The organism is Pantoea ananatis LMG 2665 (assembly GCF_000710035.2).
GTDB lineage: Bacteria > Pseudomonadota > Gammaproteobacteria > Enterobacterales > Enterobacteriaceae > Pantoea > Pantoea ananatis.
On the sequence record NZ_JMJJ01000006.1, the window covers coordinates 401,994 to 459,340 of the forward strand.

Genomic DNA, 57,347 nt, shown 5'->3' on the forward strand with positions numbered 1-57,347 from the left:
GGGGTTGTTGCGGTCCATCGGTGCATTCTCATTTTGATATAGAGCACCTACCCGTTGGGCTAAGCTGTGCTAACCTTCCGGTCTCAGAATCGCCATTCGGGGAGAATATGAACAACGTTTTTGACGAAAAAATGACGGACATCATCATCGGTGAGATGGTGACGCAGCTACTGAATGAGGATGCGGCTATCTCGTGGAGCATTCTCCTTGAGAGGCTGCAACAGTTTCTGGACATCGAGCGGGATGAAACCCGGCTCAGAGCGGCTTTGCGGGCGATGGATGAGATACGCGCCGAAATGCTGTTACATCCGGCCGAGAACAACGGGGTTGAACCTCATCCGGCAAATCTTCATCAGCTTCACTAAGTATTGAGCAACACGGCTGGACATTCCGTTTACGCGTTGTGAGTGGTCTACCGTCTGAACGACAATTTATAATATCGAAACAATGACAGTAATAATCCAGAAGCCACTGCTCTGGCGGATAACCGCCCCATGAGCGACGAGACCGCCACTGAAGATATCTATACCTTGATTGGCAGGATAGTTACCCATCTGCTCAGGCCAGATGGGGAAATACACCTGCAGGACATACTCAGTTCGTTGCATCACTTCAGCCAGCAAAGTACCGATAAAGGTGAAAAGCGAGCCTGCGAGGAAGCCATCCGTTTGCTCTCCAGACAGCTCCACTGAGAGACAGTCACTCAGCTCGCTGCCGGGTGTTACCTTATATCGCCAGGCCTGCTAACGCCTCAGAACAGAACCCGGTTTTATGCCCTTATGCCTGTTCTTCCTGAGAGCACGTGCGGCCGACCACAATCTCAAGGCAACTCCGCAATACATCCAGCTGTACAACATCTTCTGTACTCTCCAGCTCGGCAATCAGATTGATAATAATGGCCTTGCTGGTCACTTTTTGTCCCTGAATGACAATATTACGGATCACTGCATCCAGCACTTCACTTTCAGCCTCAAGTTTATCGCCCGCACCGCGAAAGAGGCGCATAATTTCCGCTTCGGTCGTGCTTTGCTGAGTGTCGATGGTGTTCTGCATGATGCTCTTCTTAATCAATGTCAATTTAGTGGACACGTGGTAATGCCGCGAAGCGGGCAGAAATACAGACGTGTCTGTCCTGGGTAGTGATGATTACACTACGCACAGTAAAAAAGTATTTTGAAAAGGCGTGAGACGAGCCTTAATGCTTGCGACTGTTGTCCGGGACGCTTTGACCGAATGCAAGCGCCGCAGAATCAACGGGATCACGCGCGGAGGCAAACTCGCTCTGCACTTCAGCAAGCACCTTTTCAATGGCCTCTTGCCGCCCGGCATCCGTTTCATCTCTGAGCATAGACTTTAGCCTGTTAGCCAGCGTTGCACCGCTGATTCTGTCATTGCTGTCCAGTAGCGCAATCACCGCCTCGCCCATGATGTGCTCAGTCAATTTCTCAAGTTTGTCTTTCAGCATACCCGCACCTCTGATGACATTGTGCCCATACAACCGGGCAAACCAGCCTCAAACGCTCAGGCTTCTAATGACCTGCTAATTTGGCCGATCAGATTGATGCTGCGAGACGTTATTACCCTTTAACGCAACGCGGCACGAATCTCAGCGGTCAAAAAGCATGCCGATAAGTTTCTGGTAATGCTGCTCTTCTTGAGGCCCGGTCGACTGGCTAAGGCGACGGATCAGCGCGCTGCAAATGGCCTTACGGTTAAGGCTTTTACCTGCATGCAGGATCTCAAGAATGACCTGACCCAGCGTCTCTTTTTCAGAAGGCTGCGTGTCATTGCCGAAGTAGCGCGCAATGTCATGGACGGTATTTGTAGTGGTTTCGTTCTGATGCATGCTAAACCCCCAGATGTGAAATTGAGTGAACTATAACCAAGCCTTGTCCACTAAACTTATACAACATCTGGAAAATTGTACAGGAATTCCGTTTATTCCCTGCGCTGAGAATTGTGCATAAAGTGCTATGCCCTGTATAACAATTACTTGCGTGAGTATCAGATTCTTAACCTTTAGAACGTTACCCACTCTTTAACAGGCAAAGACTGTCTTAGACATTCCTGTTTCATGTCGCAAGGTGAACCTTGTACAAGTCTCTGGCAGCGAAGCTATCTGTCATCGTCCTCATCCGAACGGAATCGGATGACATCATCATTGCGCTTCGCGTTTTCATTCTGGTTCGCCGACATAAGCCACCTCAGACTCGCATTGGGACGGGCATGCGACTGCCTGAACTGTTTCAGCCAGCTACGGGCAGCAAAAATCTCTGCCAGTCTGTTGTCACAGGTTTCCTCTTCGGCCATCTGGTTGAGCTCTGTGATGAGCGTATCAAAACTTATTTCTTTCTCACCGAGAGCCAGGCTGACCACGGCTTCACCAAGAATGACGTGCTCTTTCTCATCGTCATGAAATAACACTGTATCCTCCTGCTTTATAAATTACATCGTTTCTACATAAGCTATTTTAGTGACCCGAGGCCAGATGACAAAAATATTTCCTGGCCATCAGAACAATATTTTACAGGTGCGAATATCTTATATTTTAAATCCTTTTTTTAACCTGATGAAAAACAATCATTTTGTGGGTTAATTTACTTACTAAAATCCTGTAAAAGACTATTCTTAAAGCGCAGCCTGGCTGAAAATGGTCGCACCAGGCCTGACGCTGCAAGGCTTGCGGGTCGGTGGTCATTAACGTCTCGACATCTTTAAAGAGGCAATCTGCGCAGCATTTAACCCTATAACCTGCCTTATTTTATGATTTTCATCTGATAATTTCACTTGTCACTTTTTAAGCGCCCGCTTATCACAGTTTATAAAACCACACTCAATGCAGTGTTATTTTTTTAACGATGCAGAAGACAGGATTTATTGCGGATAACATTTCCCGACGAGGTGACCAGCCCAATTTCCCCCTCCTGCAACGTTCAAAAAATCAGGCAGGTTTCGCGGTGAGTTTGGAAAACAAATATGCGCGGGTATGCCGGTATTCGTGTTTCTCAGCGGCGTGCAGACATTGTCACACCGGGCCCAGAGAAAGTAAGCCAAACGGCACAGATTTTTGTTAGGGCAAGATCGGTAATACTGCTGTACAGCAGCCCCCAGGATCGGTTAACTTGCGCACAACTCTTCCTACTTTGCTCAAGGGAACACTATGCGCCAGAACGGTTTACCACCTTCGGGGAAAACCAGCAGTCTGGCCCACTATTTCAGCCAGATTGATCATCCCCATCAGCTCGAAACGCTGGGCAGGATAGCGGTTGAAATACTTCGCGAGAATAAGCCCGTCAGTCGACGGATCATCTGTCTTAAGCTCATCGGTTATCTTGAAAAAGCCACCTGTGAGGAAGACGCTTTGCATTATCGTGAACTACTGGCCATGCTATTCAGTCAATAACACCTGCTAAACCGTGCTTCCATCAATGAGCACGTCAAACCCAACACCGCCCTCTACGTAACATCACGTCGGAATCCGTCTCTCCCTCGCTGCGCTCTGCTGTAAAGCACAGTGCGAGTAGCGGTTTTCAGATGCGCTACGGAGGGCGAGCTCCCCCCTTACGCTTTACGACAACATGCAACCCCCCTGACGCCGACAAAAAAAATGCCCGCACCTCGTTAAAGGGTCGGGCCGGAGTTCTCAGGGAAATCCTAAATGACTTCCAAACAGCGTTTTTAAATTAGTTCACCATCTGAATTGTCGCCAGTCGAAATCGGACAAATTTTTTCTGTACCTGAAATACGTCTCTAATTTTTTGCTGATAAGTGCCGTCTGACAGTAAGAATCAAGCTTCATATCACATTTTTGCAAAGTCTTATCGGGCCGGTTCCATGTTCTGCCTGGCAAGCCGATAAGGGTAATGTGAGTTGATTATCACAATGATTGTCCTGACCACATGTTGCTTACTTCGGCACCCTTGCGGTGCCGTTTTTTTGTCATGCGTGGGGTCAATACGTGCCTGGCGGAGTTTGCCAGGCACAGTGAAACGCTATCCCTGGCGGGAACACGGCGAAGGCTTAATTCAACGGGGTGAGATAGAGTTGTTCAAACCGGGGTGCGCTGACCGGAGAGCCCGTCTGGTTCCCCTGCAAAACGTCGCATTCAGCCGCGCAAATCAACGCGTGCTGTGCGTCGTTCTCAATGCCCTCGGCGGCCACCGTAATCCCCATATTTTTAGCCAGTGACGCGATAGCGTTGATTAACAGCCGGGTTTTGTTGCTCTTCTCCAGTTGCAGAGTCAGTGATTTATCAATCTTAAGCCCCGCGACGCAGCGATGTTGTAACAGGCTCATTGAGGCAAGGCTTCGGCCAAAGTGATCAACGATCAATAATGCTCCCGTCGCCTGAATGGCTTCTAAAACCTGCGATTTGATGTCCACAGTATTGGTCAGCAAGGGTTCGTCCACTTCCAGGTCGATAAAACCTGCGTCATCGCCGGCACACTGACGGATCACCTCTTCAAGGCCAGCCTCCATTAGCTGGCGCGGAAACAGGTTAATACTGACTCGCAGGGACAGATTTTGCGCACGCCACTGCTTAACCTGACTGACGGCAGACTGAACAATCCACGTCCCCAGAGTAATGGACAAAGGGCTTTTAATCAGCATATCGATGAAATCAGCGGGAAACAGCAGGCCCCGCGCCGGATGCATCCAGCGTACCAGGGCTTCACAGCCGATTAACTCGCCATTCTGGGCATCAAACCGCGGTTGATAATGCAGAACAAACTGCTGCTGGCGAACGGCGGCTTCCAGCTCACGTTCAAACCGACGCCGCCCCAGTTCCGCCTCACGAAACTCAGACTTAAACAGCACTGACTGGCCTTTGCCGCTTGCCTTAGCCCGGTACAACGCCAGATCGGCTGCTGACATCACCGATGAGGTATCCGTCGCGTGATGGGGAAAACTGGCCACCCCGGTGCTGGCACCGACCGCTATAGTCGAATCCATGTAATGAAAAGGCGTCTGAATCGCGGCGGTGAGTTGCTGGGCAATCTTCATCGCCTCATCGCTACCGCAGGGCAGTAAAACGATAAACTCATCGCCCCCCAGACGAGCGGCGGCGATAGCCTGAGTGCAGACAGCGCGGATTTGCTCAGCCACATGGCAAAGCAATGCATCACCAGCCGCATGACCGCGGGTATCGTTAACGTCTTTGAAACTGTCTAAATCTGTCATCAGCAGCGTATAAGGTACGCCTGATTCAGTTAGTTTGCTGAGCTGCGTCATGAAGGCGCTTCGGCTGGCAAGCCGTGTCAGCATGTCCAGTGAGGCCAACTCGCACAGACGGGCTTCGCTCTCGTAACGAAGCGTCACATCCCGAATGATCATACCGATGTAACGCTCAATGCCCTCCCGCCAGCCGGAAAAAGAGACTTCCGCCGGAAACTCTTCCCCATTGCACCGCTTGCCCCAGATCTGCAAGGTACGCGGCGCTGAGATAGCCGCCTCTTCATGTTCAAGGCGCTCAAGCTCATTGCGGTAATCCGTCTGGCAGCGCTCCGGAATGAGTCCGGCAACGTATTTACCCGCCATCTCTTCAGCATCATAGCCAAACATGTTGGTCGCTGCAGGGTTCCAGAAGGTAATCCCCCGGTTCAAATCCGTACAGATAATAGCATCGGGCGAGGTTATCGAGATGGCTTCGAGGCGCTGCTGACTGGCATGACGCAGCACCTCCATACGATGAACTTCCATGCGATCCATGACCAGTGCGGCAAGATCGGTCAGATTCTGACGGTCGGTCGTACTCATCGCGGGGCGTGGATGATTATCGGTCAGACAGAGCGTACCAATGCGATGCCCGTCCGGCGTAATCAGCGGCACACCCGCATAGAACCGGATAAAAGGATAACCCTGCACCAGCGGGCTGTTTGCGAAACGGGGATCGTCGAGCGCATTGGGAACGCAAAGGATATCGTCACTTTCGAGCGTGTGGTGGCAGAACGCGACGCTTCGCGAGGTTTCTGTGATTTGCAAACCATAACGCGACTTAAAAAACTGCCGTTTTTCATCAATCAGCGACACAAATGCGACCGGCACGCTGAACAGTCTGGCCGCCAGGATAGTCAGTCGATCAAAGGCTTCATTGGGCGGCGTATCCATCAGATGGTACTGGGCAAGCGCACGCAAGCGTGCGACTTCACAGCCGCTTTCAGTTGAGTGCTTCAGAGTTTGTCCTCCTGAGGTCATATACTGTGGCCGGGCATCTCACAGTAAAAAGAGGACGCCTGCAATCAGACAGAACCAGGTAACGCACTACACATCAACCTGAAACCGCAACATAGGTCCGCCTGTACAGCATAATGTCAGAGATCAGAAACCTGTACTGATAACGACATCTACTCTTACATAGTGCCCGATGTTGCAATTATCGTCCGTTCAGGAGCGAACTTCATAGCTAAAACCGTGTTTACGCTTTTAAAGGGTAAAAATCGTCATTTTTTCTGTTGCGGCACCAGTTCGTAATGGGGATGGCGCCCCGCAAGCAGCAGCAGAAGCTCATACTCCCCCTGACTTAGCAGGGCGACCTTGGCGGTGGCCTCTTTGGTTTGCCATGCCCGCAGACTCAGATCGAAGCGTTCGGCAGCCCCTTCCTGCGACAGGCCAGCGGCAATCCGCAGTTCACGCACGTTATTCTGGACGGTAACGGGCCGTCGGACGATTGAATTTCCCAAACCAGGCTCCCTGTGGATAAAGTAGGGTAACAGGTCGTCAGCCGATCCCTTCGGTGTCCGCTGACACATCTGTCTGCAACCGTTGCAGCACACATTTCATAAGGATTTTTAATCTTATCTGTTGAAATGTCAAACAGGGGGCAGCTCGTCTGCTGGGATTATTTATCTCTAAAAGGAGGGTCAGTTCAGCCCGGCTTATTTTGATTAAGCGAAACGCCTTTATATTTAACTGGCTCAAAATTTTGGTTTTTATTCTGTGTTGTTATTATGTAAGTAAATATTTATCACGGAATGCTCTATTTAATGCAAAAAAAAACCCCGCATCCAATACGGGGTTTTAAAAGGCATCGCGGCAGGTTAGCGCGTTTATAAGGTATCAGGTTGTTCCCAGTCCCTTAATATCTTATGAGACAGGCACGAATTAACGGCCAAACGCGACCCACGCATCATCATCTTTGGTCGGTGCAGAGACGATGTGACGCTTCGCCGGTGCTGGCGTGACTGGGGAAAACTGAGCGGGGGACGTCGCGGGTAGCGTAAACCGCGTGATCACGCTGGTCAGCGTTTCCGTCTGATTATTCATGCTCTCTGCTGAAGCCGATATCTTATGAACCAGCGTGCTGTTTTGCTGCGTCACACGGTCAATCTCGGCAACGGCGATCGTCACCTGAGAAAGGCCCTTGCTTTGCTCTTCGGATGCCAGCGCTATCTGGCTAATCAGCTCGTTAACGCTGCTCACGCTCTGCAGGACCTCTTCCATCGTGCTGCCGGCGCTGTCGGCTGCTCCGCGCCCTTCGCCAATGCGCGCGACCGTGTCCGCAATCAGTCCTTCTATCTCTTTCGCCGCTTCAGCACTGCGCTGGGCCAGCGACCGAACTTCGCTGGCAACAACCGCAAAGCCACGCCCCTGTTCCCCGGCACGTGCGGCCTCAACCGCGGCGTTGAGGGCCAAAATGTTGGTCTGGAACGCGATGCCATTAATGGTGGCAGTAAACTGGCGGATTTTTTCAGCCCCCACGGCAAGTCCCGTCATCGCGGTCACAACCGTTTTAACCAGCTGCTCGCCTTTCTGCGTTGTCTGGGCTGTTATGCCTGCCAGCTCACGCGCTTCACGACTGTTTTCAGCATTGTGCCGAACGGTGGCCGTCAGTTGCTCCATGCTGGCAGCCGTCTCCTCCAGCGCCGCAGCCTGGGTGGCCGTTCGGTTCGACAGGTCAGCATTCCCTTTCGCAATATCCCCCGCTTCAAAGTTCAAAACAGAGGCGTTATCGCGAATAGCCAGAACGGTATTTAACAAACTTTGTTGCATTTCTTTCAATAAAGGAACCATTTGCCCGACACAATTCCTGCCAAGATCTTCGGGTTCACGGGTCAAATCACCTTCGGCAATCACGCGGAAGTGAGCGCGCAGTTTCGCGACCGGTCGCACCAGGTGCACCACCAGATAACGGTCGCAAAAGAGCAGCAGCGCGGTGACGGCGGCCAGCGTCACCAGAAAGAGATCGACCAGCTTCTGATGCTCATTGCGCAGCGGTGCCTGATCAGCGGAAAGCTGCTGTTCAAGTGCCGTGAGCCGTTCCTGAGTTGCTGCGGGATAATCCTGAGGCGCGCTGGTGAGAGCGGTACGATACCGCTGCCAGTCAGCCTCTGCCGGTGCCTGGGCGGCAATGTCTGCATGCGTAGCCGTTGCGTTAGCCTGCACCTGCAAGCTGGCGCGATTAAGAAAAACCAGCTGCTGAGTCAGGCTGTTACTGCGGCTGGCCTGATGGTCGATTTCATTGATGATGAACGATCCATATGCGCCGGCTAACGCGATAATCATGACAGCAGCGATAAGGATCCAGAGGACAACGCGTCTGATTGTAAAATTTTTTAGAATATTCATGGTATTTCCCCGGTGTGGCGACGTAAAAAAAGCTAAAATAAAATATTCACGGCTAATAGTTGCGAGCAAAACAATAGCGCGCTACTCTTATCTGAGTATTGTGGCAGCGTTATTGAAAAAATAAAAATCAAAAATTGATTAAATGTATGCATCGTCGATAACTAATAAATTCATTAAAGAAAATAAAAAGAGACATAAAACCAGAACGCGCCTATTATTTACCGAGAAAAAAACTATTTTTTATTTTCCTTTCGCCGAGTCCGGCCTCATTCCGGTGTTTTTATTCGACATTTTTTCTTTTTAATTTCGCGCCGTGAGCAATCCGGAGCGGAGGACACACATGCTTATGAATCTCGACGGCGATCATGAACGCCGCACGCGTGCCCTTGAGGCCCTTCGCTACCCCGATGAAAGTCGGGATGATGTGCTGAGAAAATTCGTCAGGCTTGCCAGTCAGGCGCTGAATATTCCCGGAAGCTTTATTTCGGTCATTGATGACGAATTCCAGTACATTCGTGCCTCACACAACTTCAAGCTGGAGCGCTCCTCCCGCGAGGACTCCCTTTGCCGCTACGCGGTAGACAGCGATGCTGCGGTGGTGGTGCCAGACACGTTTCTGGACAGCCGGTTCGCGGCACATCCGCTGATCATTGGTGCCCCCTTTATTCGTTTTTATGCGGGCGTACCGCTTAAAAACCGCGATGGCATTAATCTGGGCACGCTGTGTGTGACCGATATTCAGCCGCATCCTTTCACCCCGGCACAAATCACGACGCTGACACTGCTGTCATCACTGGTGATGTCATTTCTGGAAGCGTGGCATTCTGCAGGATTTATCGATCCGGTGACGAATCTGCCAAATCGTCAGCGCCTGATCCGCGACATGCATTATCTGGCGGCTGCCGGTGACACCACGCTGCGTCGCCTGGTCCTGATTGACTGTATAGATATGCCCCGTGCCTATGAACTGGCCCGTTCAATGGGCATGGCCCCGGTCGAAAGCCTGCTTAAAGATGTTGCGACACTGCTGCCTTTACGCCTGCGTCCTGCACCCAGCGATATTCTTTACACCGTAGCGACTGGACGTTTTGCCGTGCTGACCCGGGCGGACAGCCGCATCAGTGCTAACTGGGTGGCCTGCCAGATGGCGGGCATCAGTGCGGATTTGGGTGAAGGCCTCTCGGTGGGGCTGAGTACGCACACCGGTGAAGTCGATTTTGTCTCCGGCATTTTCCCCCCTCACGAAACGCTGCGTCAGGCAGTCAGTGCCTTGCATGAAGCCATCGATCGGGGATTGCCCTCTTTACGCTTTAGCGAGGCCACCGACAACAAACGTACCCAGGACTTCACCCTGGTAAACGATCTGGCGAAGGCGTTGCGGGAAAATAGCGGCCTGTATTTGGTTTACCAACCCAAAATTTGCTTACAAAGCGGCAAGCCTATTGGGCTGGAGGCTCTGATTCGCTGGCGCCATCCCGTACACGGTGAACTCTCCCCTGCCTCATTTATTCCGCTGGCCGAGCAGACAGAGATACTCACGAGCCTGACCACCTGGGTCATAGACAACGTGATTACGCGCCTGAAACGTCTGCGCAATAGCTGTATCCAGTTGCCGATCACGATTAACGTTAGTGAGCGTGATTTCTCGATTGATGGCTTCGCGGACGTGCTGGAAGAGAGAATGTTAAAGGCGAAACTTCCCACGTCGCTGTTGGGAATTGAGTGCCTGGAAACAGAGCGCATTGTGGAAAGCCCTTCCGCCATGCGCGGACTTGAAATGCTTAAACTGCGCGGCTTCGGTATTTCTCTTGATGATTTTGGCACCGGCTACAGCAATATCAGCTATCTTCGCCGTATGCCGCTGGACGTGATTAAACTGGACAGATCGTTGATCAGTGAGCTGTCGTCAGATACGGCGTCACGCATCATCGCCCGCAACATCATCGCCATGCTGAAAGAGCTGGATTATGTCGTGCTGGCTGAAGGCGTAGAATGCGTCGATACCGTCGAGGCATTAACAGAATATGGTTGTGACCAGGCGCAGGGCTTTTTCTACTCCCGGCCGCTGGCAGACAGTGAACTGGATCACTGGCTGCACTGGAAACTGCGTGAGATGTGCTGATACACGGCGCGCAGGCTTATCCGGCAGGATAGCGAACGATCGCGCCCTCGTGGCTTATCATCACCCGATTACGGCCATCCCCTTTGGCCGCATACAACGCTTCGTCTGCCCGTCTTAACAGGGCGTCTTTGTCCTCCGTTTCACTTAGCGTCGCGACGCCGAGAGAGACAGTCATCGCACTGATAAACGGAAATGACGTTTTGCTGACGGCTTCACGGATGCGTTCCGCCATCGCGGCCGCGTCGTTCAGTGCCGTACCGGGAAGCAGCAAAATAAACTCCTCCCCCCCAAAACGGCTTATCACATCCAGCGTGCGGCATCGCTTACGCAACAACCCTGCCAGGCACACCAGAACCTCGTCTCCCGCATCATGCCCGAAGCGATCGTTGATCTTTTTGAAGTGATCGATATCAATAGCGATGGCGCTTTGCACAGGCTCTTCGCTGTGCTGCGCCGCCTGAATATAAAAGCCGCGCCGGTTATTCAGTCCGGTCAGCGGATCGGTCATGGCTTTATCATTCAGGTCGGCAACGTGCCCGGCGACCGCCCGACGATGCTGCTGAACCGCCTCTCTCAACCTGTCCGCTTCGTTATACCAGGTGTTAACCGATGAGAGCAGCTCCGGGCTGGCATCGCTACCACCATCGCGCACCATTCCGGCCAGTTTTTCCAGCGGATAAGAGATGCGCGTCGCCAGAAAGGCCATACAGGTTGCGGTAAGCACGATAACAGCGAGGATAAACCAGAACGCGCTCCTGGCCGTGTGCGCCATCAGGCTACCCACGGTTTCTGAGGTGCCTGACATAAAAATATTCCAGTCGGTTTTTTGCAGGCTGGCATAGCCGATGAGGTATTTTTTGCCCTCCTCCTGAATCATTAACTGACCACTCGTGGTTGAGGCCAGCCGCTTTTGCAACTGTGGGCTTAGCGCCATGCGTTTACCAACCTGGGCTGGATCGTGACTGAAAATAACGGAGCCGTCATCACTGACAATACTCACCGAGGTGCCATCCCCGTAATAATGCTGGCTCAGCACATCACTCAACATGCTCTGTTTCTTCAGGTAGATGGTTCCACAGATAAAACCAAGATAACGTCCATCCGCTGCAAACAGGGGCTGTGACAGCAGCACGACGTAATTGCCTGAAGGGGAGTTGAAAGGCGAGGAAATAAAGGGCTTACGGAACGTAATAGCCTGCTCTGTCTGCGGAGTGTCTACTTTCACGCCCACGAGGCTGAGGCTTTCAGGCGAAACGGAAGCGATAACGGCATGGCGGTCAACAACAGCGACCGAATTAAAAAAGCCGGACTGCTGCAGTAAACGCGTGGTTTCGCGATGCAACCTGTTCAGATCGTTGAGATCGGTGATCTGATTAGCACTCCAGGCCAGTTCGCGCTGAGCAATGGTCAGGTAATGATCGGTCGTATCCGCCAGCTTGCGCGCGTAGGCGATGTTACTGTCTAACAGCGACTCTTCAATATTGCTCTTTTGAAAAATAAACAGCGCGCCCAACAGCAGACCTGAAGTCAGTATGACGCTTCCAATGGATAACGCGGTAAGGAGCGTTCGTAGATGTATTTTTCTGCGATACATATTGGGTTGCGCTGAGGATGAGTTAGTCAAATTTTAACCGCCGCAGCGCCAGACAAACGCGAGAATAAACGCCTGTTTACTTGTCTTTCATACTGAATGACGTTACGCATTGCTGTAAAAGCAGCCTGATACTCTTTTTTTTGCGTTGTGCAGCATTTAGGCGCCGTGAAGGTGTAATCTGGGCCAGCGGTTACCCGGGCGTTTTTGGGTTTACCCTTGCCAGGCATTCCAGCCGGATAACGCCTCTGGCGGCGGCGCAAAGCCTTTCGTGATAAGCGGAATCATCGGATCACGGCACGGTTGCCTGTGCTTTTCTCTGCGCTAATAATGTTCAACACCTACACAGACTCTGAGGAAGACCATGATGAAAAGCGCTGTTCTTAGCATGCTGGCCAAAATTTCAAAAATGGATGCTGAAACGAAAGAACTGGTTGCTCAGACAGAAGCGCAGTCGCTGTTGCTCAGCGCGTTGACGCTGACCGTGGGCAAAAGCGGCGGTGTCGAAGAGCTGATTTCAGCGATCAGTCAGGCCATCAATACGGTTCTGGAGTCCTCTGACGGCCTGATTAAATCCGATGCGGAGCTTCTGCTGACCAAATTTCAGGAGCAGTTAACGCTGACCCGGCTGGTGGATGAGGAGTCAAAAGAGTTTCTGAAAAGCGTTCCTCAAAAATCGCTTCCCTCCGTCTCCGGTAATGAAAAAATTACCGACTGCTAGCCATCGCCTCTGAGGGCGATGCGTTAAGCGCGTCTGTCTGTCTTTTATCGTCACGCCTGTGGTAGGGTATTTATTTGCCTGTACGTGGATAAGGTTCGATGAAAAAACAGCGAGTTGGCATCGTGTTCGGTGGCAAATCCTCTGAGCATGAAGTGTCATTGCAGTCGGCTAAGAATATTGTTGATGCGATTGATAAAACCCGGTTTGAGGTTGTGCTGCTGGGGATTGATAAGCAAGGCCAGTGGCATCTTAATGATGCCTCAAACTTTCTGCTGAATGCGGAAAATCCGTCGCTGATTGCCTTGAACCGCACGGCAAAACAGGTCGCACTCATCCCCGGCGAACCCCAAAACCAGATCATTGACCGAATGGACGCCCATCCGCTGTCGCAGCTCGACGTGATTTTTCCCGTGGTTCACGGCACGCAAGGCGAAGACGGTTCCCTGCAGGGTTTGCTGCGTATGGCTTCGCTCCCCTTCGTTGGCTCGGACGTGCTGGGCTCTGCCGTCAGCATGGATAAAGACGTCACAAAACGCCTGCTGCGGGATGCCGGTTTAAAGGTTGCCCCCTGGCTGAGCGTGACGCAGGCGCAGATGAACAATCTGGACATCGAAGCCGTTATCGCACGCTTTGGACTCCCGCTTTTTATCAAGCCAGCGAATCAGGGATCGTCCGTTGGCGTCAGTAAGGTCACCACCGCTGCAGCGTTTCGTGCGGCGCTGGAGCTGGCGTTTAGGTTTGACAATAAGGTTCTGATTGAAAAAGGGATTAAAGGTCGCGAGATCGAGTGCGCCGTGCTGGGCAACGATTACCCAGAGGCCAGCCCCTGCGGCGAAGTCGTGGTGAGCGATGCCTTTTATTCCTATGACACCAAGTACATTAGCGAAACCGGCGCACACACGGTGATTCCGGCGGACATTCCTGCGGCTGTCGATGAGGCGATTCGTGAGGTGGCGCTCACCGCCTTCACCGCGCTGTCCTGTTTTGGTCTGGCCCGTGTTGACGTGTTCTATACCGAAGACGGTGAGATTATCGTGAATGAGGTGAATACGTTACCCGGCTTCACCAACATCAGCATGTATCCTAAGCTTTGGCAGGCGGCAGGTCTGAGCTATCAGGATCTGATTACCCGCCTGATTGAGCTGGCACTGGAACGTCATCAACAGAACGCGTCGCTCAAAACCAGCGTTAATTAATCGCCGCCAGCGGCCTGCTCAGGCAACGTCGCTGGTCATCTCACTGCGCGCATTGCCGGGTGAGGTCTGATTACGGCCGTTTCGCTTAGAGATATAAAGGTTTTTATCCGCGGCAGAGATCAAACGATTAACCGTTTCGGCCCACTCCACACCGGGTTGCGCCTGGCCGTATGCCAGCCCCAGGCTGACGGTGACGGTGACCGCGTTGCCATGCAGTAAGAATTTCTCTTTAACGATGCTCTGACGAATGCCTTCAGCGAGTGAATAAATCATTTCCGGCGAGAGGTCGAACTGCACAATCACAAACTCCTCTCCGCCAAAGCGGCAGATATGGCCGTGGTTGCCCACCAGCGGCGAAATGCGCCGCGCGATCTCCTCCAGTACCCTGTCGCCCGCATCATGGCCAAAATTGTCATTGACCGATTTAAAGTAGTCCACATCCAGCAGGATCACCCCAACCTGGCGTTGCTCAGAACAGGCTTCATTGCGGAGATGTTCATACAGCCCCGAACGCGACAGGAGCTGGGTCAGAAAATCGTAGTCCGCACGTAGCGCCAGACGTTCATTGAGCTGGCGAATCGCATCCATGCTTACTGCCACAATTAACGGACTCAGGGCAATCGTGGCTACGCCGAGGCGCGCTGAGGTCAGATGGCTGATGGGCAGCAGACTGTTATCGCCCTGAATATTCATCACACCGTGAGAAACCAAAATAATTTGGCTAATCCCGGTTATCAGGGTGATCAGGCTGGTCAGCGGCACAGGCAACACGATGGCACACCAGATTAGGGCTGGCACCGGTAAGGTAAGGCTGCCTGCCCCGCCCATTAACGCCCCGGCGACCAGTGACAGCACGACGGCAATTAACGGGACAATTTTGCCCATTTGCAGCCGCCGGGCTGAAATCCTCACGCGCCAGCTTGAGGTCAACAGAAACGGCAGCAGCATGAGTCCGGTCGAAAACTGCTCGCTGAACCAGTTCATCCACGCGTCGGCAAATTCGGCATTTATGCTGCCGACCTGCGCCAGGCCGCCCCAGGTGGCGCAACCGAACGCCGCCAGCAGGCAAGCCGGAAAAATGCGCATGGCGTTAGCGATACGCTCGCTGCTGGAGTCGTGCTGATACTGCCGCCCCATCACCACGACGCAAATCAGGATAAACAGAATATTGGCAACGTTCAGTGTGAACGCCGGTAAGGCCCAGCCTGAAAACACCGCGTCGTTAAATACCATGGCGCTGAAACAAACAAGATAAAAACGGGTGCGATGAAGAAAGGGATAGCGCAGCATCATACCGGCAATAAAGGCGTTAACCGGCCAGAACAGGGATAAGTCATGGGGAATACGCAGATGTCCGCCGACAAAACAGAACATCAGAGTAATCATAAACAGCCAGAGGGCACTTTTTTTAGCATTGTGCTCTTCAAACAGCTTAACGCGCATACGTCTGGACCTTGTCACAAAGAGGCTTACCATCACGCCGCTTACGGGGTATATGGCGTTATGATTATTTAACCCTGAATCTTGTCTGCGCCATTCAAAGAAAAGCACCCTTAAATGAACGAACGTAAGCGATTTGAAGCCCGTTACTGGGTATAAGCATGCAGGCAGAGATCCCCATCCATTATGTCTTACAAATAAAAAAATCGGATATCCGAGATATCCGATTTTTCACGTTTTGTCTGACTGTTTTGGTCTGAACGGTTATTTCACCGCCACCGGCCATTGACTCAGACGGATTCCCCGCTTATCCGCATTCTCACCAAAATCCTTCAGGACGGCTTTGACGTCCGGATCGATGTATTCTGCATTATCGTTATCGACGATTACCACGCTATTTTCGGGTATTTTATCAAGCAGCCCCTGCAGTTTAGGATTGTGCATAAACGTCAGATTTTGCTGGAAACGTAAAACGTAGTGGTCGTCATAACGTGTAAGCTGCAATGCGTTACGGTGGCTCTTGTAGATGCTGTAAAGGATCTGGGTGGCAATACCGATACCGATACCGACCAGCATCCCCAGCGTAATAATCCCGATAATCGTGGCCAGGAACGGTACGTACTGTTGCGCGCCCATGCGGAACTGCTCAATAAACAGACGAGGTGCGGCCAGCTTGTAGCCGGTGTACAGCAGCACCGCCGCGAGGCTGGCGAGCGGGATAGCATTCAGCATTTCACTGAACCACATTCCGCAAATCAGCAGCATGACGCCATGTAGCAAAATGGACAGTTTGGTTTGTGCGCCAGCGTTGACGTTAGCCGAACTCCGGACGATCACCGCCGTAATGGGCATGGCGCCAAGGAAGCCGGCCGTCAGGTTACCTATGCCCTGGGCAAACATTTCTCTGTTGGGTGACGGCGCTGGGGTTTGAGGCCGCAGCTTTTTCAGGGCTTCCTGGCTTAACAACGTTTCCAGACTCGCCACCAGCGCCAGGGTCAGGGCCACGACCCAGACCTGTGGATTTTTCCATGCCATCCAGTCCGGGGTTTCCAGCTCCGCCATCATCGCGGAAACGCTGTCAAAAGCGGGCAGTGAAATGCGCGGTAGGGCACCGGTGAATTCAGGGAACAGTCGCGCGCCTGCAACGGTCACCACACAGCCAAACAGCACGGCGAACAAGGGGCCAGGTATCCATGCCAGTGCCTTGATTCGTTTAATGGGTCCGGTTGTCCATACAAACAGAATGAACAAGCCCACTAAAGAAACCAGCAGCGCGGACAGCGAGAATGTCATTTCCCCGTTGACCAGCGACACTAACTTCACGCTGCCACCCGCGCCCAGCGCGACCGGTATCTGCTGCATAATCAGCAGCAACCCAATCGCCGCCAGCATGCCCTTGATGACGCTGCCGGGCACCAGGGCGATGAAACGCCCGGCGCGTAACAGGCCAAACAGACATTGCAGCACCCCGGCGATAATCAGGGCGGTCAGAAACGCGGAGAAGCTGCCCAGCGTCGCCATAGAGGCCACGACGATGGTCACCAGGCCCGCGGCCGGTCCGCTGACCGCAAAACGTGAAGGGCTCAGGGAGGTCACGAGTATCCCGCCAATCACCCCCGTCAATAAACCGGCAAACGGCGGCAGTCCGCTGGCCTGTGCGATGCCCAGGCAGAGCGGCAGTGCGACCAGAAACACAACCAGCCCTGCCGGCACATCGCGGCGTAATGTATCCAGATTCATGGTGAAGACTCCTCTGCAGATTGCTGAATCAACTCTTTAAGATGACCCGATTGCAGGTCGTAAACACAGCCAAACACGTCCAGTTCCTGACCAGACTGCCAGGCCTGCCGTACCGGTTCGGCCGCCACCAGATTGGCAAACTGCACCAAAACATTGGCCTCAACCAGACGATTCAGTTTCTCGCTTTCCGTCTCCTGCGTGGCTTCGCTGTGAAGATGACTCGCTAACCCACGCCGCAGAAAAGTAATACGCCGTGCCAGTGCCGAATCCTCAGTGGCCAGCGGGCTGTCAGGCAGGGATAAGGCCGCCTGAACGCCTCCGCAGCCGTAGTGACCGCTCAGCACGATTCGCTTTACCCCAAGGTAAAAAACGGCATATTGCAGCACGCTTAGCAGGTTATCGTCCTCTGCCACGACCATATTGGCGATATTACGGTGAACAAACAGTTCACCAGGATGCGACCCCGTTAATACCTCCGCCGGTACCCGACTGTCTGAACAGCCTATCCATAATGAATGCGGTTTTTGCTGATATAAGGATTTTTCAAAATAGGCGGGGTTACGCTGGCGGCGCTGAAGTGCCCAACTGCGATTTTTCGCTAATAAGGGTTTAAGTGTCGTCACAATCATCTTCTCTCTACGACCGGGAACAGGACGTTCTGGCTGACCACGGAGTGAACCCGCTCACTTAATATCTGCGAATGGGTTACGAAACCTGAAGCTCATCACATTAAAAGGTTATAGCTGCTTATCATTATCAATGCACACGGAATATTTCAGCCCAGAAAAACAGGGCGTTTTATGTAAGCACTTATTCAACGAACGTCATGGTTACGTAAATAAAATTAAGAGGTCATACCACTGAGGCATCTGGTTACTTTAATTATTTATCATTAAAATCATTCAGTTAAATATTTATCAGGAAAAGCAAAACTGACAAATAAATACAAAACGCTTTCCGGGCGAGAATGAAAAAAAAAGAGGTCGCGCATCAGACCAGGATTACTCTTAAATGCAGAATTTATGAATAGCACAATCCACCGCCTTTATTCGAATTAGGCAGTTAAATGAACTTTGTTAAAGGGAATATTAAAGCAAGAGATGGTTAATTTAATTTGCATGAGAATAGTGACGACAGTAAGTAAATGCCCACAGCGATGTAAAAAGAGCCTGCTCATTGCAGGCTCTCTGTATTGACACATTATTTACCGTTCCAGGCCCTCAGGCGCGCTTCACGGACGGAGAGCTGCTGTTCAGGCGTCAGTTTATTGTAATTCTCGGCCATCCCGCTCTCCCAGTCGCCGTAGAGCGGGTTCGGCAACACAATGAACTGTGTACCAAACTGTGCATGGTTACGCTCAACAAACGCCTGGCGCTGTGCATTCCCCTGATGCCAGGTTGCCCCACCAAAATCGTTCAGGTTGTCACCGATATACAACACCACGTTGTAGCCCGCGTTTTTGATTGCATCGAAACGTGCCTGTTTGTTTGATGAGTCCGTTTTCAGGCTCACCGTTTTTTCGCTCACGCCGCTAAAACCAAGCTGTTCAAGGTTAGCCACCGTCGCAGCGTAATCTTTCTGATCGCGGTTGGAGACATAGAATACGGTGCCGCCATGGCTGTTGACATAACGGGCAAACTCCACCGCGCCGGGAACGGCTCTGGCCTGACGCGCCTGGGTCCAGGCTGACCAGGTTTTATCGCTGAAAGGCTGTCCATTTTTTGCCTGCCAGGCACTGTAGGCGCTGTTATCGAGCATGGTTTCATCTAAATCGACGATGACCGCTTTAGGCTTGCCGGTCAGCGAAGCCGATTGATCAAAGGCCAGACGGGCGCTGTTAAATGCCTGCCAGCTGAGCGCCTGATATTCGCCGGACTGCTGGAACCAGTCTAACGCCAGCACCGATTGCTGCCCCAGTTGCTGCTGTGCCTGCTGCCGGGCAGGTTGCGCACAGCCCGCCAGCGCCAGCACAACCATGGCTGACAGCGCGACATTCACTGAATTTTTCATCGTTTCATCCTAAGGTGTGAAAGATTTGAGTGGGTAACGCTTCAAAAATGTAGCAGTTAACGTAAGCTGAGGGCAGCAGATTGCACGCTGACCTGACAGGAGAAGAGGATGTCCGCCATGCCGCGTTCGCCATTACTTGATGCACTCGACTGGGTCGATTACGCTTTTCAGCCCGCAGGTGAGCCGCCGCCCGAGGATGCGGCCTATGGTCATCAGCGCCACAGCGCCGTGGTCGTCACCGATATCCATAATTTCCCCCCTAAAAACTGTGATGCAGATGGCGTGATTGCCACCGGACACCGACCCGTCGCCGTGTACACGGCCGACTGTTTGCCCGTATTGTTTGCCGACCGGCAAGAGAGACAGGTGGCCGCCGTGCATGCCGGCCTGCAGGGCACGCTGGCCGGAGTGCTGTACCGCGCCGTGGAGCAACTCTGTGAACGCGGCGCAACGCCCCAGAGCCTGACCGTGGCGATTGGCCCGGCGCTGGCGCCCTGCTGTTTTGAGCTTGATCGGCAACGCCTGGCAGATATTGAGCGGTTGCCAGGTATCCCCCTGCCGCTGCGCTATCACGAGCAGCAGCCTCGTAATCCGTACGCACTGCGCCCCCAGGCCGTTCCCACCCAGGCAGGCATCTGGTTCGATTTACCGCAGTTGGCTAAGCAGATGCTGGTCAATACAGGCATACCTTCAGCACAAATCGACCTGATTACTCTGTGTACATACTGCGCCACAGAATCTGGCTCCAGCTACCGTTTCAACACCCATCACGGCAGCGGCTATCGTTCGCGCTATTCCTGGATTCGCCGCCGCTGAATTCCACTGAGTCTGCTCTTCTGCGGCGTGTTTAAGGGGCGGGCTGCCGCGCCGGGTAGTGACGCTTTTATGATGTTTCTCACACCCTGATGCCATTTCACTTTTTTTTAACATAGAAATGGTTGAAGCTAACTCATCCGACCACTTTATCTGTGAGTGATTATGACAGCGCTGCCCTCCCACTATCCTGCTTTATTCACCCCGCTCGATCTGGGCTTTACTCAGCTCAGAAACCGTTTTCTGATGGGGTCAATGCATACGGGCCTTGAAGAGCGTGAAGATGGCGCGGCCAGGCTGGCGGCATTCTACGGCGAGCGGGCACGGGAAGGCGTGGCGCTGATCGTCACAGGCGGCGTGTCACCGAATCCCCAGGGCGTGACCGCCGAACACGGTGCCGTACTGAATGACGACGCACAGTGTGACTGGCACCGACAGATTACCGCCGCGGTGCATCAGCATGAGGGGAAAATCGCCCTGCAGATATTGCATACGGGCCGCTACAGCTTTCAGCGCGATCTGGTTGCCCCCTCTGCGATACAGGCCCCCATCAATCGCTTTACTCCGCGTGAACTGAGCGATGCCGAGGTTGAACAGACCATTGCCGATTTCGCCCACTGTGCCCGGCTCGCCCAGAAGGCGGGCTACGATGGTGTGGAAATCATGGGTTCCGAAGGTTATCTGATTAACCAGTTTCTGGTGCAGCATACCAACCAGCGCCAGGATCGTTGGGGCGGTGATTTTACCGGGCGCATGCAATTTGCCCTGGCAATTACTCGTGCGGTACGCGCGGCCACTGGCGACCGCTTTATTATTATCTTCCGGCTGTCGATGCTGGATTTAATTCACCACGGCAGCACGTTAGAAGAGACGCTGCAGCTGGCCAGCGAGCTGGAACGCTGCGGTGTGACGCTGTTTAATACCGGCATTGGCTGGCATGAGGCGCGAATTCCAACCATTGCTACCTGCGTCCCCCGCGCCGCCTTTGCCTGGGTCACGCGCCGTTTGCGTCAGCACGTCGCGGTGCCGGTGGTGGCGACTAACCGTATCAACCACCCGCAGGTGGCCGAACAGCTATTACAGGATGGCTGTGCAGACATGGTGTCGATGGCGCGACCTTTTCTGGCCGATGCTGCCTTTGTCAGCAAGGCGCAGCGGGGGGATGACAACAGCATCAACACCTGTATCGCCTGTAATCAGGCCTGTCTGGACCAGATTTTTGCCGGTCATGTGACCTCCTGCCTGGTTAACCCCCGCGCCTGCCATGAATCCCTGATGCCCGTTACGCCGACGCGCGCAGCTAAACGGCTGGCCGTGGTCGGTGCCGGACCGGCGGGCATGGCGTTTGCGTTGCAGGCGGCAGAACGGGGGCATCAGGTAACACTTTATGATGCCGCGCCAGACATCGGCGGGCAGTTCAATATCGCCCGTCAGATCCCTGGCAAAGAAGAGTTCAGCGAAACCCTGCGCTATTTTCGTCATCGTTTACCTGCGGCAGGCGTGGTCATTAAAACAGGTTGCCGGGTGGTCAGCGCCGCTATGCTGGCTGACGTCGATGAGGTTATCCTGGCAACCGGCATTAAACCCCGCACGCCAGAGATTCCCGGTATCGATCATCCCAGCGTGCTGAGCTATCTGGATGTGCTGGCGGATAAACGTCCGGTTGGGCAGCGCGTGGCGATCATTGGCGCAGGCGGGATCGGGTTTGATACGGCAGAATACCTTTCTCAACCGCATCAGACCGAAACGGTGGACGACTTTTATCGTGAATGGGGCATCGATCACAGCCTGACGCAGCGCGGAGGTCTGATCGCCCCCGCGCCGCTGCCATCCCCTCGCCAAATCTGGCTGCTTCAGCGTAAGGCGGGCAAGCCCGGCGCAACGCTGGCGAAAACCACCGGCTGGATCCACCGCAGCAGCCTGCAGTCACGCGGCGTTGAAATGTGGGGCGGGATTACGTATCTGGCGATTGATGATGAAGGACTACACATCAAACGCGACGGCGAACCGCTTGTCCTGCCGGTTGATAATGTGATTATCTGCGCCGGTCAGGAGCCGCAACGCGAACTGGAAGCGGCATTGCGGGCAAACGGCAAACCGGTGCAGGTAATTGGCGGGGCCGATGTGGCGCAAGAGCTGGATGCCCGTCGGGCAATCGCCCAGGCCACCGCACTGGCGTTAACGCTTTAGTTAACGCATTTTTACGGCGCGCAGCACCACAAATTTTTTGTTGGAGGCCACCAGCGTGCAGTTACCGAACAGCTTTTTCAGCTTGTGGTGGTAATCAAGGTGGCGGTTGCCAACGATGCGCAGTTCTCCACCATATTGCAGGCAGCGTTTCGCATCGCGGAACATCTGCCAGGCCAGGTGGTCGGTGACCGCGTGCTGCTGGTGGAAGGGTGGATTACAGAGCACGGCATGCAAGGTATCGGATGGATAGCCACTGAGCACGTTGTTGACCCGGAACTGGCAGCGCGACAGATCGTCTGGGCGGTTGACCTCAACGTTTAACCGGCTGGAGGCCACTGCCATATAAGACTCATCAAGGAAATGCACCTCTGCCTCAGGATTCTGCGCCAGCGCCATCAGCCCGATAACGCCATTGCCACAGCCCAGATCGACGATTTCGCCCTCAATATTTTCCGGCAGATGCTGCATGAACAAGCGCGCACCGATATCCAGAGAAGATCGGGAAAACACGTTGGCATGGTTGTGAATCTGGTAAGGCGTTCCGTCCAGCGGCCAGACCTGCGTTGGCGCTTTTTCACGCAGCGCGGGTTGGGTGAACTGACTGTATATCACCCGCGCTTTTTTTACGGCCAGCGAGGTTTTGGTTTCACCAATGATCTGTTCAAACAGTTGCAGCGTGGAGGTATGAATCTCTTTCGCACGCCCCGCCGCCAGCACTACGGTTTCCGGGGTAATCACCTGACGCACCGCACGCAGTTGCTGCTCCAGCAGGGCCAGCGTTTTAGGAACTTTAATCAACACCAGTGCGGGCGCCGCCGGTAAGTCAGAGAGGCTGTCGAGGAAATGGACGTCGCTGTCATCCAGCGCATTCAGGCGCAGGTTCTGGCGCGTTGCCTGCTGGCTCAGCCAGGAATCACTAATATGCCACACCGGACGCGAATGCAGCGCGCAGGTTAACGCCCCGAAACTGTCGTTAAAAATCAACGCCGGACCCGATGGCAGGCTTTGCTGCAACAGATATTCATCAGCGGCATCCCAGGCTTGTAACGGACTCTCGTCACGCATCTGCGGGAAACGATGCAGGGTTAGTGCGCGATCGTTCAGTTCAAGTTGGCTCATGAATTCTCCGGCGTGGTACACTTTGGTTGATTTTCGCCCCAAAAAGGGGGCGCAGTATACTGTCTTTCGCCGGGAATCTCTAATGTCCTCACTTATCTATCTTCAGGGTTATCCTGAGTCCATCCTTGAGCAGGTGCAGACCCTTATCGATCGCCAGCGTTTAGGCCCGGTGCTGCAACAGCGCTATCCTGATATGCATGACAGAGTGAGTGATAAGGCGCTGTACGACTTCACACTGGCGCTGAAAAACCGCTACATGCGAAATGCTCCGCCGATCAATAAGGTGGTATGGGACAACAAGATTAAGGTGATGAAGCATGCGCTGGGTTTGCACACCGCCATCTCCCGCGTGCAGGGCGGCAACCTGAAGGCCAAAGCCGAGATCCGTATTTCGACGTTTTTCCGCCAGGCGCCCGAACCCTTTTTACGCATGATCGTGGTGCATGAGCTGGCACACCTGAAAGAGAAAAACCACGACAAGGCGTTCTATCAGCTGTGCTGCCATATGGAGCCGGACTACCACCAGCTCGAATTCGATGCGCGCCTGTGGATGACGGAACAGGCGATGCGGGGCAACGCAGCTTAGAGAAACTGCTGCGCTTGCTGAATCAGGCTGGTTTTGGTGAGCGCCCCCAGGAAACGGCGCTCCTGCGGGTTATTCAGCACCGGCAAGCGTTCCAGCGTCACGGCCGCAAAGGCTTCCCACCCTTCCCGTAGGCTTTGATTCTGATAGGCGACCGGGAAATCCTGATCCATCACGCACTGCACCGGCGAGTCCAGATTAATCTCCTGTGCCAGCACCCTGCGCGATATCTCATGAATCGAGACCACGCCCAGGAATGCACCTTCCGCGTTGATCACATAAACATAGCGTTCGCGCTTAAGCGAACTCACCGCCAGCGCTTCGCCCACCGACGCTTCAGGCTGGAGCGCCGCGCCCGGAATAATCAGCTCGCTGATGCGCATATTATCGAAGTCATATTTGGCTTCAGAGCGGTTGAAGTGGTGAGTCACGACCGGATAGGTACTTGCCATTTGCAGGCGATAAACCACCATTGTCGCCAGCACGGAAGCGATCATGACCGGGAACAGCAAGCTACTGTTGAGCGTCATTTCCAGCACCATCAGCATCGCCATCAGGGGAGCCTGACTCACGGCAGCCAGCACCGCCGCCATGCCTACGGCGGCGAACAGCAAAACGTTATCTAGCGGAAGATGCAGCGCCACGCCGCCGAGTGCAATGACCATGCCCAGCAGCGCGCCAATGAGCAGGGACGGCGTAAACAGCCCGCCCACCGCATTGGATCCCACGGAAAGAGTAGTCGCCAGGGTTTTTAACACCAGTAGCAGCAGTAACCCGGACAGCAGATAATGACCCGCCATCACCTTCACAATCACCTCGTAGCCATTCCCGAGGATATCGGTTGAGATGAGCGCCAGCAGGCCCACGGCAAATCCCCCTGCCCCAAGGCGCAACGGCAAGGACTTGACCCGACTGAACAGCGTTTTAGCGCGCGCAATCAGCCGAATAAGGAGTAAGCCGGCCAGACCAGACAGTAAACCGATCAGGATGGTAATCAGCAGGCTGTAACTATCCATCGTGAAGCTGACATCGGCCAGCGGATACAGCGCATTACGAAAGCCTAACGTCCACATGGTCATAACCGCCACAGCGGACGACACCACCAGCGGAATCAGCCGTTGTAAAGCCGACATGCCAAAAGCAATTTCCGCCACGAAGATAGCCGACGCCAGCGGCGCATGATAAACCGACGAAAGACCGGCGGCGGCGGCCATGGCGACGACGTCACTGTTTTTTAACTGCAACGCGCCGGGCAACACGCGCCCAATGATGCTGCCGCACAGGGCGGCAAGCTGAACCATTGGGCCTTCTTTACCGATTGACGCGCCGCTGCCAATACTGGCTATCGACGACAGTGCCCGGAAGAGCGAGGTTTTGGTGGGCACGACATCAAGGCGCGCGTTGATGACTTCCAGATAATCTGTTTTTACGGTTTGCTGCTGCTCGATTGCCACCGCATAGCGCAGGAAGAATCCCGCCAGCAGTCCGCCGACACCGACCAGAACCGGCCAGAATATCCAGGGCCAGAGATGCAGAGATTCGGTAATGTCGTTGCTGCGGCCAAACAGCAACTGATTGATAAACTCGATCGTTTCACGAAATAACAAGGTAACTAACGACGCCGCACAGCCAACCGGGATGGCGATAAGCAATGTGGTCCAGTTTAGTGCATGTTTACTTCCTTTCACCTGCGCTCCCCGTCTTGTGCTTAACGTGCGTTATCGAGACATATTATTGGAATGGAGATCTCAGGATCAACGTCTGGCGTTGCCTGCCCGGTTTCAGATGCTACTCTGCGTTTTTATCTGTGCAGGAGGCTAACTGTGATTCGCTTTGCCATTGTGGGAACCAACTGGATTACGCGTCAGTTTATTGAAGCGGCACATGAAACCGGCAAGATGACGCTCTGTGCCGTCTATTCGCGCACTCTGCAGCAGGCAGAGGCATTCCGTCATGATTATCCCTGCGACCAGCTTTTTACGTCGCTGGAGGCCATGGCCGCCCATCCTGAAATCGATGCCGTGTATATCGCCAGCCCCAACGCCCTGCACTGTCAGCAGGCCATGCTGTTTATGTCGCAGGGTAAACACGTGATTTGCGAAAAGCCGCTGGCCTCGAATCTGCAGGAAGCTGAGGCGATGATCGCCTGCGCCTTCCGGCATCAGGTCGTGCTGTTTGAAGCCTTTAAAACCGCCAGCTTACCGAACTTTATTCAACTGCAACAGGGGCTGGCAAAGACTGGCACACTGCGCAAGGCGCTGCTGAACTATTGCCAGTATTCCTCTCGTTATCCGCGTTACCTGAATGGCGAGCGGCCTAATACTTTCGATCCCCGCTGGTCCAACGGCTCCATCATGGATATCGGTTACTATTGCCTGGCGCTGGCCGTCACGCTATGGGGCGAGCCGCAGCAGGTTAACGCCTCCGCCACCCTGCTGGAAAGCGGCGTCGATGCGCACGGCACGGTGATCCTCAATTATGGTGAGTTTGATGTCACGATTGTGCACTCCAAGGTCAGTGACTCCGTGCTGGCCAGTGAAATTCAGGGTGAGGCGGGATCGCTGGTGATAAACCGCATCGCTGAGTGCCAGTCAGTGACCTTTATCCCGCGTGAAGGGGATAAACAGGCGTTAACCCAGCCGCAGCATATCAACAGCATGTTGTATGAAGCAGAGACCTTTGTGCGGCTGGTTGAACAGCGCCATGTCAGCCATCCGGCGCTGGCGGTTTCTCGTTGCGTGGCCGGATTACTCACCGAGATCCGACGTCAGACGGGCGTCGTTTTTCCGGCCGATGCATCCTGAATGTAAATATTTCAAAATATGACTGGCAATGATTGATTCCTGAGCGCCAGCCACGTAACTTACCCGCTTGCAAAGGGGAGTAACTTGTAAGCTGATTGATCGTCACTACGTTGCGCACGCATCCGGTCATCAGGCAACCCAGAATCAATTCCTGAGTTGTAAGTGAGACCTTGCCGGAAGGCGAGGTTTGCTTACACTGAATAAGCGGCTGACGTCTTCTGACTTCAGCCGTTTTTTTATTTTTCAGACAGGATACGATTATGCAAACTGTAGGTACGCCACTCCTCTGGGGCAGTTTTGCGGTTGTAGTAGTTATCATGCTGGCGATTGACCTGTTCTTACAGGGTCGTCGCGGTTCGCAAACCATGTCCTTTAAACAGGCTGCGGTCTGGTCGCTGATTTGGGTTTCCGTCTCGCTCCTGTTCAGTGCTGCATTTTGGTGGTATCTGGACGGCACCGCCGGACGCGAAGTCGCAACCAGTCAGACGCTGGCTTTCCTGACCGGCTACGTGCTGGAAAAATCCCTCGCGGTCGATAACGTTTTCGTCTGGCTGATGCTGTTCAGCTACTTCTCTGTTCCTGCCAACCTGCAACGTCGTGTGCTGATCTACGGTGTACTGGGCGCTATCGTGCTGCGTACCATCATGATCTTCGCGGGTAGCTGGCTGGTCACGCAGTTTAGCTGGATCCTGTATATCTTCGGTGCCTTCCTGCTGTTTACCGGTATCAAAATGGCGATGGCGAAAGAGGATGATGCGGCGGTGGGCGACAAACCGGTGGTGCGCTGGTTGCGTAAACACCTGCGCATGACCGACACGCTGGAAGGGGAGAAATTCTTTACCCGCAAGAACGGCGTACTGTTTGCGACACCGCTGCTGCTGGTACTGATCATGGTCGAATTAAGTGATGTGATCTTTGCCGTCGACAGTATCCCGGCCATCTTTGCCGTCACCACCGATCCCTTTATCGTTCTGACCTCAAACCTGTTTGCGATTCTGGGCCTGCGCGCCATGTACTTCCTGCTGTCTAACGTCGCGGAACGCTTCTCAATGCTGAAATACGGCCTGGCTGTCGTGTTGGTGTTTATCGGTATCAAGATGCTGATTGTCGATATTTACCATATCCCGGTGGCGATATCGCTGGGCGTCGTGGGCGCGATTCTTGCCTCAACCCTGATGATCAACGCCTGGGTGAATCACAAGAACGATAAGAAGAAGCCGACTAAGCCTTAACGGCAGGGTAAGGAAACACAGTGAAAAAGGGCGGCAGACATGCCGCCCTTGCGTTTACAGCGTCACGCCGCTTTTAAAAATAGCCAGCTCACGGAAATCATTCTTTTCATTGTTGGTTAATTGCCCGTTGGCAATCGCCACGATGGTGTCAACAAAGTCGGCTAACAGCGCGTCCATGCTCATGCCTTCGACCAGCCTTCCGGCGTTGAAATCAATCCAGTGCGGTTTCTTTTCGGCCAGCGGCGTGTTGGTGGCCAGCTTGACCGTAGGGACAAATCCGCCGTACGGCGTGCCGCGCCCGGTGCTGAACAGCACCATATGGCAGCCCGCACCGGCCAGCGCACTGGTCGCCACCGCATCGTTCCCCGGCGCGCTGAGCAAGTTAAGGCCCGGCGTTGTCAGACGTTCACCATACTTGAGCACGTCCACCACCTGACTTTGCCCCGCCTTTTGTGTACAGCCGAGTGACTTCTCTTCCAGCGTGGTAATACCGCCTGCTTTATTACCCGGTGACGGGTTTTCATAGATGGGCTGATGATGATCGATAAAGTACTGTTTGAAGTCGTTAATCATCGACACGGTTTTGTCGAAGGTAGCCCGATCCCGGCAACGGCCCATCAGAATCCGTTCGGCCCCAAACATCTCCGGCACTTCCGTCAGTACCGTGGTACCGCCGTTGGCGATCATCTGATCGGAGAAGCGCCCCAGCAGCGGATTCGCCGTAATGCCTGAGAAGCCATCGGAACCGCCACATTCCAGACCGAACTTGAGCTCGCTGAGTGTGCCGGGCGAGCGGCGATCGTGACGCATTTTTTCATAGAGTGCGTGCAGCCGTTCCAGTCCGGCTTCCACTTCATCGTCGTGCTGCTGGCACACCATAAACTCAACGCGATCGCTTTCAAACGCGCCCAGGGTTTCACGAAACACATCCACCTGGTTATTCTCGCAGCCCAGGCCGATGACCAACACCGCGCCGGCATTGGGATGGCGCACCATGTTTTGTAGCATGGTGCGGGTGTTGTCATGATCCTGGCCCAGCTGCGAACAGCCAAAGGTGTGACTAAACAGAAAAGCGCCGTCTGTACCGGCGGCATCCTGCGTCTCCTTCAGAAAGCGCTGTAAAATCTGTCGCGCAATGCCATTCACGCAGCCGACGGTGGGTAAGATCCACAGCTCGTTGCGAATGCCAACCTCACCATTGGCACGACGGTAAAGTTGTACCTCACGGTCGCCTGGCTGGGTGGCTGACGCAATCTGGTCGGGCTGATATTCATAGTGATCCAGGTCACTAAGATTGGTGCGCGCATTGTGGGAATGAATCAGCTCCCCTGCCCCAACGGCCTGAGTCGCATGCGCAATCGGCAACCCATATTTTATGATCAACTCGTCCTTGCCGATGGCGCGCAAGGCAAACTTGTGCCCCCGTCCCACGTCCTGAAGCAGCGTGACGGGCTGGGCGGCGAGTTCAATCGTGGTGTCGGCTTCCATATCATGCAACGCCACGGCAACATTGTCCTGCGGATGAATTTTTATGGCGTCTTGCATGGTTATCTCCGTTGGCTCAGCGCGTCACGCATACCGTGCGCGAGGATGCGTTGCAGGTGCTGGCTGACCGTTTCGGCCAGGCCGGGTTGCTGTGTTAAATCTTGTCCCCAGTGCTCGGCATCACTTAATACGCGACTGACCAACGCTAAAGGAGAGATCTGCTCTGCTGCCACGGCGGCCCAGCCCTCTGAGTAGCGTTCCAGCCAGTGCGGCTCATCCTGCAGAGGCCAGCTTTTATCCGCCGATTCCCCGCGATAAAACGCAATCAGGGCTGCCAGCGCAAACGTCAGGTGCTGTGGCCACTGCCCTGTTTTCGCATGCGACATCAGCAAAGGTTGTAGCAAGCGCGTACGGAACTTGGTCATGCCATTCAGGGCGATGGAAAGCAGTGCATGGCGAATAAACGGATTGCGGAAGCGACGCAGTACCGCATCGGCAAAAGCGTTAAGCTCATCAGCGGGCAAATCCAGCGTGGGGATAATCTCTTTGCGCAGCAGCGCATCCACGTACGCCGAGATTTGCTCATCGTCCATCGCCTCTCCTACGCTCTCCAGCCCCGCCAGATACGCAACCGGCACCATGGCCGTGTGAGCGCCGTTCAGAATCGCGACTTTTTGCGCTTTGTACGGGGCAATATCGTCAACGTGGCGGACATGCGGCGCCAGTGCGGCAAGCTTCAGTTCGTCAAACAGCGCAGCTGGCCCCTGAAGAACAAATTGATAATAAACTTCACCGGCCACCAGAAAACGGTCCTGATAGCCCAGTTGGGTTTCAAGCGTGGCGCTCTCGGACGGGAAGCCGGTTACAATGCGATCCACCAGCGTGTTGTAGAATGCGCAGCGCGTATCAACCCAGCGTTGAAATTCCCTGGGCAGTTGCCAGAGATCGGCATAGCGCAGCACATGTTCACGCAGCATATCGCCATTGTGATCGACCAGCTCACAGGGCACGATGAGCCAGCCTTTCTCTTTATCACCGTCGAAATGCTGGTAACGCGCCCACAGCAGTTGCGTCAGCTTGCCCGGAAAGCTGGATGCAGGCCGATCGTCCAAGCGATCCGTTTCGGTAAACGCGATGCCGGCTTCGGTGGTATTGGAGAAAACGAACCGCATAGCAGGCTGACGTGCCAGCGCCATAAAATCGTCAAACTGCTGGTAAGGCTGAATCTCACGGTTCAGGCTGCGGATCAGGCGGCTTTCGCTCACCTGTTCCCCCTGCGCATTCAGCCCGCGGATCAGCGTGGTATACAGACCGTCCTGCTGATTCAGATTGTCGCTAACGTCGCGATTACGCGGCCTGACCACCACCACACCGGCGTCTGTGCCCTGATGTTCATTGAGCCAGTCAAGTTGCCAGTCGATAAAGGCACGCAGAAAGTTACCTTCACCGAACTGAATCACGCGATCGTGGTAGACCGCGCCGGGAAAGTCGTGGCGGTTTAGCCGCTTCATGGTCAGGCTCCCAGCTCAATGCCAAAATAGTCACGGGCATTGTTGAAGCAAATGTTTTGTACCATCTGGCCCAACAGCGCTTCATCTGCAGGCGCTTCGCCCTGTTCGACCCAGCGGCCAATCATCTGGCACAGCAGACGACGGAAATATTCATGACGGGTATAAGAAAGGAAGCTGCGGCTGTCGGTTAACATCCCGACGAAGCGGCTCAGCAGGCCAATTTGCGCCAGCTGCGTCATCTGGCGCTGCATGCCATCCAGTTGATCGTTAAACCACCAGGCGGAACCAAACTGCATTTTCCCGGCCTGGCCTTCGCCCTGGAAATTTCCGGCCATGGTCGCCAGCACTTCATTATCCCGCGGATTCAGACAATAGAGGACGGTTTTAGGCAAGGCGTTATTGAGGTTTTGCGCACCGAGTAAGCGGGCCAGCGGCTCGGCGACGGGCTGATCGTTGATGGAGTCAAAGCCTACATCTGCGCCCAGAAGTTGGAACTGGCGTTGGTTAGTATTGCGCAGCGCGCCGATATGGTACTGCTGCACCCATCCGCGACGAGCATATTCCCCCCCGAGCCATACCAGCACTGCGGTTTTAAACTGGGCAATCCCCTGGGCATCCGGCTTTGCGCCTCCGCGACGATGCGCCAGAATGCTGTCCAGCGTGGTTTCATCGGCATCGGCATAACATACGACGTCCAGCGCATGGTCGGAAATCTTGCAGCCGTGTGCCGCAAAGTGATCCAGACGTTTGCTCAGCGCCTGACGTAAATCATCAAAGCGCTGCACGCTGATATCGGTCAGGCTTTCCAGTTTTTCAATCCACGGCAGGAAGGTGTCGGCTTCGATATTAAAGGCTTTATCCGGACGCCAGCTTGGCAACACCTTCACCTTGAAGCTGCTGTCTTCTGCCAATACGCGGTGATGTGTCAGATCGTCCAGCGGATCGTCGGTGGTCCCGACCATCTTAACGTTCATCTGCTGCATGATGCCGCGCGCGGTGAAAGCGTCCTGCGCCAGTAAATCGTTGCAACGCTGCCAGATCTCATCAGCCGTTTTTTCGGACAGCAGCACGCCGGTAATGCCGAAGGGACGGCGCAGCTCCAGATGCGTCCAGTGGTAAAGCGGATTGCCAATGGTTTGCGGCACGGTGCGCGCCCAGGCATTGAATTTATCCCGATCGCTGGCGTCGCCGGTGCACAGCGCCTCTGCCACACCGTTAGCCCGCATCGCCCGCCACTTATAGTGATCGCCTTTCAGCCAGATATCGTAAAGGTTGGCAAAACGATAGTTTTCAGCAATCTGCTGCGGCGGTAAATGGCAGTGATAATCGTAGACAGGCTGGTCTTTGGCGTAGTCGTGATAGAGACGACGGGCGAACTCAGTGTCCAGCAAAAAATCCTCGGTCATGAAACGCGACATAAAAAGCTTCCTTATGGGATGACCCCTGAATGGCTCAAAGTTATCATACCAATTTTGGCTGACTGCAGGTTTTTTTACGACTCAGGTCACATTTAAGCAAGATGATCACATCCCATATGGACCTTATTGTCGCCCGCAGCGCGCTAACTGGCTGTGTTCTCGTCTGTTTACAGTATCCCACAAGCTATTGCGGGTTTTTGTGATGGCTTTCAACTTTTAAAGTTGTATAACAAGTTAGGCTCTCGCTTTACCGCAAGGTAACAACTTTCTTACACAAGGCAAGGCAGATAACGGTCGCTGGTGCAGGGCCGGCGGGCGTGAGCAGAGCTGTATCACGAGATGTCCCGCTCCAGATAACAACAGCGGTAAGACCGCGCAAACAACTGGAAGAGGTACAGAATGCGTAAGATCAAAGGATTACGCTGGTATATGATTGGCCTGGTTACCCTGGGTACGGTACTCGGCTATCTGACGCGTAACACGATTGCCGTGGCAGCCCCGACGCTACAAACCGAACTGCATATCACCACCCAGCAATACTCCTATATTGTGGCGGCATACTCTGCCTGCTACACCGTCATGCAGCCTGTCGCAGGTTACGTTCTTGACTTACTGGGCACCAAAGTGGGCTACGCGGTGTTTGCTGTGCTGTGGGCGATCTTTTGCGCCGCGACGGCGCTGGCGGGAAGCTGGGGCGGTCTGGCCCTGGCGCGCGGCGCAGTGGGTGCCGCAGAAGCCGCGATGATCCCTGCCGGGCTAAAAGCCAGTAGCGAATGGTTTCCGGCGAAAGAACGCTCGGTAGCGGTGGGCTATTTCAACGTCGGCTCCTCCATCGGCGCGATGCTGGCACCTCCCCTGGTGGTCTGGGCGATTGTTGCGCACAGCTGGCAGATGGCCTTTATTATCGCGGGCGTACTGAGCATGATTTGGGCGCTATGCTGGCTGGTGTTTTATAAGCATCCCAAGCAGCAGAAAAAGCTGAGTGACGAAGAGCGCCACTACATTATTTCGGGTCAGGAGCTGCAGCATCAAACCGGCAACACCACCAAAATGTCGGCCCTGCAGATCCTGCGCAATCGCCAGTTCTGGGGCATCGCCCTGCCACGCTTTCTGGCTGAACCGGCATGGGGAACGTTCAACGCCTGGATTCCGCTGTTTATGTTTAAAGTTTACGGCTTTAACCTGAAAGAGATCGCGCTGTTCGCCTGGATGCCCATGCTGTTTGCCGACTTCGGTTGTATCCTGGGCGGTTACTTGCCCCCGCTGTTTCAGCGCTGGTTTGGGGTCAACCTGATTGTGTCACGTAAGATGGTGGTGACGATGGGCGCGATCTTAATGATCGGCCCGGGCACCATTGGTTTATTTACCAGCCCTTATATTGCTATCGCGCTGCTGTGCGTAGGCGGCTTTGCCCACCAGGCGCTGTCTGGTGCGTTGATTACCCTCTCTTCCGATGTGTTTGGCCGTAACGAAGTTGCCACGGCGAACGGCTTAACCGGGATGGCAGCCTGGACAGCCAGCACCCTGTTTGCGCTGGTCGTCGGTGCGCTGGCCGATACATTAGGCTTTAGCCCACTGTTTGCCGCCCTGGCCGTGTTCGACTTGCTCGGTGCCGTGGTGATCTGGACAGTGTTAAAAAATAAACCCATTTCTGAACTGCAGACCGCCCCTTCCCCTTCTCAGGCTGCCCCAATACGTAGCTAATCCTGCGGGCTGGCCCGTGCCAGCCCTTTTCTTCTCTTGCCGCAAAGTGGTATAACAACTTATCTGCTCGTTACTTTGGATTGCCTCATGGACCTCACTGAATCTCGTCGACTTTATCAACAGCTGGCCAGCGAGTTAAAACGCCGCATTGAAAACGGGGTTTACCAGGTGGGAGAGAAACTGCCCGCAGAGCGCCTGATCGCTGAAGAAATGGAAGTCAGCCGCACGGTGGTGCGCGAAGCCATCATCATGCTGGAGGTTGAAGGCTACGTTGAGGTGCGTAAAGGCTCGGGCATTCACGTGATTTCCAGCCAGCAGCAAAACCGGGTCACCGAAAGCAGCAGCCAGCTAGAGTTTGCCGCCTTTGGCCCGTTTGAACTGTTGCAGGCGCGCCAGCTTATTGAAAGTAACGTTGCCGAGTTCGCGGCAACCCAGGTGACACGTCAGGATATTGTCGATTTAATGGCGATTCAGGAGAAAGCGCGACAGGAGGACCATTTCAGGGACTCTGAATGGGATATGAGGTTTCACGTTCGTATTGCTCAGTCGACGCAAAACAGCGCCCTGGCCGCGATTGTCGAGAAGATGTGGCTGCACCGTTTACACAACCCTTACTGGCTTAAGCTGCATGAGCATATCGATCAGCGCAGTATCGTAAGCTGGTGCGACGATCACGATCAGATTCTTAAAGCATTAATCCGCAAAGATCCCGCCGCCAGTAAGCTGGCAATGTGGCAACATCTCGAAAATACTAAGCAGATGTTATTTAACGCCACCGCCGACGATTTTGAGTTCAATGTTGACCGCTACATGTTCAGTGAAAATCCAGTTGTCCTTCCGGATGCAGATACGATTCAGCGTTAATTTGACTGAAAAACAGTCAGTTAATCTGCAATAGTGTCAGGACATGTAAAACTCCTTTTTACATCGAGATACAGAGGGTAAAACTCCTGTTCGTTTAGGAGTAGTTCTGTCTCCGAAGCTTGATTTTTGTTACAGTTATCATCCTTTTCTTACCTTTTGCGATAAGGGCTTATCAAATCGCTGATTTAACAATCAGTTCTGGAAGGATCCAGAAACGCTTGCTCAGACTACGCTCTCAGAATCGATAAAAAATGTCAGTCTGCGCTGAGGTCCCTGTGGGACATGTTCAACGATGATGTTCGGGAATGATTGATGGAAATTTTGCAAGCGCTGCTGCATGCCTTGTGGCAACAGGATTATGAAACGCTTTCCGATCCAACACTGGTGTGGGCAATTTACGGCGTCTTATTCATGATCCTTTTTCTGGAAAACGGCTTATTGCCTGCCGCTTTCCTGCCCGGTGACAGCCTGCTGATTCTGGTGGGCGTGCTGATTGCCAAAGGAACCATGAGTTTTCCGCTGACCATTCTGGTCCTCACCACCGGCGCCAGCCTGGGTTGCTGGGTGAGCTATATTCAGGGCCGCTGGCTGGGGAACACGCCGACGGTGCAAAACTGGCTATCACACCTTCCTGCCCGCTATCATCAGCGTGCACATAATCTGTTTCACCGTCACGGCTTATCGGCACTGCTCATTGGCCGTTTCATTGCTTTCGTGCGTACGCTGCTGCCCACAATTGCGGGCCTTTCCGGTTTAAGCAACGCCCGTTTCCAGTTTTTTAACTGGATGAGTGGCTTTCTGTGGGTCGTCATTCTCACGGTTCTGGGCTTTGCCTTAGGCAAAACGCCGATCTTCCGCCGCTACGAAGATGAACTGATGTTTTTCCTGATGATGCTGCCGCTGGTGTTGCTGGTGATTGGGCTGGTGGGCTCGCTGATTGTGCTGTGGCGTAAACGCCGCGCAAACCAGCGTGGTGAGGGCTCATGAAACCTTTACACGCTTTTCCTAAACGCTGGCTTCCCTGGTTAATTGGCGGGGCATTTGCGCTGGTAGCGGTCAGCATGATGCCCAGCCTAATGCGCCATGAAAACGTGGTGCAGATTCGCGTTTCGCACGCGGGTGCCCCGATGCCCGATGGCTTCTATCTCTATCAGCAGCTGAGCGCCCAGGGTATTCGAATCAAAAGCATCACGCCCTCAGGGGATGCGTTGATTATTCATTTTGACAACGAAGAGCAAAGCCTCGCCGCGCAGAAAGTTCTGCGTCGATTGCTGCCGGACGGGTTTATCGTCGCGCAACACGACCAGGCGGCTCACCTTTCACTTGCTTAATTCGTCGCCCTTCTTAAACGCTTAGCGCACTTTCAGGCTGTGCTAAGCGTTTCTCTGTATATCGGTGATCTTTGGACTTTTTCCACCTGATGTCTATGCTTAAACTAAGGCGGGTTGTCAGCGCACTGCGCAGGGTTCTTGCAGTGCGCTGAATTAAGTCAGGCAACAATGGAAGGTACAAAGCCGAATGAAACATACGTTACTACTGGGAATCACGCTGTTTTCTCTTTCAGGCTCCCTGATGGCGGCACAGTCGCTGTGTCAGCAAAAAGAGCAGGACATTCAGCGTGAAATCGAGATGGCTCAGAAGCACAACAATCAGCGCCGTGTGAACGGTCTGGAGCGCGCCCTTACCGAGGTGCGCGCGGGATGTACTGATAAAAAGCTTAAAGCCTCGCATCTGGAAAAAATCAACGCTCAGAAAGAGAAAGTGGCTGAGCGTGAGCGCGAACTCAAGGAAGAGCGCGACGAAGGTCATGACAAGGACAAGATTGCAAAACGCGAACGCAAGCTGGAAGAAGCACGCCAGGAGCTTAAGAAGTTACAGGCGGAGCCCTATTAATCGGATTCAATCTACTGATGTTAAAGGAGTATTTTATGTCTAAAGACACATCATCGGAATATTTGCGTGCTGAATTGAAAAACCTGGCGGATACGCTGGAAGAAGTCCTGAGCAGCGGGACTGAAAAGTCCAAAGGTGAACTGGATAAGCTCCGTCACAAAGCGCGCGTTGCGCTGGACAGCTCTCGTGAGCGTTTAGGTGAATCGGGTGAGCGCCTGGCGGCGACTACGCGCGAAGCGGCGCAGAAAGCAGATGGTTATGTGCGTGATAATCCATGGCATGGCGTGGGTATCGGTGCCGCCATCGGCGTTGCCATCGGTATGCTGATCTCGCGTCGTTAATCATGACGGATTCACAGCAGAACCACGGACCGGCCAAAGGGGTCATCAATATTGGTCAGCGTATCGTCACCACGCTGGTTGGTATGGTCGAAACACGCGTTCGTCTTGCAGTGGTAGAGCTGGAAGAAGAGAAGGCCAATATCATCCAGATGCTGTTGATGCTTGGCCTGACCATGCTCTTCACGGCTTTTGGCCTGATGAGCCTGATGGTGCTGATTATCTGGGCAGTTGATGCGCAGTATCGTTTAATGGCTATTGCCATCACCACTGGCGTGCTGTTCTTGCTGGCGTTGATCTTTGGGCTATGGACACTGCGTAAATCACGTCAGTCAACCCTGCTGCGCCACACGCGCAAGGAACTGGCTAACGATCGTGATCTGCTTGAGGATAACCGGTAATGAGCCGCCGCGAGCGTGAAGCGCGTATTGATGAACTGCTGAAACAGGTTCAGCAGCAGCGTCTGGACCTGAGTGCCGCGCGGCGTAGCTGGCTGGAGATCACCGCGCCCTACGATCGTGGCTGGTTTACGTTTTTGAGTCTGAAACGCTATCTGGCCATTGGCAGTAGTGCATTAGCTATCTATTCCATTCGCAGTCCTAATCGCCTGCTACGCTGGGCGAAACGGGGCTTTGGCCTGTGGAGTACCTGGCGCATGATTAAATCAGCCCTTCCCCCGCGTTGAATCCCCCAAAGCCAGTCCAGTGCGACTGGCTTTTTCTTTTTTCAGTTTTACTGAATAACATCGACAGTTTATATCGCTTACAACTGTCACTTCTCGCGACTATCATCTCCAGCTATCAGCCCGGCCAATTGCAACCATGCAGTTAACGGGAATATTCACCGCGGGCATCGCTGCCTTGCAAACTTTTAGCGTTGGAGTAGATGATGAAAAAATTCGAAGACAGTGGTTTGTTAGCCGCCCGTATCCTGATGACTATCCTGTTTATTACTGCAGGCTGGGGCAAAATCACCGGTTACGCTGGCACTCAGCACTATATGGAAGCCATGGGCGTGCCCGGCTTCATGCTGCCGCTGGTTATTCTGCTGGAATTTGGCGGCGGCCTGGCCATCATGTTTGGCTTCCTGACCCGTTTTACCGCGCTGTTTACCGCTGGCTTTACGATTCTGACCGCGTTTCTGTTTCACAGTAACTTCGCCGAGGGCGTGAACCAGCTGATGTTCATGAAGAACCTGTCTATCGCTGGCGGTTTCCTGGTGTTAGGTCTGGTAGGTCCGGGTGCCTACAGTATCGATCGCCTGATCAGCAAAAAACCTCAGGGTGCTCTGGCGCGCTAACTGACGCCTGACTACACCGCTTTTCTGACGCACCGGTTGCTTTCTCCCGGTGCGTTTTGCTTTTATGATCAAAATCCTTTGCCGGGCGGTTTGAAGCGATCATGCCCTCCCATCCCGCAGAGTCCCGGCCCACCTGGTGCTTAAGGTAAGCCTAATCTAGTCATGGAAATATAGCGTTCCGTCCCTCTTCTTTTTGGCAACGCTATGAAAGTATCTTATGGTCAGTGGCTTCCCCATCACGATGCACCCTTTTTTCGACGGCTTCATCTTTTGGTCGCCGTGCTGATCCTTTCGCAGATCATCAATTCCAATTTCACCGCACGTGAAGCGCTCGGCGAGCACAGCCTGGAGACGCTGATAACCTGGCTACATATTCTCTCAGGACTGTTGCTGATCGCTGCGGGCGTTATCATGCTCATCTGGATGCTGGTTCAGCGAGGTTTTCGCTGGTACTTCGCCTGGCTCACGCTGGATTTTCGGGGTATTCGAAACGATGTCGTACAGCTGACCGGCCTGAAACTCCCACAGGCACATGGCGGTGGCATAGCCGCGACGGTGCAGGGCTTGGGGGTTATCGCGTTGATCGCCGTCGCCTGTTCTGGTGGGCTATGGTTTTTATTTAACAGTACGTCGCTCGCCACGCCTGATTTGACGCGTAGGGTATTGCACTGGCATAAATTCCTGACCACCTTTGTAGAGATTTATTTTTACAGCCATGGCGCGATGGGCGTGCTTCATATCCTGCTATCCCGCTATGAAAAATAGCACAGGGCACGCATGCAGGCTGTCGCCCTCCTGATTAAACGAATCGCTTATCACTGGAAGACCCGATGCTACATAGTGAATCGCATAAAATTGAACACGCCGGATGGCTACGGGCTGCCGTATTGGGCGCGAATGATGGCATCGTTTCGACCGCCAGCCTGCTGGCCGGCGTCGTTTCTGCCAGCAGCAGTCATCACAATGTTTTGCTCGCCGGGCTGGCAGGTATTGTTGGAGGCGCAATGTCGATGGCGACGGGAGAATACGTCTCGGTGTCCTCGCAGTCAGATACTGAAAAAGCTTCTCTGCGGCAGGAGAAAGCTGAACTCGAGGCCGATTTTGCGGCTGAAACGGTGGAGCTGTCAGCCATATACAGGGCGCGTGGCCTGTCGCCCGAGCTGGCTCGTCAGGTCGCAGAACAGTTGATGGCCCATGATGCCTTAGCCGCTCATGCCAGAGATGAGCTGGGCATCACCGATTTCAGCAGTGCCAAACCCCTTCAGGCCGCTCTGTTTTCTGCGGTCAGTTTTGCCTCAGGCAGTATTTTACCCTTCGCCGTTGCCATGCTGATCACCGGCCCCTTCGCCTTGCCCGCCATTGCGGTCTCGGCGCTCCTGGCATTGACGCTTCTGGGCGCGACGGCGGCCAAAGCCGGTGATGCGCCGGTCAGGAAAAGCGTCACGCGCATTTGCTTCTGGAGCCTGCTGGCGATGACGCTGTCTGCATCAGTCGGCTATCTTTCAGGTATGGCGCTTGGCTGACGCGCTTACTGGGTAAGGATGCATCTGCCGCCCTCAGCGCGCCAGATGCTGCCCGACAATCAGCCCGAGCTGGCCTGCCAGCGTCGTGCCCGTGACAGATTCGCCGCCCGCAGACTGCCCCTGCAGAATTTCAAGTTGTCCCTGCCCACAGCCAATAACCAGCGGTGCAACTGAAACAACTTCACCCGGCTGGCTGGCTTTACGCGCATCAATAACGCGGGTTTGCCAGACGGTAAATCGCTGTGAGTCTGCCAATGTAAAAGCGCCGGGCCAGGGAAACGCCAGCGCCCGAACAAGGTTATGGATATCGCGGGCGGGCGCCTGCCAGTGAATTTGGCCATCTTCCGGCTTACGGCTGCCAAAACAGCTTGCTGCACGCTCGTCCTGAGGGGTTTCGGTAAGCTCGCCCGCCACCAGCGCATCAAGCCAGGTCGGTAGCATTTGCGCCGTGGTCGCAACCAGTCGGGTATGCAGTGCCAGGGCATTGTCCTGTGGATGAATTTCAACGGCCTTCTGCGCCAGAATCGGGCCGGCATCAGGACGTTTAATCATGCGGTGCAGGGTCACACCGGTTTGCGTCTCGCCTTTAATAATTACCCAATTGAGATGGGCACGGCCCCGATAAGCCGGCAGCAAGGCGGCATGCACGTTATAGGCCCCTTTTTTAACAGAGGAGAGGATGGCTTCGCTGAGAACCTGACGGTAAGAGAAGCAGAACAGATAATCTGCCTCAAGGCTGGCTATGCGGGCTTGCCATTCGGCGGTATTGACATCCTCGGTGATAAAAACCGGGATGTTGTGGCGCTCAGCCAGGCGGGCGACGGAGCCGTAAAACTGCGCGCCGGACGCGGGATCTGCATGGGTAAACAGGGCACTAACCGTGAATCCGGCATCCATTAACGCCTTCAGGCCGGTACAGGCCATTTCGTGATAACCAAAGAGTACCGCTTTCATTCCGCTTTCCTTCATCTTTTTTTCGCCTGATCCTGCGGGACGGGCGTGATGGACGGCTTGTTCGTTACAGGCCGTAGACAGCCCCATGATAAGGCATTCTTAGCCCGATTACGCCTCTGGCCCGTTCGCCGTATAGCGCGCATTTATGCGGGTGGGCGAAATGTTTGGCAACGCACGTGGTGCGCTGTCGAAGTTATCCATAACCGCCTATGGTTAAAGTCGGAAATATTCTTTTTATCGTTTGTACGGGAGACAAGATGGGTCAGCTAATTGATGGTGTCTGGCATGACACCTGGTATGACACGAAATCAACCGGTGGGCGCTTTAAGCGTTCGGAATCCGCATGGCGTAACTGGGTTACGCCCGACGGTAGCGCAGGACTGAGCGGCAAAGCCGGATTTACGGCGGAACGCGATCGCTATCACCTCTACGTGTCGCTTGCCTGCCCGTGGGCGCACCGCACCCTGCTGATGCGTCAGCTTAAAGGTCTGGACAGCATGATTGATGTCTCGGTGGTGCATCCGCTGATGCTGGAAAACGGCTGGACGTTTGATGACAGTTTTCCGGATGCAACTGGCGATAAACTGCACCAAAATGAATTTCTTTATCAGCTCTATCTCCATGCGGATGCCGACTACAGCGGGCGTGTCACCGTGCCCGTGTTATGGGACAAACAGCAGAACACCATCGTCAGCAATGAGTCTGCCGATATTATTCGCATGTTTAACAGCGCGTTCGATGCAGTCGGGGCGCGGGCGGGGGATTACTATCCGGCTGACCTGCGAGAGAAGATTGATGCGCTCAATGGCTGGATTTACGACACCATTAACAACGGCGTGTACAAAGCCGGTTTTGCCACCTCTCAGTCCGCTTACGATGAAGCCGTAACCGCCCTGTTCCACTCACTGTCGCGGGTAGAGCAGATCTTGGGTCAGCATCGCTATCTGGCTGGCGACAGGTTAACCGAGGCCGATTTACGCTTATGGACCACGCTGGTGCGTTTTGATCCGGTTTACGTCACCCATTTTAAATGCGATCGCCACCGTATCAGCGACTATCTGAACCTGAGCGGTTTCCTGCGCGACATTTATCAGATGCCGGGTATCGCCGACACAGTAAACCTGCCTCACATTCGTCATCACTACTACTGCAGCCATAAAACCATCAACCCGCACGGGGTGATCTCTGTCGGCCCGGCCTTTGACTGGGATGCGCCGCACGGCCGCGGTTAACAACAGAACACCGCATTGAATTGGATGTGAAAAGACCTGACGTGCGCTGGCTAACAGCATACGTCAGGTCAAACAGGACTGAATGACGGTCAGAAAAACTTATAAGCGATATTTAAAATGGTGAGTAAGCCAATCGCGCTGACAAAAACGTTGTCAGCCCGGCCTTTGTATTTTGCCAGCGCAGGGACTTTGCTGATGGCATACATGGGTAACAGGCAGAGCAGCGAGGCGATAATCGGCGCGCCCATCGCCTCAATCAGGTCGAGAATATTGGGGTTAAGGTAAGCCACCAGCCAGGTCGAGCCCATAATAAAGACCATGCTCAGCGTATTCAGCTTACGGCTGGACACAGCGTCTTTATCGCCCTTATAGCGAAATTTGATAATCAATCCGTTTAACCCTTCCAGCGTGCCCAGATAGTGCCCAAAGAAGGATTTGAAAATAGCGACCAGAGCAATCACCGAGGCGCTGTATTCCAGTACCGTAGAGAAGGTGGACTTCTCACCCGACAGGGCGGAAAAGTGATTCGCCAGGTAGGAGAGCACAGGGATATTTTGAGCCTTCGCGTCCGCCATATCCTGCGGTGATAAGGTAAACAGACAGCTAAAGGCAAAGAACATCACTACCGCCACCATCAGTATGCTGGCGCGGGAGATGATCTGGCTGCACTTGTTTTCGGTATAGGTCCGGCCCATTTCCGGCTCGTATTCTTCCCGCTTTGACACCACAAAAGAAGAAACAATCGGCGAAAAATTGAATGAGAACACCATAATAGAAATGCCTAACCACACGGTAACCAGAATGCCATCGTGCCCGGTCAGGGCAATATCCCTCAGGTTGACCTGGTCGATTACAGCGGAATTCCAGTAGGGGATTAACGACAGTGAAATCAGCACCAGGCTGGCGATAAACGGAAACACCAGCCAGCTCATCACCTTTACCATCAGGTCTTTACCAAACCAGATCACAAAAGCCATCAACAGCAGCAGCAACAGCGCCACCACGCCGCGATTGAGGGCCGGCAGCAGTAGCTGATATTGCCAGAACGCCATGAAGGTATTGGTGATGGTGACGCCATAAATCCATAGCAGCGGGCAAATCGCGAAAAAGTAGAGAAAAGTAATGACCACCCCGCCCGTTTTTCCGAAATGCTCTTCTACCGTTTCGGTAATATTGCCCGATACGTTACTGCCGGACAGGCAAAGGCGAGCCAGCGCCCGATGACAGTAAAACGCGATGGGCCAGGCCAGCACCAGCATGATCAAGATAGGGATCAGCCCACCGTAACCGGCCCGAATAGGAAAGAAAAGCACGCCGGCGCCAATGGCTGTGCCAAACAGTCCGAGTGTCCATGTGGTATCGGACTTACGCCAGGTTGAGGTTTTTTCCTGGTCGAGAATATTTTCAGAATTACTCATAACTTATCCTTTATGCGTCAGCAAAACCCGTAATCTGGGAAACCCGGGACAAATCAATATTACCGCCTGAGATAATGCACACCGTTTTCCGCCCCTGAATGTAGTGGTCGACTTTGCCGCTCAGTAACGCGGCGCATGCCAGCGCGCCGGCACCTTCTGTGACCACTTTGTTTCGCTGAATCAATGCAATCATACTTTTACGAATGTCGTCTTCACTCACTAGCACCATCTCATCGACCAATTCTCTCACAATCGCGAAGGTGAGATCGCCCGGACAGGCGACATCGCAGCCGTCCGCAAGGGTGCCGGTAAGACGATGGCGCGTAATGGTATCAGCAAAAAAGGAGGCTGCCATACCGTGAACGTTTTCAGACTGCACGCCGATGACGGTAATCGTGGGATTAATGGACTTGATCGCCGTGGCAATCCCGGCAATGAGCCCGCCACCGCCTACGGGAACGATGACGTTATCGACATCAAAGAGATCCTCAAGAATTTCCAGACCGATGGTGCCCTGTCCGGCAATGATCTTCACATCATCATAAGGCGGGATAAATATGCGGCCTTCGCTGGCCACAATGTCTTCCACTTTGGTTAGCGTGTCATTAAAGTTTTCACCATAAATGACCACCTCCGCGGAGTAATCGCGCGTCGCCGCTTCTTTGGATTTTGGCGCACCCGCAGGCATGACCACTTTGCCGTCAATATGCAGCATGGCGCACGACAGTGAAACGCCCTGCGCATGGTTACCCGCTGAGCAGGCGACAACGCCCTGACGTTTTTCTTTCTCCGTCAGTGAGCTCATTTTATTGAATGCACCACGAATCTTAAAAGACCCCGTTCGCTGCATATTTTCAAATTTAAGGAATATTTCTCCGTCGCAGCGCTCGCTGAGATAGTTTGAGCGTGGCATGCCGGTTTTATAAACTTTCCCTGTTAGTCTCTCTCTGGCAGCATAAATTTCATCAAGGCTAACGGGAAGGTTTTTATTGATATTCATATCGACTCCTTTTTCAGGCAGGGTTTATTCAGCAAAATTCCCCGAAGAGAAATGCGATCGTATAAAAGCTGAAAAAAAGTAATAAACTTACCGTTTTCGCTTCGCAGCATGCTGTAACAGCATGAGCTTACGCAGTTGATTTAAAAAGAAACGGGCAGCGAGAGGATAGGAAAAGGATGGCGATAAAACAGCGTATTGTGTGGAAGAAACTGTATTACTGACAGAAGGGATAAAACATATTCTTGCAGAAGAGACGGGGTTAAAGCGATTCGTTAATAGGGGGCGAACAGTGCTCTGATACAGTGTTAGCCGGGGCGTTCGTCGTTGCGTATACCTGTGCATGATGTCATTCCTTTACGTCGCCTTTATCCGCCACGAATCTTAATCATCATAAAAAAATGGGATTGTGCTGTTTCTCACACTTCACTCTTTTCTTATGAGAACCAATGCTTTTATTTATACTGACGTTGTGCAGATCAATAAAATATCTTTTTTTCACTTAAGAATATTTCGCCGAAAAAAAAGCAGAGCGATGAAACAGCCGTTAACAGAACAAGGATAAGGGAAGACAATCACGCTATTTAAGACGGGCTTAGCCGGAAAAGGGGGAAGGTCATTATTATTCCTGAAACGCTGAAGATAACGCATCCAATAACATTTCAATGCGCGACGTTTGCCGATGAGTCGCGTTAAAAGATTAACGCCCATCTGTTCAATGGGCGTTATTTAAAAGTTACTTCGTTTCGCACGCGACGGGCCAGGGCTTCGCAGGGGAGTTGAACGGATGGTACTGGTAGCACCAGGTTTCCGACACCACCTTGTCTTGTGCTTTCAAATAGAGCTTAAGCTCTACCGGATCGCCTTCGCCGGCGACCAAATCAAACTGCGCCAGCCAGTTGCCTGAATCGTCCGGCAATTTAGACACGAGCACGTTCTCAAAAGTACCACGCGATGCAGAAAGCACGGCTTCGGGGGAAACGCCTGACGGCAGATGATTAAGCACATCGCCACGGAACTCGACGGCAAACTTACGGCTGTCATGCGGACGATCGGAACCCGGCACACCGCCCCGCCCCAGTCGTGTTGCCCCGCAACGCGCCAGAGGAGAGGGATAGGGCTCATCGGCCAGCCAGTGCAGACGATAATGGAAATGATGCTGATCGCCCGCTTTCGCTGGCGCATCCGGTACCCACATGGCGACGATATTGTCGTAGATTTCATCGTCAGTCGGGATTTCCATCAGTTGAACTGAGCCTTTGCCCCATTCCCCTCGCGGTTCCACCCACAGATCGGGACGTTTCTCGTAGTGCGCAGCGTCCAGATAGCTGTCGAAATCCCGATCTTTCTGCAGTAAACCAAAGCCGCGCGGGTTCTCATCATGAAAACTGGACGTGACCACGCGTAATGGGTTGTTCAACGGCCGCCAAATATGTTCGCCGCTGCCGGTCCACATCGCCAGACCATCGGAGTCATGCACTTCCGGGCGCCAGTCTGTCGCCGCCCCTTTAACCGTTTTTGAGAACCAGTACATGGAGGTCAGAGGCGCGATACCGAAACGCTGAATGTCCTTGCGCAGGAAAAGCGTACATTCGACATCCTGTATAACCCCTTTACCGCGCTGCAGGATAAATTTGTAGGCGCCCGTGATACTCGGCCCGTTGAGTAGCGCATAGACCGTGAGATGTTTGCTGTCGTCTTTCGGCGCTTCAAACCAGAAATCCGTAAAGTCAGGGAACTCTTCATCGACACCCGGCTGAACGGTATTCAGCGCAATACCACGCGCGGATAAACCAAACTGCCCCAGTTCGCCGATGGCGCGGAAATAAGACGCGCCCATAAAGGATATCCAGTCATTTTGTGGATTGGTTTTTAGCGTGTCCTGGCTGGCCAGCACTCTGAAACCTGAGAATACGTTACCTTTCAGCGCCGGCAACGTAACGTTTTTATCCGTCGTGGTGAAGTAGTCAATATTTTGAATAATTTCACGCGCGGCGTTATTTTCCACGACGTGCATTTTCACCGGCATACGGTGTAAACCGTTTACCATGAAAAAGGTAACAGGAAACCGTCCGGCATTTTTAAACAGCGCATAGTCCGGCTTGTAGACGGTTTTCATGTAGGCGTCATAGGTTATGTTGGATAACAATGACGGGTCGAATGAGGTGGTTTTTTCATAGGGTTTGGCTGCCAGGGCTTTGGCCTGGGCAATCAAGGTTTCAAAGTTAAATGCTTCGCTGTTACCTAACTTGAGAACGCCTGCTGCGATAGCGCCGGGAGAAATGCCTAATGCAGATAAGGCAGCAAACGCCCCGGAATAAGTCAGTAAAGTCCTTCTTGTAACCATGATCCACCTGTTTTTTTAATCTTCATTCAATGAATTCGCGCCCAATGGGGCAAAACGTAAAATAATGACGTGTGGCAAGCTGCCTTCAACTATAGACGAGAGAAACCGTTGCCTCCCAAACAGATGGCAAGCCATCATCTGACACATCGGATGAGCCTATAGTGCATTGGAAAGAAAATGGATGGGATTTGCCTGAGAAACAAAGCCTCTGGCAACGCGGCCCATTTTTCTTGCCAGATCAGGAGAGTGAATCGCGTTTCCTCTCAGGGTCGCCAGCGCGGAAGCGCCCTGACCGGCTAACGCCACATTGTTTTACGACGGTATCGGGCAACGCCCTTCATCGCGCTGGCCAGCCCGCGTCAGCAAGGAGCCGTGGCCTGCTGCCGATATCCCCGCATCTGGTGGCGGCAGCGACGCCTGCTTTGCCGCGCCATAAAGCAAAAACCCCGCTTGCGCGGGGTTTGCATTAAGAAGTCGAAACTGACCGATAAGCCGGGTTCTGTCGTGGACAGTCATTCATCTAGGCCAGCAATCGCTCACTGGCTCAAGCAGCCTACCCGGGTTCAGTACGGGCCGTACCATGTGAACCCCTATTTGGCCTTGCTCCGGGTGGAGTTTACCGTGCCACGGACTGTTACCAGCCGCGCGGTGCGCTCTTACCGCACCCTTTCACCCTTACCTGATCCCATTACTGGGCCATCGGCGGTTTGCTCTCTGTTGCACTGGTCGTGGGTTTCCCCCCCAGGCGTTACCTGGCACCCTGCCCTATGGAGCCCGGACTTTCCTCCCCTCCGCCCGTCTCCTTCAGAGAAGGACGACGACGAAGCGGCGACTGTCTGGTCAGCTTCGGCGCGCATTATAGAGGGTTTAGCCCGCGCTGTCACGCCCGGCGCGCAGGCAACTCAACAGGCTCAGGCCTGCTGCTCAAGCGCATGTTTATAGAGCGCATTCTTTTTCACACCGTGTATCTCAGCCGTGAGCGCCGCCGCCTTTTTCAACGGCAGTTCCTGCTGCAACAACGCCAGCGTGCGCAGTGCATCTGCGGGTAATGCCTCTTCGTCAGGATGATGGCCTTCAACGATGAGCACCATCTCACCTTTACGGCGATTTTCATCCTCTTTCACCCAGGCCAGGAGTTCCCCCACCGGTGCGCCATTCAGGTTTTCCCAGGTTTTGGTTAATTCGCGCGCCAGCACGACGTAACGGCCAGCCCCCAGCTCCGTGACCATATCCTGCAGGCTGTCCAGCAAACGGTGCGTGGATTCGTAAAAAATTAAGGTACGCGGCTCCTCGGCCAGCGCCCGAAGCGCATCACACCGCGCCTTTGTTTTGGCGGGTAGAAATCCTTCGTAACAGAAACGATCAGACGGCAATCCCGCTGCGCTTAATGCTGTTATCGCTGCGCAGGCACCCGGTAAAGGAACGATGCGAATACCGGCCTCACGGCAGCGGCGAACCAGGTGATAACCCGGATCGTTGATCAATGGCGTGCCAGCATCAGAAACCAGAGCTATGCTTTCTCCCTGTTGCAGCCTGGTTAGCAGGATTTCTGCTTTCTGCTGTTCGTTGTGGTCATGAAGTGCGAAGAGTCGCGCATTGATGGCGAAATGTTGTAGCAACAGTCCGGTATGACGTGTATCTTCCGCTGCGACCAGATCGACGCTGGAAAGTACCGCTAGCGCCCGCTGGGTAATGTCAGCCAAATTACCTATTGGGGTTGGCACGATGTAGAGCGTGCTGGCGGAAATGTCTGCCCGATCGAGTTGTTTCATTGTTTCATCCGAATTGCCGATTTAATATTGAGCATCTTGAAAAAAACATCACTGGATACAGTATGCTTCCTTCAAAAATCGTTCGTCATAAAGCAGGACGCTTTGTGCCTGTCCTTCTTGCTGGTCTGATTTTAGCCGCGTGTAGTGGCCAGGGCCCGAAAAGCCAGTCCGTAGACATCCAGGCACCCGTTACTAATAATTCCGCCTACTATCTGCAGCAGGTGCAGCAAAGCAGCGATGATAGCAAGACCGACTGGCAATTACTCGCAATCCGCGCCCTGTTGAAAGAAGGAAAATATCCGCAGGCTGCTCAGGCGATCGGCGAACTGCCTAATCAGCTTTCTGATAAACAGCAGCAAGAATTACTGCTGCTGAAAGCCCAGTCTCTGGTTGCTCAGCAAAAGATTGCCGATGCTCAACCAATATTGAGTCAGGTGAAAACCAGCGAGCTGTCTCAGGATCAGCTGGCGCGCTACTACGGTTTACAGATTGCCAGCGCACAGGGTAAAACTTCGCTGGCCCTGCTCCGCGCCTATATTGCTCAGGAGCCGTTGCTGAAAGGCGATGAACGCCAGCAGAATATCGATGCCACCTGGCAGGCGCTGACCCAGCTGTCGCAGCAGGATATGAATTCGCTGGTGATCAATGCCGATGAAAACATTCTGCAGGGCTGGCTGGATCTGCTCACGGCGTGGCATGCCAATGCGCAGGATGCCAACATGCTGAAGTCAGCCATTAAAGACTGGCAGACGCGCTATCCCGATAACCCTGCTGCAAAAACCTTACCGACCCAGCTGAGCCAGGTGCAGAACTTTACCAAAGCGTCCACCAGCACTATCGCGCTGCTGCTGCCGCTGAACGGTCAGGCGCAGATGTTCGCCAGCGCTATCCAGAAAGGCTTTAACGACGCGAAGAACGGCACCCTCGCTACCGCGCCTCAGGCGACGCCGGGCAGCGCCCAGGATCCTATCGCGATAAATCAGCAGCAGCCTGCGGATGCGAATGCGGTCGTCAGCCCGTCAGCTAACCCGGCGGCTGCGCAGCAGAGCGGCACGGCGCAGCAACCGGCAACGACGCAACAGCAGCCTCAGCAACAGCCGGCCGCCGAACCCGCCAGCAATGCGCAGGTGAAGGTTTACGACACCAGCAGTCAGCCCATCGCGCAGGTGATGCAGCAGGCCCAACAGGATGGTGCCACGCTCGTTGTTGGACCGCTGTTGAAAAACAACGTTGAAACGGTCGCGAACAGCCAGACACCGCTGAATGTCCTGGCGCTGAACGAGCCAGAGCAAATCCAGAACCATCCGAATATGTGCTATTTTGCGCTGTCGCCTGAAGATGAAGCGCGCGATGCGGCGCATCATATCTGGGACCAGGGCAAACGCCAGCCGCTGCTGTTAGTACCTCGCAACGGCCTGGGCGATCGCGTAACGGCGGCCTTTACGAAAGAGTGGCAGTCACTGGGCGGCGGCACCGTGCTCCAGCAGCGCTTTGGTTCTGTTTCAGAACTCAAGCAGGGCATCAATAGCGGTGCAGGCATCAGCATGAGCGGTACGCCCGTGGTTATGCCCTCGTCTTCTCAGCCGCAAAGCGTTTCCGTTGCGGGCCTGAACATTCCGGCACCGCAAACCAGCGCACCGGCCGCCAGCAGTGGCGGAGCCATTGATGCCGCTTATATCGTCTCGACTCAGGATGAACTGCAACTGATCAAACCGATGATCAGCATGCGCACCGGTAGCCGCAGCAACGTTGCGCTCTACGCCAGTTCGCGCAGCGCGCAGGCGGGCGCAGGGCCGGATTTCCGTCTGGAAATGGAAGGGCTGCAGTTCAGCGATATCCCCCTGCTTTCCGGCGCAAATCCGGCGTTGATGCAGCAGGCCGCGAAGTCGTTCAATAACGATTACTCGCTGGTGCGTCTGTACGCGATGGGGATTGATGCGTGGACGCTGGCTAACCACTTTAACCAGATGCGTCAGGTGCCGGGCTTCTCGCTCGACGGCAATACCGGCAAGCTGAGCGCCACCGCTGATTGTGTGATCAACAGGAAGTTGACATGGAACCAGTATCGCCAGGGCAACATCGTACCGGCCAGCTAAACCGCCGTCGTACGGGTGCCGAGCACGAACAACTCGCCCGCCGCTATCTTGAGCGGGCGGGGTTAACATGGGTCGCCAGCAATGTTTATTATCGCGCAGGGGAACTAGACCTGATAATGCGAGACAACCAGTGTTGGGTGTTCGTCGAAGTGCGTTACCGGCGTAACGCACGCTTCGGCGGCAGTCTGGCCAGTATTACCCGACAGAAACAACACAAGCTGCTGCGTGCCGCCTCTCTGTGGCTGGCGCAACGCGGCGGCAGTTTTGAAACAGTGAATTGCCGTTTCGACATCATTGCCATTACCGGCACGGCGCTTGAATGGTTGCCGAATGCCTTTAATGCAGACGTTTAGAACCAGGTGGTCGTGTGCAGGAAAGAATTAAAGCGTGTTTTACCGAAAGTATTCAAACTCAAATCGCTGCTGCAGAGGCGTTACCCGATGCCATTTCGCGTGCAGCAATGACAATGGTGCAGTCACTTCTCAACGGTAACAAAATACTGAGCTGTGGTAATGGTGCGTCATCCGCCAATGCTCAGCACTTTGCCGCCAGCATGATCAACCGCTTTGAAACCGAACGCCCCAGCCTGCCCGCGCTGGCCTTAAGTGCGGACAACGTCATGCTGACGGCGATCAGTAACGATCGTCTGCATGACGAGATTTACGCTAAGCAGGTGCGTGCACTGGGACAAACCGGTGACGTTCTGCTGGCAATCTCTACACGCGGGAATACACGGGACATCGTGAAGGCCGTCGAAGCCGCCGTCACGCGCGATATGACTATCGTTGCGCTTACCGGTTATGATGGGGGCGAATTAGCCGGATTGCTGGGACCGCAGGATGTGGAAATTCGTATTCCTTCACATCGTAGTGCTCGCATTCAGGAGATGCATATGTTAACACTCAACTGTTTGTGCGATCTGATTGATAACACCTTGTTTCCCCACCAGGAATGACGGAAGGAGCACCAATGAAAGCATTGAACGCTATAGCCATTGTTTTAACCGCCATGCTGCTGCAGGGCTGTGTCGCGGTGGTTGCCGGTAGCGCCGCTGTGGCGACCAAAACCGCCACCGATCCCCGCTCTGTCGGAACGCAGGTCGATGACGGCACGCTGGAATTACGCGTCAGCAACGCGCTGGCAAAAGATCAGCAAATCAAAACCGATGCTCGCGTCATTGCTACCGCCTATCAGGGTAAAGTCCTGCTAACCGGTCAGGCCCCGAGTCAGGAGATTGCCAACCGCGCGAAACAGATCACCATGGGCGTTGATGGCGCAACCGAAGTCTATAACGAGATTCGGATTGGGCCGAAAGTCAGCCTTGGCACCTCGTCGTCTGATACCTGGATTACCACCAAGATTCGCTCGCAGCTGTTGGGCAGCGATCAGGTGAAATCATCAAGCGTCAAAGTCACCACGGAAAACGGTGAAGTGTTCCTGCTGGGCCTGGTGACGCCAGAAGAAGCCAAAGCCGCCGCGGACATTGCCAGCCGGGTCAGCGGCGTGAAACACGTCACCACCGCGTTTACCATGGTGAAGTAATGCTGAGTTAACCCCAGGACAGCTGTCCGGGTTGTTACTGGCGCAGACAGAAAAGCCGCACCCTGTTGGGTTGCGGCTTTTTTATTGCGGGTTTAGCCGTGACCGGGTCAGAGCCAACAAACGTTTTCCGGCTTGCCGCCCAGCATTATCGCGCCGCCCGAGGTTGTCTCCGCTGGCGGCGGCGTAACGAGAGAAGGCCTCAGACCGGAATATCGATCACCAGTGCGCGGGTCGGGGTTTTCGCTGACAGCCACAGCTGTTGCTCTTCCTGCAAAAATGCGCCATCGCCACAGCCCAGCTGTTCCTGATGAGCGCCCCCGGCCGAGGCCTCAAACGCGCCATGGATAGATTGCAGATAGGCGCGCGCGCCCTGAAGCGGCACCAGATGCTGCTCGCCTGCCGCCAGCTCAACCTGATGAATCCAGACCTGCTGACGCAACTGCAGGCTGCTGTCGCCGCCATCCGGTGAGGCCAGCAGTTGCGAACGCATGCCGCCCGACAACGTCATTTTCTGCATACGGGGATTTTCACGTTCCGGGCAGGCCGCCAGCCAGAGCTGCATACGGGTTAACGGGCGATCTTTACTCGGATTAAGTTCGCTGTAGCTCACGCCAGGCTGAGCGGAGAGCAGCAACGCCTCACCTTCACGCACGCTGATGTGATTACCCTCGCTGTCCCGGTATTCCGCCTCACCCTGTAAAACGATATTCAGCACATCCACCTGAGGATAGGTGCGCGGCTGAAACGCCGCGCCAGGTGCCAGGACTTCCTGATTCAAAACGCGTAAGGAGGCATAACCCATTAATTTGGGATCGAAATAGTGGCCAAAAGAAAAGCTGTAGCGCGCCTGTAACCAACCGTAATCGGCCTGACCACAAGCGGATGCACTGCGTGTCGTAATCATTATGTACCTCCAGCATCCGTCGGCAAGAATCGACGACGGGAAATATGCCTTTATGGTAAAAGTCTGGACGCCGGATTGTTAGCCAGTTAATCTGCCGTGCATATTCAAATTTCCTGACAGAGAACCGGGATGGCCAAAGACCGTGCGTTAACCCTTGAAGCTTTACGTGTGATGGATGCTATCGATCGCCGCGGCAGCTTTGCCGCCGCCGCCGATGAACTGGGCCGCGTGCCCTCAGCGCTTAGCTACACCATGCAGAAACTGGAAGAAGAGCTGGATGTGGTGCTGTTTGACCGTTCGGGCCATCGAACGAAGTTCACCAATGTCGGAAGAATGTTACTGGAGCGCGGTCGGGTGTTGCTGGAGGCCGCCGACAAGCTCACGACCGATGCCGAGGCGCTGGCACGCGGCTGGGAAACCCAGCTGACTATCGTGACGGAAGCGTTAGTGCCCACCGACGCGCTGTTTCCGTTGGTCACGAAGCTGGCTGACAAAGCCAATACCCAGATCGCCATCATCACAGAAGTACTGGCTGGCGCCTGGGAGAGACTGGAACAGGGGCGGGCTGATATTGTCATTGCACCGGATATGCATTTTCGCGCCTCGACCGAAATAAACACCCGCAAACTTTACAGCATCATCAGCGTTTACGTTGCCAGCCCTGACCATCCAATACACAACGAACCCGAGCCGCTTTCAGAAGTCACCCGGGTAAAATATCGCGGCATTGCCGTGGCAGATACGGCCCGCGAACGTCCGGTTCTGACCGTGCAACTGCTGGACAAGCAACAGCGCCTGACCGTCAGTACGATGGATGACAAACGTCGCGCGCTCCTGGCCGGTTTAGGGGTCGCCACCATGCCTTATAACATGGTGGAGCAGGACATTGCAGAGGGCCGCTTGCGGGTGGTCAGCCCGGAGTATTCGCGTGAGGTCGATATCATCATGGCCTGGCGGCGTGACAGCATGGGTGAGGCAAAAGCCTGGTGCCTGCGCGAAATTCCTCGCCTGCTGGCCCGGAAAAACTCACCGACGCCGGGCGCCCATTCCTGAAGATTACAGCCGGCTCAGACAGTCCAGCGCGACGCTTTTAAAGCAGGCAAAGTCACTGCTGTCGCGCAATCGCGTCATCGCCCGCTCGCGCATAAAGGTCACGAACAGGTCATAGATAGCCATCGCTTCCTCATACTCGTTTTTGCTGATTGCCAGCAGGAAAATCACGTAAGCCGTGTCCTCGCCCCAGGGGATACCCTGCGGGGCCAGCACGGTGTACACCACCGTTTTTTTCGCCATCAGCCCCAGCGAATGCGGAAGCGCAATCCCTTCGCCCAGCATAGTGCTGACAATGGCTTCACGCTCCTCAACGGAAGCATAAAACGCATTATCCACCACGCCTTCTGCCTCCAGCCGATCGCATAACAGCCGAAACAGCGCAGACTGACTCATCGGCCGATCGATGATGCAGAAATGGCGGGCATCAAAAAATTTCTCCAACATATAGGGCCGGGTGCGGTCCACCAGCACCAGCTTGCCTATCTGCTCCCGTTGAAATTCCGTCGGGAAAGGTGCGACCACGACAACCGGTTTCTCTTTTTCACTCAGCCGCGTGGTGGAAATCACAAAATCTTCTTCGATGCGTTGGCGGGCCTCATATTCACGCTGCGACAGGCACTGCGTCACCTGCAACTGGGGATAGTTGCGCATTAACATGGCTTCGATCATGCGGAGCGTCGACGTACCGCTGTCGCACACCAGCAGTACCTGAGGGCGACGCTGGTAACCCACGTTATAATGGCGCTCCAGCCCGACGCCGATATGAAGCACCAGAAAGCCAATTTCATTTTCGCTAATCGTATAGGGCGAATATTTTCCCCAACTGGACACCGCCGCCAGCGTCACATCATAGGCCATTGGATAGTGCTGCTTGATGTTGCTTAATAACGGGTTAGGAATATGGATCTGATAACGCACGCGCGTGATCATCGTTTTAATATGGGTAAGCAGATCGGCACGGAGTTGAGGATCGTTCTGCAGATCGTAATAGTAGTGAGTGTTAATAAAGCTGAGCAGGTAGTTAACCAGCGCCTCCGCATCGTCAGCATTAATGGCGCTGGGGGCAACGTCCTGAATGCGTCGGGCGGCGATATTCACCCGCAGCCAGCTCTCTTCCGCCGGAGAAACCGGTTTAACGGTAAGCGGCCGCAGCGCATGGATCAGCGTCTGCGCAGACTCGCGCACGTCCTCCCCGATCTCTTCCACCTGCGGATCGCTCAGCGGATAGCCTTCATTGATGCGACGTAGCGCCACCGCGCAGTAAAAACGCAAATAGCGTTCGCCTTCATCACTGAGGCGGATATTGTGCTGGGCAAGGCCGTTTTGCAGCAGCGGCTGAAGAGTTTCCAGCAGGCCGCTTTCCAGCGATTCGGGCACGATCAGCGGGCTGTCAGGCTGCTCCTGATCGATCTCAAACAGCAGATCGGTTAAGCAGGTGCGGATCGCCACTTCACTGCCAAACAGCTTCATGCCGTGATGGGGTTTGCTTTCGATACTCAACTGATAACGGCCGAGCCATTCGCGCACGTCGGCCATGTCATTCTGCAGCGTGGCACGGCTGACAAACCACTCCTCTGCCAGGGTTTCCAGCTTCAGGGAATAGGCGGCGGTGAGGAAACGCACCAGCAGGTAGCGGATTCGGTCGTGTGAGGTGCGCGGCACCCGCAGAGGCGCACGCGTCTGCTGCTGCAGCACGTTAAAGCGCAGCGCATCAATAATTTTAAGCTGGTAGCCCGCACCGCGATTCAGGACAAACTGCGCGCCGTGCTGCTGCAGCATGGCGTTGAGCGCGGTAATATCCGTGCGTACGGTGCGCGTGGACACCGCAAACCGCCGTGCCAGTTCGTCCTGGGGGAGCGTTTCGTCTTTCAATGCGTCGAACAGTTGCGCAAGGCGCTGATTCGGGAATCTCACGTCGGGTTACCTGCTTCAGCGGTTAACAAGAACAAAGTAAACGTCAGACTGCCGGAAAACAGGCGGCAGGTCTATTATGCCCTGCGCGCCCGTAATCTGTCCTTGAAGTGGCGCACAGGCCTGGGCTCAGTCCAGCAGACTTTTACAGATGGCCAGCAGTTGGCGCACGTCTTCCACGCGGGTTTCGCCACTGGCTTTGTCGATGATCGAACTGTAAATGTGGGGAATGATCTTGCTCACGCCAGCGTCCAGCGCAATACGCAGGATCGGCCCAACGTTTTGCAGATCGATCCCGCCGGTCGGCTCCAGCCAGAAATCCTGTTTCGCACAGGCTTCGGCCACCGCGCGGTACTCGTCCACCGTATCCAGACCGCCCATTGGAAAATACTTCACGGAACTGCCGCCCATGTCCTTCAGTAACGCAATCGCGGTATCAATGGGCACAATTCCGTCGCTGCTCTGTGAACTGAGGGGACCGGTGGAAATTTTCACCTTGCCCGGCGTGCCGGTTGGTGAAATCAGCCCGTTGACTACCGTTTGTGACTGACCGAGCAGCGCACGGCTGGTGCCGACGCCGGTAAACACCTGATTAACATGTTGCGGCTGTAGCACGGCGGCCAGTTCGCTGACCATTCGCGACTGCCGGGGATCGCCCGCGCCCAGGCCGATGGACAGCGCGTTATCAATCAGCGCGGCGTACTCGCGCATATCCGCAATAGCGGCCTCGTTGCTGGGGTAGTTTTTTGATAACACGCCGACCAGTACGTGGCCTTCTGCGGCCTGCCAGATGGCTCGCGCGTTCTCTTTTGAACCCGCCAGCACGTTAAGACACAGGCGATCCTGATAAAAATTGGGGGTTAGCGTCATGCTATTTTTCTCCTGTTAACAGCGCCTGAATGCGGGTGAAAATAATCTGCAGCTGCTCAGCGCTGACGCTGCGCACGTCGGCTTCAATAA

Annotated in this window: 54 protein-coding genes and 1 other RNA gene (1 of these 55 only partly in view); 28 read left to right on the plus strand and 27 right to left on the minus strand. The window is 54.2% G+C overall.

Translation table 11 applies throughout. From position 1 onward, the window contains the following. Positions 1–107 precede the first annotated feature (107 nt). Together EL29_RS15385 and EL29_RS15390 are read left to right on the plus strand one after the other, a co-directional pair. The gene (locus EL29_RS15385) at positions 108–365 is read left to right on the plus strand and encodes a hypothetical protein (protein ID WP_015699470.1); all 258 of its coding nucleotides are present in this window, start codon (positions 108–110) and stop codon (positions 363–365) included. Between the two features lie 129 nt (positions 366–494). Continuing rightward, positions 495–692 carry a hypothetical protein gene (locus EL29_RS15390; RefSeq protein WP_071822280.1) on the plus strand — a complete coding sequence of 66 codons (198 nt, stop codon included), beginning with the start codon at positions 495–497 and terminating at the stop codon, positions 690–692. An 85-nt stretch (positions 693–777) separates the two neighbouring features. On the opposite strand, the gene EL29_RS15395 is transcribed toward EL29_RS15390, so the two are convergent. The 4 genes from EL29_RS15395 to EL29_RS15410 all read right to left on the minus strand — a co-directional run bounded on the left by EL29_RS15395 (position 778) and on the right by EL29_RS15410 (position 2,424). Beyond that, the gene (locus tag EL29_RS15395) at positions 778–1,053 is read right to left on the minus strand and encodes a biofilm development regulator YmgB/AriR family protein (protein ID WP_015699468.1); all 276 of its coding nucleotides are present in this window, start codon (positions 1,051–1,053) and stop codon (positions 778–780) included. A gap of 142 nt (positions 1,054–1,195) precedes the next feature. After that, positions 1,196–1,465: a hypothetical protein gene (locus EL29_RS15400; protein WP_014604949.1), complete on the minus strand. Its 270-nt coding sequence runs from the start codon at positions 1,463–1,465 to the stop codon at positions 1,196–1,198. Between the two features lie 141 nt (positions 1,466–1,606). Continuing rightward, a complete protein-coding gene (gene ycgZ / locus EL29_RS15405) occupies positions 1,607–1,846 on the minus strand; it encodes a regulatory protein YcgZ (RefSeq protein WP_013027302.1) in 240 nt (79 codons plus the stop codon). 269 nt (positions 1,847–2,115) lie between these two features. After that, a complete protein-coding gene (locus tag EL29_RS15410) occupies positions 2,116–2,424 on the minus strand; it encodes a hypothetical protein (protein WP_015699467.1) in 309 nt (102 codons plus the stop codon). A gap of 736 nt (positions 2,425–3,160) precedes the next feature. Between EL29_RS15410 and EL29_RS15415 the strand changes: the two genes are divergently transcribed. Beyond that, positions 3,161–3,403: a biofilm development regulator YmgB/AriR family protein gene (locus tag EL29_RS15415; RefSeq protein ID WP_014594670.1), complete on the plus strand. Its 243-nt coding sequence runs from the start codon at positions 3,161–3,163 to the stop codon at positions 3,401–3,403. A gap of 617 nt (positions 3,404–4,020) precedes the next feature. On the opposite strand, the gene EL29_RS15420 is transcribed toward EL29_RS15415, so the two are convergent. The 3 genes from EL29_RS15420 to EL29_RS15430 all read right to left on the minus strand — a co-directional run bounded on the left by EL29_RS15420 (position 4,021) and on the right by EL29_RS15430 (position 8,565). Beyond that, positions 4,021–6,195, minus strand: a complete 2,175-nt coding sequence (locus EL29_RS15420) for a sensor domain-containing phosphodiesterase (RefSeq protein ID WP_028715829.1) — start codon at positions 6,193–6,195, stop codon at positions 4,021–4,023. 245 nt (positions 6,196–6,440) lie between these two features. Further along, entirely contained in the window at positions 6,441–6,680 is a 240-nt protein-coding gene (locus tag EL29_RS15425) for a hypothetical protein (RefSeq protein WP_014604946.1), read from the minus strand. Between the two features lie 421 nt (positions 6,681–7,101). Continuing rightward, positions 7,102–8,565 (minus strand): methyl-accepting chemotaxis protein, encoded by a 1,464-nt coding sequence (locus tag EL29_RS15430; RefSeq protein WP_015699462.1) that lies wholly within the window; start codon positions 8,563–8,565, stop codon positions 7,102–7,104. A 340-nt stretch (positions 8,566–8,905) separates the two neighbouring features. Between EL29_RS15430 and EL29_RS15435 the strand changes: the two genes are divergently transcribed. Then, a complete protein-coding gene (locus EL29_RS15435; RefSeq protein ID WP_028715830.1) occupies positions 8,906–10,687 on the plus strand; it encodes a GGDEF and EAL domain-containing protein in 1,782 nt (593 codons plus the stop codon). A 16-nt stretch (positions 10,688–10,703) separates the two neighbouring features. Here the strand turns inward: EL29_RS15435 and EL29_RS15440 are convergent, their stop codons facing one another. Next, positions 10,704–12,281 carry a sensor domain-containing diguanylate cyclase gene (locus tag EL29_RS15440; RefSeq protein WP_014594674.1) on the minus strand — a complete coding sequence of 526 codons (1,578 nt, stop codon included), beginning with the start codon at positions 12,279–12,281 and terminating at the stop codon, positions 10,704–10,706. 364 nt (positions 12,282–12,645) lie between these two features. Between EL29_RS15440 and iraP the strand changes: the two genes are divergently transcribed. Next, entirely contained in the window at positions 12,646–12,999 is a 354-nt protein-coding gene (gene iraP, locus EL29_RS15445; protein WP_022622436.1) for an anti-adapter protein IraP, read from the plus strand. A 98-nt stretch (positions 13,000–13,097) separates the two neighbouring features. Then, on the plus strand, positions 13,098–14,195 hold the full coding sequence (gene ddlA / locus EL29_RS15450; protein ID WP_014594675.1) for a D-alanine--D-alanine ligase: 1,098 nt from the start codon (positions 13,098–13,100) through the stop codon (positions 14,193–14,195). Between the two features lie 18 nt (positions 14,196–14,213). Here the strand turns inward: ddlA and EL29_RS15455 are convergent, their stop codons facing one another. From EL29_RS15455 to EL29_RS15470, 4 genes are all read right to left on the minus strand, one after another. Further along, entirely contained in the window at positions 14,214–15,638 is a 1,425-nt protein-coding gene (locus EL29_RS15455; RefSeq protein WP_028715831.1) for a GGDEF domain-containing protein, read from the minus strand. 261 nt (positions 15,639–15,899) lie between these two features. Continuing rightward, positions 15,900–17,375 (minus strand): SulP family inorganic anion transporter, encoded by a 1,476-nt coding sequence (locus EL29_RS15460; protein WP_028715832.1) that lies wholly within the window; start codon positions 17,373–17,375, stop codon positions 15,900–15,902. Continuing rightward, a complete protein-coding gene (locus EL29_RS15465) occupies positions 17,372–18,004 on the minus strand; it encodes a carbonic anhydrase (RefSeq protein ID WP_014594678.1) in 633 nt (210 codons plus the stop codon). The genes EL29_RS15460 and EL29_RS15465 overlap by 4 nt, the downstream gene beginning before the upstream one ends. A 571-nt stretch (positions 18,005–18,575) precedes the next feature. After that, positions 18,576–19,385, minus strand: a complete 810-nt coding sequence (locus EL29_RS15470) for a 5'-nucleotidase, lipoprotein e(P4) family (protein WP_013027315.1) — start codon at positions 19,383–19,385, stop codon at positions 18,576–18,578. Positions 19,386–19,493: 108 nt separating this feature from the next. On the opposite strand from EL29_RS15470, the gene EL29_RS15475 reads away from it, so the two are divergent. Beyond that, positions 19,494–20,201, plus strand: coding sequence for a purine nucleoside phosphorylase YfiH/LACC1 family protein (locus EL29_RS15475; protein WP_028715833.1), 708 nt, complete (start codon positions 19,494–19,496; stop codon positions 20,199–20,201). A 162-nt stretch (positions 20,202–20,363) separates the two neighbouring features. After that, positions 20,364–22,388 carry an NADPH-dependent 2,4-dienoyl-CoA reductase gene (locus EL29_RS15480; protein ID WP_028715834.1) on the plus strand — a complete coding sequence of 675 codons (2,025 nt, stop codon included), beginning with the start codon at positions 20,364–20,366 and terminating at the stop codon, positions 22,386–22,388. Here EL29_RS15480 and rlmG read toward each other — a convergent pair whose 3' ends face one another. After that, positions 22,389–23,507, minus strand: a complete 1,119-nt coding sequence (rlmG, locus tag EL29_RS15485) for a 23S rRNA (guanine(1835)-N(2))-methyltransferase RlmG (protein WP_014594681.1) — start codon at positions 23,505–23,507, stop codon at positions 22,389–22,391. Between the two features lie 82 nt (positions 23,508–23,589). Here rlmG and EL29_RS15490 point away from each other — a divergent pair, with 82 nt between their 5' ends. Beyond that, the gene (locus tag EL29_RS15490; protein ID WP_014604939.1) at positions 23,590–24,093 is read left to right on the plus strand and encodes a M48 metallopeptidase family protein; all 504 of its coding nucleotides are present in this window, start codon (positions 23,590–23,592) and stop codon (positions 24,091–24,093) included. On the opposite strand, the gene EL29_RS15495 is transcribed toward EL29_RS15490, so the two are convergent. After that, entirely contained in the window at positions 24,090–25,778 is a 1,689-nt protein-coding gene (locus EL29_RS15495; protein ID WP_013027320.1) for a chloride channel protein, read from the minus strand. The genes EL29_RS15490 and EL29_RS15495 overlap by 4 nt on opposite strands. 135 nt (positions 25,779–25,913) lie before the next feature. On the opposite strand from EL29_RS15495, the gene EL29_RS15500 reads away from it, so the two are divergent. After that, on the plus strand, positions 25,914–26,894 hold the full coding sequence (locus tag EL29_RS15500) for a Gfo/Idh/MocA family protein (protein WP_015699456.1): 981 nt from the start codon (positions 25,914–25,916) through the stop codon (positions 26,892–26,894). Positions 26,895–27,154: 260 nt separating this feature from the next. After that, positions 27,155–28,126 carry a TerC family protein gene (locus EL29_RS15505; protein ID WP_028715835.1) on the plus strand — a complete coding sequence of 324 codons (972 nt, stop codon included), beginning with the start codon at positions 27,155–27,157 and terminating at the stop codon, positions 28,124–28,126. Positions 28,127–28,180: 54 nt separating this feature from the next. Here EL29_RS15505 and EL29_RS15510 read toward each other — a convergent pair whose 3' ends face one another. Genes EL29_RS15510 through uxaC form a run of 3 tightly spaced genes read right to left on the minus strand, consistent with a single transcriptional unit; the run spans position 28,181 to position 32,540 of the window. Then, positions 28,181–29,671 (minus strand): UxaA family hydrolase, encoded by a 1,491-nt coding sequence (locus tag EL29_RS15510; RefSeq protein ID WP_028715836.1) that lies wholly within the window; start codon positions 29,669–29,671, stop codon positions 28,181–28,183. Positions 29,672–29,673: 2 nt separating this feature from the next. Then, positions 29,674–31,122 carry a tagaturonate reductase gene (locus EL29_RS15515; protein WP_028715837.1) on the minus strand — a complete coding sequence of 483 codons (1,449 nt, stop codon included), beginning with the start codon at positions 31,120–31,122 and terminating at the stop codon, positions 29,674–29,676. Between the two features lie 2 nt (positions 31,123–31,124). Next, positions 31,125–32,540 (minus strand): glucuronate isomerase, encoded by a 1,416-nt coding sequence (gene uxaC, locus EL29_RS15520; RefSeq protein ID WP_028715838.1) that lies wholly within the window; start codon positions 32,538–32,540, stop codon positions 31,125–31,127. A gap of 399 nt (positions 32,541–32,939) precedes the next feature. Between uxaC and EL29_RS15525 the strand changes: the two genes are divergently transcribed. From EL29_RS15525 to EL29_RS15575, 11 genes are all read left to right on the plus strand, one after another. Then, on the plus strand, positions 32,940–34,244 hold the full coding sequence (locus EL29_RS15525; protein ID WP_013027326.1) for an MFS transporter: 1,305 nt from the start codon (positions 32,940–32,942) through the stop codon (positions 34,242–34,244). 87 nt (positions 34,245–34,331) lie between these two features. After that, positions 34,332–35,108: a transcriptional regulator ExuR gene (gene exuR / locus EL29_RS15530; protein WP_014594687.1), complete on the plus strand. Its 777-nt coding sequence runs from the start codon at positions 34,332–34,334 to the stop codon at positions 35,106–35,108. A gap of 312 nt (positions 35,109–35,420) precedes the next feature. Beyond that, a complete protein-coding gene (locus EL29_RS15535; RefSeq protein WP_014594688.1) occupies positions 35,421–36,095 on the plus strand; it encodes a DedA family protein in 675 nt (224 codons plus the stop codon). After that, positions 36,092–36,439 carry an EnvZ/OmpR regulon moderator MzrA gene (gene mzrA, locus EL29_RS15540; protein ID WP_013027329.1) on the plus strand — a complete coding sequence of 116 codons (348 nt, stop codon included), beginning with the start codon at positions 36,092–36,094 and terminating at the stop codon, positions 36,437–36,439. Before EL29_RS15535 ends, mzrA begins: the two co-directional genes overlap by 4 nt. Positions 36,440–36,626: 187 nt before the next feature. Continuing rightward, positions 36,627–37,001 (plus strand): DUF1090 domain-containing protein, encoded by a 375-nt coding sequence (locus tag EL29_RS15545; protein ID WP_013027330.1) that lies wholly within the window; start codon positions 36,627–36,629, stop codon positions 36,999–37,001. Positions 37,002–37,036: 35 nt separating this feature from the next. Beyond that, on the plus strand, positions 37,037–37,342 hold the full coding sequence (locus tag EL29_RS15550; RefSeq protein WP_014604934.1) for an ElaB/YgaM/YqjD family protein: 306 nt from the start codon (positions 37,037–37,039) through the stop codon (positions 37,340–37,342). Positions 37,343–37,344: 2 nt separating this feature from the next. After that, positions 37,345–37,740, plus strand: a complete 396-nt coding sequence (locus tag EL29_RS15555; RefSeq protein ID WP_013027332.1) for a phage holin family protein — start codon at positions 37,345–37,347, stop codon at positions 37,738–37,740. After that, a complete protein-coding gene (locus EL29_RS15560) occupies positions 37,740–38,024 on the plus strand; it encodes a YqjK-like family protein (RefSeq protein WP_028715839.1) in 285 nt (94 codons plus the stop codon). Before EL29_RS15555 ends, EL29_RS15560 begins: the two co-directional genes overlap by 1 nt. Before the next feature lie 203 nt (positions 38,025–38,227). Then, complete coding sequence (locus tag EL29_RS15565; protein ID WP_024471122.1) at positions 38,228–38,638, plus strand: DoxX family protein; 411 nt, start codon at positions 38,228–38,230, stop codon at positions 38,636–38,638. Between the two features lie 204 nt (positions 38,639–38,842). Next, the gene (locus tag EL29_RS15570; RefSeq protein WP_014604932.1) at positions 38,843–39,403 is read left to right on the plus strand and encodes a cytochrome b/b6 domain-containing protein; all 561 of its coding nucleotides are present in this window, start codon (positions 38,843–38,845) and stop codon (positions 39,401–39,403) included. Positions 39,404–39,468: 65 nt separating this feature from the next. After that, positions 39,469–40,161, plus strand: coding sequence for a VIT1/CCC1 transporter family protein (locus EL29_RS15575; RefSeq protein WP_013027336.1), 693 nt, complete (start codon positions 39,469–39,471; stop codon positions 40,159–40,161). Positions 40,162–40,194: 33 nt separating this feature from the next. Here EL29_RS15575 and EL29_RS15580 read toward each other — a convergent pair whose 3' ends face one another. Next, positions 40,195–41,115, minus strand: coding sequence for a formyltransferase family protein (locus EL29_RS15580; RefSeq protein ID WP_080695300.1), 921 nt, complete (start codon positions 41,113–41,115; stop codon positions 40,195–40,197). Positions 41,116–41,372: 257 nt separating this feature from the next. Between EL29_RS15580 and EL29_RS15585 the strand changes: the two genes are divergently transcribed. Beyond that, a complete protein-coding gene (locus EL29_RS15585) occupies positions 41,373–42,347 on the plus strand; it encodes a glutathione S-transferase family protein (protein ID WP_014604930.1) in 975 nt (324 codons plus the stop codon). Positions 42,348–42,436: 89 nt separating this feature from the next. Here EL29_RS15585 and tdcC read toward each other — a convergent pair whose 3' ends face one another. The 5 genes from tdcC to rsmI form a co-directional block, all read right to left on the minus strand. After that, a complete protein-coding gene (gene tdcC, locus EL29_RS15590; protein WP_028715840.1) occupies positions 42,437–43,765 on the minus strand; it encodes a threonine/serine transporter TdcC in 1,329 nt (442 codons plus the stop codon). A 10-nt stretch (positions 43,766–43,775) separates the two neighbouring features. Then, the gene (tdcB, locus tag EL29_RS15595; RefSeq protein ID WP_014594692.1) at positions 43,776–44,765 is read right to left on the minus strand and encodes a bifunctional threonine ammonia-lyase/L-serine ammonia-lyase TdcB; all 990 of its coding nucleotides are present in this window, start codon (positions 44,763–44,765) and stop codon (positions 43,776–43,778) included. A gap of 733 nt (positions 44,766–45,498) precedes the next feature. After that, positions 45,499–47,109: an OpgD/OpgG family glucan biosynthesis protein gene (locus tag EL29_RS15600; RefSeq protein WP_028715841.1), complete on the minus strand. Its 1,611-nt coding sequence runs from the start codon at positions 47,107–47,109 to the stop codon at positions 45,499–45,501. 472 nt (positions 47,110–47,581) lie between these two features. Continuing rightward, positions 47,582–47,957: RNase P RNA component class A (gene rnpB, locus EL29_RS15605), an RNA gene on the minus strand. A 63-nt stretch (positions 47,958–48,020) separates the two neighbouring features. Continuing rightward, positions 48,021–48,881, minus strand: coding sequence for a 16S rRNA (cytidine(1402)-2'-O)-methyltransferase (gene rsmI, locus EL29_RS15610; protein WP_014594693.1), 861 nt, complete (start codon positions 48,879–48,881; stop codon positions 48,021–48,023). Positions 48,882–48,943: 62 nt separating this feature from the next. Between rsmI and EL29_RS15615 the strand changes: the two genes are divergently transcribed. The 4 genes from EL29_RS15615 to dolP are packed head-to-tail and all read left to right on the plus strand — an operon-like array spanning position 48,944 to position 52,519. Then, positions 48,944–50,977, plus strand: a complete 2,034-nt coding sequence (locus EL29_RS15615) for a penicillin-binding protein activator (protein WP_028715842.1) — start codon at positions 48,944–48,946, stop codon at positions 50,975–50,977. After that, positions 50,935–51,330 (plus strand): YraN family protein, encoded by a 396-nt coding sequence (locus EL29_RS15620; protein ID WP_014604928.1) that lies wholly within the window; start codon positions 50,935–50,937, stop codon positions 51,328–51,330. Before EL29_RS15615 ends, EL29_RS15620 begins: the two co-directional genes overlap by 43 nt. Before the next feature lie 14 nt (positions 51,331–51,344). After that, on the plus strand, positions 51,345–51,932 hold the full coding sequence (gene diaA, locus EL29_RS15625) for a DnaA initiator-associating protein DiaA (RefSeq protein ID WP_013027345.1): 588 nt from the start codon (positions 51,345–51,347) through the stop codon (positions 51,930–51,932). 14 nt (positions 51,933–51,946) lie between these two features. Then, positions 51,947–52,519, plus strand: a complete 573-nt coding sequence (gene dolP / locus EL29_RS15630) for a division/outer membrane stress-associated lipid-binding lipoprotein (RefSeq protein WP_014604927.1) — start codon at positions 51,947–51,949, stop codon at positions 52,517–52,519. A 199-nt stretch (positions 52,520–52,718) separates the two neighbouring features. Here the strand turns inward: dolP and EL29_RS15635 are convergent, their stop codons facing one another. After that, on the minus strand, positions 52,719–53,423 hold the full coding sequence (locus EL29_RS15635; protein ID WP_013027347.1) for a pirin family protein: 705 nt from the start codon (positions 53,421–53,423) through the stop codon (positions 52,719–52,721). A gap of 129 nt (positions 53,424–53,552) precedes the next feature. On the opposite strand from EL29_RS15635, the gene EL29_RS15640 reads away from it, so the two are divergent. Continuing rightward, positions 53,553–54,476 (plus strand): LysR family transcriptional regulator, encoded by a 924-nt coding sequence (locus EL29_RS15640; RefSeq protein ID WP_022622422.1) that lies wholly within the window; start codon positions 53,553–53,555, stop codon positions 54,474–54,476. 3 nt (positions 54,477–54,479) lie between these two features. On the opposite strand, the gene EL29_RS15645 is transcribed toward EL29_RS15640, so the two are convergent. The 3 genes from EL29_RS15645 to EL29_RS15655 all read right to left on the minus strand — a co-directional run. Then, positions 54,480–56,390: a BglG family transcription antiterminator gene (locus EL29_RS15645; protein WP_028715843.1), complete on the minus strand. Its 1,911-nt coding sequence runs from the start codon at positions 56,388–56,390 to the stop codon at positions 54,480–54,482. A 126-nt stretch (positions 56,391–56,516) separates the two neighbouring features. Next, positions 56,517–57,257, minus strand: a complete 741-nt coding sequence (gene dagF / locus EL29_RS15650; protein ID WP_013027350.1) for a 2-dehydro-3-deoxy-phosphogluconate aldolase — start codon at positions 57,255–57,257, stop codon at positions 56,517–56,519. Between the two features lies 1 nt (position 57,258). Then, on the minus strand, positions 57,259–57,347 hold the end of the coding sequence (locus tag EL29_RS15655) for a DgaE family pyridoxal phosphate-dependent ammonia lyase (RefSeq protein WP_019104892.1). Its footprint extends 1,027 nt past the window's final position; the window shows 89 of its 1,116 coding nt (coding positions 1,028–1,116); its start codon lies off the right edge, out of view — the gene reads right to left on this strand; its stop codon occupies positions 57,259–57,261.

What these genes read in the sequence shown, in the direction of transcription:
- EL29_RS15560 (WP_028715839.1), top strand. Translation starts at nt 37,740, where the DNA reads ATGAGCCGCCGCGAGCGTGAAGCGCGTATTGATGAACTGCTGAAACAG.
- rsmI (WP_014594693.1), bottom strand. Translation starts at nt 48,881, where the DNA reads ATGAAACAACTCGATCGGGCAGACATTTCCGCCAGCACGCTCTACATC.
- iraP (WP_022622436.1), top strand. Translation starts at nt 12,646, where the DNA reads ATGAAAAGCGCTGTTCTTAGCATGCTGGCCAAAATTTCAAAAATGGAT.
- EL29_RS15400 (WP_014604949.1), bottom strand. Translation starts at nt 1,465, where the DNA reads ATGCTGAAAGACAAACTTGAGAAATTGACTGAGCACATCATGGGCGAG.
- EL29_RS15490 (WP_014604939.1), top strand. Translation starts at nt 23,590, where the DNA reads ATGTCCTCACTTATCTATCTTCAGGGTTATCCTGAGTCCATCCTTGAG.
- EL29_RS15615 (WP_028715842.1), top strand. Translation starts at nt 48,944, where the DNA reads ATGCTTCCTTCAAAAATCGTTCGTCATAAAGCAGGACGCTTTGTGCCT.
- EL29_RS15510 (WP_028715836.1), bottom strand. Translation starts at nt 29,671, where the DNA reads ATGCAAGACGCCATAAAAATTCATCCGCAGGACAATGTTGCCGTGGCG.
- EL29_RS15635 (WP_013027347.1), bottom strand. Translation starts at nt 53,423, where the DNA reads ATGATTACGACACGCAGTGCATCCGCTTGTGGTCAGGCCGATTACGGT.
- EL29_RS15460 (WP_028715832.1), bottom strand. Translation starts at nt 17,375, where the DNA reads ATGAATCTGGATACATTACGCCGCGATGTGCCGGCAGGGCTGGTTGTG.
- EL29_RS15420 (WP_028715829.1), bottom strand. Translation starts at nt 6,195, where the DNA reads ATGACCTCAGGAGGACAAACTCTGAAGCACTCAACTGAAAGCGGCTGT.
- EL29_RS15475 (WP_028715833.1), top strand. Translation starts at nt 19,494, where the DNA reads ATGTCCGCCATGCCGCGTTCGCCATTACTTGATGCACTCGACTGGGTC.
- EL29_RS15505 (WP_028715835.1), top strand. Translation starts at nt 27,155, where the DNA reads ATGCAAACTGTAGGTACGCCACTCCTCTGGGGCAGTTTTGCGGTTGTA.
- EL29_RS15385 (WP_015699470.1), top strand. Translation starts at nt 108, where the DNA reads ATGAACAACGTTTTTGACGAAAAAATGACGGACATCATCATCGGTGAG.
- EL29_RS15440 (WP_014594674.1), bottom strand. Translation starts at nt 12,281, where the DNA reads ATGTATCGCAGAAAAATACATCTACGAACGCTCCTTACCGCGTTATCC.
- rlmG (WP_014594681.1), bottom strand. Translation starts at nt 23,507, where the DNA reads ATGAGCCAACTTGAACTGAACGATCGCGCACTAACCCTGCATCGTTTC.
- mzrA (WP_013027329.1), top strand. Translation starts at nt 36,092, where the DNA reads ATGAAACCTTTACACGCTTTTCCTAAACGCTGGCTTCCCTGGTTAATT.
- dagF (WP_013027350.1), bottom strand. Translation starts at nt 57,257, where the DNA reads ATGACGCTAACCCCCAATTTTTATCAGGATCGCCTGTGTCTTAACGTG.
- EL29_RS15550 (WP_014604934.1), top strand. Translation starts at nt 37,037, where the DNA reads ATGTCTAAAGACACATCATCGGAATATTTGCGTGCTGAATTGAAAAAC.
- EL29_RS15395 (WP_015699468.1), bottom strand. Translation starts at nt 1,053, where the DNA reads ATGCAGAACACCATCGACACTCAGCAAAGCACGACCGAAGCGGAAATT.
- ddlA (WP_014594675.1), top strand. Translation starts at nt 13,098, where the DNA reads ATGAAAAAACAGCGAGTTGGCATCGTGTTCGGTGGCAAATCCTCTGAG.
- EL29_RS15555 (WP_013027332.1), top strand. Translation starts at nt 37,345, where the DNA reads ATGACGGATTCACAGCAGAACCACGGACCGGCCAAAGGGGTCATCAAT.
- EL29_RS15580 (WP_080695300.1), bottom strand. Translation starts at nt 41,115, where the DNA reads ATGAAAGCGGTACTCTTTGGTTATCACGAAATGGCCTGTACCGGCCTG.
- EL29_RS15640 (WP_022622422.1), top strand. Translation starts at nt 53,553, where the DNA reads ATGGCCAAAGACCGTGCGTTAACCCTTGAAGCTTTACGTGTGATGGAT.
- EL29_RS15480 (WP_028715834.1), top strand. Translation starts at nt 20,364, where the DNA reads ATGACAGCGCTGCCCTCCCACTATCCTGCTTTATTCACCCCGCTCGAT.
- EL29_RS15570 (WP_014604932.1), top strand. Translation starts at nt 38,843, where the DNA reads ATGAAAGTATCTTATGGTCAGTGGCTTCCCCATCACGATGCACCCTTT.
- EL29_RS15565 (WP_024471122.1), top strand. Translation starts at nt 38,228, where the DNA reads ATGAAAAAATTCGAAGACAGTGGTTTGTTAGCCGCCCGTATCCTGATG.
- EL29_RS15515 (WP_028715837.1), bottom strand. Translation starts at nt 31,122, where the DNA reads ATGAAGCGGCTAAACCGCCACGACTTTCCCGGCGCGGTCTACCACGAT.
- EL29_RS15390 (WP_071822280.1), top strand. Translation starts at nt 495, where the DNA reads ATGAGCGACGAGACCGCCACTGAAGATATCTATACCTTGATTGGCAGG.
- EL29_RS15600 (WP_028715841.1), bottom strand. Translation starts at nt 47,109, where the DNA reads ATGGTTACAAGAAGGACTTTACTGACTTATTCCGGGGCGTTTGCTGCC.
- EL29_RS15430 (WP_015699462.1), bottom strand. Translation starts at nt 8,565, where the DNA reads ATGAATATTCTAAAAAATTTTACAATCAGACGCGTTGTCCTCTGGATC.
- dolP (WP_014604927.1), top strand. Translation starts at nt 51,947, where the DNA reads ATGAAAGCATTGAACGCTATAGCCATTGTTTTAACCGCCATGCTGCTG.
- EL29_RS15585 (WP_014604930.1), top strand. Translation starts at nt 41,373, where the DNA reads ATGGGTCAGCTAATTGATGGTGTCTGGCATGACACCTGGTATGACACG.
- EL29_RS15525 (WP_013027326.1), top strand. Translation starts at nt 32,940, where the DNA reads ATGCGTAAGATCAAAGGATTACGCTGGTATATGATTGGCCTGGTTACC.
- EL29_RS15620 (WP_014604928.1), top strand. Translation starts at nt 50,935, where the DNA reads ATGGAACCAGTATCGCCAGGGCAACATCGTACCGGCCAGCTAAACCGC.
- tdcB (WP_014594692.1), bottom strand. Translation starts at nt 44,765, where the DNA reads ATGAATATCAATAAAAACCTTCCCGTTAGCCTTGATGAAATTTATGCT.
- uxaC (WP_028715838.1), bottom strand. Translation starts at nt 32,540, where the DNA reads ATGTCGCGTTTCATGACCGAGGATTTTTTGCTGGACACTGAGTTCGCC.
- EL29_RS15465 (WP_014594678.1), bottom strand. Translation starts at nt 18,004, where the DNA reads ATGATTGTGACGACACTTAAACCCTTATTAGCGAAAAATCGCAGTTGG.
- EL29_RS15535 (WP_014594688.1), top strand. Translation starts at nt 35,421, where the DNA reads ATGGAAATTTTGCAAGCGCTGCTGCATGCCTTGTGGCAACAGGATTAT.
- EL29_RS15470 (WP_013027315.1), bottom strand. Translation starts at nt 19,385, where the DNA reads ATGAAAAATTCAGTGAATGTCGCGCTGTCAGCCATGGTTGTGCTGGCG.
- EL29_RS15575 (WP_013027336.1), top strand. Translation starts at nt 39,469, where the DNA reads ATGCTACATAGTGAATCGCATAAAATTGAACACGCCGGATGGCTACGG.
- EL29_RS15435 (WP_028715830.1), top strand. Translation starts at nt 8,906, where the DNA reads ATGCTTATGAATCTCGACGGCGATCATGAACGCCGCACGCGTGCCCTT.
- ycgZ (WP_013027302.1), bottom strand. Translation starts at nt 1,846, where the DNA reads ATGCATCAGAACGAAACCACTACAAATACCGTCCATGACATTGCGCGC.
- EL29_RS15415 (WP_014594670.1), top strand. Translation starts at nt 3,161, where the DNA reads ATGCGCCAGAACGGTTTACCACCTTCGGGGAAAACCAGCAGTCTGGCC.
- exuR (WP_014594687.1), top strand. Translation starts at nt 34,332, where the DNA reads ATGGACCTCACTGAATCTCGTCGACTTTATCAACAGCTGGCCAGCGAG.
- EL29_RS15545 (WP_013027330.1), top strand. Translation starts at nt 36,627, where the DNA reads ATGAAACATACGTTACTACTGGGAATCACGCTGTTTTCTCTTTCAGGC.
- tdcC (WP_028715840.1), bottom strand. Translation starts at nt 43,765, where the DNA reads ATGAGTAATTCTGAAAATATTCTCGACCAGGAAAAAACCTCAACCTGG.
- EL29_RS15455 (WP_028715831.1), bottom strand. Translation starts at nt 15,638, where the DNA reads ATGCGCGTTAAGCTGTTTGAAGAGCACAATGCTAAAAAAAGTGCCCTC.